This is a genomic window from Geodermatophilus sp. SYSU D00815, assembly GCF_054050035.1.
On the sequence record NZ_JBJGYO010000004.1, the window covers coordinates 1 to 55,971 of the forward strand.

Annotated in this window: 56 protein-coding genes and 1 rRNA gene (1 of these 57 only partly in view); 37 read left to right on the forward strand and 20 right to left on the reverse strand. The window is 75.2% G+C overall.

Going from position 1 to position 55,971, the window contains the following annotated elements; genetic code table 11:
• The 3 genes from ACI78S_RS06015 to ACI78S_RS06025 all read right to left on the reverse strand — a co-directional run.
• Positions 1 to 85, reverse strand: a 16S ribosomal RNA gene (locus tag ACI78S_RS06015); the annotation flags it as partial.
• A 587-nt stretch (positions 86 to 672) separates the two neighbouring features.
• The gene (locus tag ACI78S_RS06020; protein ID WP_456971322.1) at positions 673 to 1,302 is read right to left on the reverse strand and encodes an alpha-ketoglutarate-dependent dioxygenase AlkB; all 630 of its coding nucleotides are present in this window, start codon (positions 1,300 to 1,302) and stop codon (positions 673 to 675) included.
• An 85-nt stretch (positions 1,303 to 1,387) separates the two neighbouring features.
• Positions 1,388 to 3,634 carry a DEAD/DEAH box helicase gene (locus ACI78S_RS06025; RefSeq protein ID WP_456971323.1) on the reverse strand — a complete coding sequence of 749 codons (2,247 nt, stop codon included), beginning with the start codon at positions 3,632 to 3,634 and terminating at the stop codon, positions 1,388 to 1,390.
• An 80-nt stretch (positions 3,635 to 3,714) separates the two neighbouring features.
• Between ACI78S_RS06025 and ACI78S_RS06030 the strand changes: the two genes are divergently transcribed.
• A complete protein-coding gene (locus ACI78S_RS06030) occupies positions 3,715 to 4,533 on the forward strand; it encodes a PHP domain-containing protein (RefSeq protein WP_456971324.1) in 819 nt (272 codons plus the stop codon).
• A 4-nt stretch (positions 4,534 to 4,537) separates the two neighbouring features.
• Here the strand turns inward: ACI78S_RS06030 and ACI78S_RS06035 are convergent, their stop codons facing one another.
• The gene (locus ACI78S_RS06035; RefSeq protein WP_456971325.1) at positions 4,538 to 5,104 is read right to left on the reverse strand and encodes a helix-turn-helix domain-containing protein; all 567 of its coding nucleotides are present in this window, start codon (positions 5,102 to 5,104) and stop codon (positions 4,538 to 4,540) included.
• A gap of 56 nt (positions 5,105 to 5,160) precedes the next feature.
• Between ACI78S_RS06035 and ACI78S_RS06040 the strand changes: the two genes are divergently transcribed.
• Positions 5,161 to 5,682, forward strand: a complete 522-nt coding sequence (locus ACI78S_RS06040; protein WP_456971326.1) for an N-acetyltransferase family protein — start codon at positions 5,161 to 5,163, stop codon at positions 5,680 to 5,682.
• A 7-nt stretch (positions 5,683 to 5,689) separates the two neighbouring features.
• Here the strand turns inward: ACI78S_RS06040 and ACI78S_RS06045 are convergent, their stop codons facing one another.
• Complete coding sequence (locus ACI78S_RS06045) at positions 5,690 to 6,853, reverse strand: sensor domain-containing phosphodiesterase (RefSeq protein ID WP_456971327.1); 1,164 nt, start codon at positions 6,851 to 6,853, stop codon at positions 5,690 to 5,692.
• A 214-nt stretch (positions 6,854 to 7,067) separates the two neighbouring features.
• Between ACI78S_RS06045 and ACI78S_RS06050 the strand changes: the two genes are divergently transcribed.
• Positions 7,068 to 8,057, forward strand: a complete 990-nt coding sequence (locus tag ACI78S_RS06050) for a carbamate kinase (protein WP_456971328.1) — start codon at positions 7,068 to 7,070, stop codon at positions 8,055 to 8,057.
• Between the two features lie 10 nt (positions 8,058 to 8,067).
• A complete protein-coding gene (gene bar, locus ACI78S_RS06055) occupies positions 8,068 to 9,171 on the forward strand; it encodes a barbiturase (protein ID WP_456971329.1) in 1,104 nt (367 codons plus the stop codon).
• A 58-nt stretch (positions 9,172 to 9,229) separates the two neighbouring features.
• Here the strand turns inward: bar and ACI78S_RS06060 are convergent, their stop codons facing one another.
• Positions 9,230 to 10,279: a zinc-binding dehydrogenase gene (locus ACI78S_RS06060; protein ID WP_456971330.1), complete on the reverse strand. Its 1,050-nt coding sequence runs from the start codon at positions 10,277 to 10,279 to the stop codon at positions 9,230 to 9,232.
• A gap of 123 nt (positions 10,280 to 10,402) precedes the next feature.
• Positions 10,403 to 11,191, reverse strand: a complete 789-nt coding sequence (locus tag ACI78S_RS06065; RefSeq protein ID WP_456971331.1) for an ANTAR domain-containing protein — start codon at positions 11,189 to 11,191, stop codon at positions 10,403 to 10,405.
• A 246-nt stretch (positions 11,192 to 11,437) separates the two neighbouring features.
• Here ACI78S_RS06065 and ACI78S_RS06070 point away from each other — a divergent pair, with 246 nt between their 5' ends.
• On the forward strand, positions 11,438 to 12,631 hold the full coding sequence (locus ACI78S_RS06070; protein ID WP_456971332.1) for a DUF2332 domain-containing protein: 1,194 nt from the start codon (positions 11,438 to 11,440) through the stop codon (positions 12,629 to 12,631).
• On the opposite strand, the gene ACI78S_RS06075 is transcribed toward ACI78S_RS06070, so the two are convergent.
• Both ACI78S_RS06075 and ACI78S_RS06080 read right to left on the reverse strand, forming a co-directional pair.
• On the reverse strand, positions 12,562 to 14,121 hold the full coding sequence (locus ACI78S_RS06075) for a signal peptidase I (RefSeq protein WP_456971333.1): 1,560 nt from the start codon (positions 14,119 to 14,121) through the stop codon (positions 12,562 to 12,564). The two genes, ACI78S_RS06070 and ACI78S_RS06075, sit on opposite strands and share 70 nt — an antisense overlap.
• A 70-nt stretch (positions 14,122 to 14,191) precedes the next feature.
• On the reverse strand, positions 14,192 to 14,572 hold the full coding sequence (locus ACI78S_RS06080) for a hypothetical protein (protein ID WP_456971334.1): 381 nt from the start codon (positions 14,570 to 14,572) through the stop codon (positions 14,192 to 14,194).
• A gap of 250 nt (positions 14,573 to 14,822) precedes the next feature.
• Between ACI78S_RS06080 and ACI78S_RS06085 the strand changes: the two genes are divergently transcribed.
• The 10 genes from ACI78S_RS06085 (at position 14,823) to ACI78S_RS06130 (ending at position 20,834) form a co-directional block, all read left to right on the forward strand.
• Entirely contained in the window at positions 14,823 to 15,098 is a 276-nt protein-coding gene (locus ACI78S_RS06085) for a gas vesicle protein GvpO (RefSeq protein WP_456971335.1), read from the forward strand.
• Positions 15,095 to 15,478, forward strand: coding sequence for a gas vesicle protein (locus tag ACI78S_RS06090; RefSeq protein WP_456971336.1), 384 nt, complete (start codon positions 15,095 to 15,097; stop codon positions 15,476 to 15,478). The genes ACI78S_RS06085 and ACI78S_RS06090 overlap by 4 nt, the downstream gene beginning before the upstream one ends.
• Positions 15,475 to 16,488, forward strand: coding sequence for a GvpL/GvpF family gas vesicle protein (locus ACI78S_RS06095; RefSeq protein WP_456971337.1), 1,014 nt, complete (start codon positions 15,475 to 15,477; stop codon positions 16,486 to 16,488). Before ACI78S_RS06090 ends, ACI78S_RS06095 begins: the two co-directional genes overlap by 4 nt.
• Positions 16,481 to 16,678: a gas vesicle protein GvpJ gene (gvpJ, locus tag ACI78S_RS06100; protein WP_456541758.1), complete on the forward strand. Its 198-nt coding sequence runs from the start codon at positions 16,481 to 16,483 to the stop codon at positions 16,676 to 16,678. The genes ACI78S_RS06095 and gvpJ overlap by 8 nt, the downstream gene beginning before the upstream one ends.
• Positions 16,675 to 16,995 (forward strand): gas vesicle protein K, encoded by a 321-nt coding sequence (locus ACI78S_RS06105; protein WP_456971338.1) that lies wholly within the window; start codon positions 16,675 to 16,677, stop codon positions 16,993 to 16,995. Before gvpJ ends, ACI78S_RS06105 begins: the two co-directional genes overlap by 4 nt.
• Positions 16,992 to 17,432 (forward strand): gas vesicle structural protein GvpA, encoded by a 441-nt coding sequence (locus tag ACI78S_RS06110; protein ID WP_456971339.1) that lies wholly within the window; start codon positions 16,992 to 16,994, stop codon positions 17,430 to 17,432. Before ACI78S_RS06105 ends, ACI78S_RS06110 begins: the two co-directional genes overlap by 4 nt.
• Before the next feature lie 2 nt (positions 17,433 to 17,434).
• Positions 17,435 to 18,184, forward strand: coding sequence for a GvpL/GvpF family gas vesicle protein (locus ACI78S_RS06115; RefSeq protein ID WP_456971340.1), 750 nt, complete (start codon positions 17,435 to 17,437; stop codon positions 18,182 to 18,184).
• Positions 18,185 to 18,259: 75 nt separating this feature from the next.
• Complete coding sequence (locus ACI78S_RS06120) at positions 18,260 to 19,543, forward strand: hypothetical protein (RefSeq protein ID WP_456971341.1); 1,284 nt, start codon at positions 18,260 to 18,262, stop codon at positions 19,541 to 19,543.
• Positions 19,543 to 20,559 carry an SRPBCC family protein gene (locus ACI78S_RS06125; protein WP_456971342.1) on the forward strand — a complete coding sequence of 339 codons (1,017 nt, stop codon included), beginning with the start codon at positions 19,543 to 19,545 and terminating at the stop codon, positions 20,557 to 20,559. Before ACI78S_RS06120 ends, ACI78S_RS06125 begins: the two co-directional genes overlap by 1 nt.
• Positions 20,560 to 20,573: 14 nt before the next feature.
• Positions 20,574 to 20,834 carry a hypothetical protein gene (locus tag ACI78S_RS06130; protein WP_456971343.1) on the forward strand — a complete coding sequence of 87 codons (261 nt, stop codon included), beginning with the start codon at positions 20,574 to 20,576 and terminating at the stop codon, positions 20,832 to 20,834.
• Between the two features lie 28 nt (positions 20,835 to 20,862).
• Here the strand turns inward: ACI78S_RS06130 and ACI78S_RS06135 are convergent, their stop codons facing one another.
• The 4 genes from ACI78S_RS06135 to rpsD form a co-directional block, all read right to left on the reverse strand.
• A complete protein-coding gene (locus ACI78S_RS06135; protein ID WP_456971344.1) occupies positions 20,863 to 21,417 on the reverse strand; it encodes an RNA 2'-phosphotransferase in 555 nt (184 codons plus the stop codon).
• Positions 21,418 to 21,446: 29 nt separating this feature from the next.
• A complete protein-coding gene (locus ACI78S_RS06140) occupies positions 21,447 to 22,691 on the reverse strand; it encodes an MFS transporter (RefSeq protein ID WP_456971345.1) in 1,245 nt (414 codons plus the stop codon).
• The gene (locus tag ACI78S_RS06145) at positions 22,688 to 23,275 is read right to left on the reverse strand and encodes an ArsR/SmtB family transcription factor (RefSeq protein WP_456971346.1); all 588 of its coding nucleotides are present in this window, start codon (positions 23,273 to 23,275) and stop codon (positions 22,688 to 22,690) included. The genes ACI78S_RS06140 and ACI78S_RS06145 overlap by 4 nt, the downstream gene beginning before the upstream one ends.
• A gap of 147 nt (positions 23,276 to 23,422) precedes the next feature.
• On the reverse strand, positions 23,423 to 24,025 hold the full coding sequence (gene rpsD, locus ACI78S_RS06150; protein WP_456971347.1) for a 30S ribosomal protein S4: 603 nt from the start codon (positions 24,023 to 24,025) through the stop codon (positions 23,423 to 23,425).
• A gap of 64 nt (positions 24,026 to 24,089) precedes the next feature.
• On the opposite strand from rpsD, the gene ACI78S_RS06155 reads away from it, so the two are divergent.
• A complete protein-coding gene (locus tag ACI78S_RS06155) occupies positions 24,090 to 24,827 on the forward strand; it encodes a DUF2470 domain-containing protein (protein WP_456971348.1) in 738 nt (245 codons plus the stop codon).
• Positions 24,828 to 24,843: 16 nt separating this feature from the next.
• On the opposite strand, the gene ACI78S_RS06160 is transcribed toward ACI78S_RS06155, so the two are convergent.
• Complete coding sequence (locus ACI78S_RS06160) at positions 24,844 to 26,265, reverse strand: DUF1116 domain-containing protein (protein WP_456971349.1); 1,422 nt, start codon at positions 26,263 to 26,265, stop codon at positions 24,844 to 24,846.
• On the reverse strand, positions 26,262 to 27,761 hold the full coding sequence (locus tag ACI78S_RS06165; RefSeq protein ID WP_456971350.1) for an FdrA family protein: 1,500 nt from the start codon (positions 27,759 to 27,761) through the stop codon (positions 26,262 to 26,264). Before ACI78S_RS06165 ends, ACI78S_RS06160 begins: the two co-directional genes overlap by 4 nt.
• A gap of 181 nt (positions 27,762 to 27,942) precedes the next feature.
• Here ACI78S_RS06165 and ACI78S_RS06170 point away from each other — a divergent pair, with 181 nt between their 5' ends.
• The 5 genes from ACI78S_RS06170 to ACI78S_RS06190 are packed head-to-tail and all read left to right on the forward strand — an operon-like array spanning position 27,943 to position 33,858.
• Positions 27,943 to 29,400, forward strand: coding sequence for a uracil-xanthine permease family protein (locus ACI78S_RS06170; protein ID WP_456971351.1), 1,458 nt, complete (start codon positions 27,943 to 27,945; stop codon positions 29,398 to 29,400).
• A gap of 15 nt (positions 29,401 to 29,415) precedes the next feature.
• Complete coding sequence (locus tag ACI78S_RS06175) at positions 29,416 to 30,291, forward strand: FAD binding domain-containing protein (protein WP_456971352.1); 876 nt, start codon at positions 29,416 to 29,418, stop codon at positions 30,289 to 30,291.
• Positions 30,288 to 30,806 (forward strand): (2Fe-2S)-binding protein, encoded by a 519-nt coding sequence (locus tag ACI78S_RS06180; protein ID WP_456971353.1) that lies wholly within the window; start codon positions 30,288 to 30,290, stop codon positions 30,804 to 30,806. The genes ACI78S_RS06175 and ACI78S_RS06180 overlap by 4 nt, the downstream gene beginning before the upstream one ends.
• A complete protein-coding gene (gene cutA / locus ACI78S_RS06185) occupies positions 30,803 to 33,211 on the forward strand; it encodes an aerobic carbon-monoxide dehydrogenase large subunit (protein ID WP_456971354.1) in 2,409 nt (802 codons plus the stop codon). The genes ACI78S_RS06180 and cutA overlap by 4 nt, the downstream gene beginning before the upstream one ends.
• Positions 33,208 to 33,858: an SRPBCC family protein gene (locus ACI78S_RS06190; RefSeq protein ID WP_456971355.1), complete on the forward strand. Its 651-nt coding sequence runs from the start codon at positions 33,208 to 33,210 to the stop codon at positions 33,856 to 33,858. Before cutA ends, ACI78S_RS06190 begins: the two co-directional genes overlap by 4 nt.
• Before the next feature lie 54 nt (positions 33,859 to 33,912).
• On the opposite strand, the gene ACI78S_RS06195 is transcribed toward ACI78S_RS06190, so the two are convergent.
• From ACI78S_RS06195 to ACI78S_RS06205, 3 genes are all read right to left on the reverse strand, one after another.
• Positions 33,913 to 34,989, reverse strand: coding sequence for an alkene reductase (locus ACI78S_RS06195; protein ID WP_456971356.1), 1,077 nt, complete (start codon positions 34,987 to 34,989; stop codon positions 33,913 to 33,915).
• Positions 34,990 to 35,060: 71 nt separating this feature from the next.
• Entirely contained in the window at positions 35,061 to 35,780 is a 720-nt protein-coding gene (locus ACI78S_RS06200) for a LuxR C-terminal-related transcriptional regulator (protein ID WP_456971357.1), read from the reverse strand.
• 289 nt (positions 35,781 to 36,069) lie between these two features.
• Complete coding sequence (locus ACI78S_RS06205; protein WP_456971358.1) at positions 36,070 to 36,789, reverse strand: LuxR C-terminal-related transcriptional regulator; 720 nt, start codon at positions 36,787 to 36,789, stop codon at positions 36,070 to 36,072.
• A 386-nt stretch (positions 36,790 to 37,175) separates the two neighbouring features.
• Between ACI78S_RS06205 and ACI78S_RS06210 the strand changes: the two genes are divergently transcribed.
• The 14 genes from ACI78S_RS06210 to ACI78S_RS06275 all read left to right on the forward strand — a co-directional run bounded on the left by ACI78S_RS06210 (position 37,176) and on the right by ACI78S_RS06275 (position 52,731).
• Positions 37,176 to 37,502 carry a TcmI family type II polyketide cyclase gene (locus ACI78S_RS06210; protein WP_456971359.1) on the forward strand — a complete coding sequence of 109 codons (327 nt, stop codon included), beginning with the start codon at positions 37,176 to 37,178 and terminating at the stop codon, positions 37,500 to 37,502.
• A 29-nt stretch (positions 37,503 to 37,531) separates the two neighbouring features.
• The gene (locus ACI78S_RS06215) at positions 37,532 to 39,253 is read left to right on the forward strand and encodes an acetyl-CoA carboxylase carboxyltransferase subunit alpha (protein ID WP_456971360.1); all 1,722 of its coding nucleotides are present in this window, start codon (positions 37,532 to 37,534) and stop codon (positions 39,251 to 39,253) included.
• Between the two features lies 1 nt (position 39,254).
• Positions 39,255 to 39,776: an acetyl-CoA carboxylase biotin carboxyl carrier protein gene (locus ACI78S_RS06220; RefSeq protein ID WP_456971361.1), complete on the forward strand. Its 522-nt coding sequence runs from the start codon at positions 39,255 to 39,257 to the stop codon at positions 39,774 to 39,776.
• Positions 39,773 to 41,515 carry an acetyl-CoA carboxylase biotin carboxylase subunit gene (locus ACI78S_RS06225; RefSeq protein ID WP_456971362.1) on the forward strand — a complete coding sequence of 581 codons (1,743 nt, stop codon included), beginning with the start codon at positions 39,773 to 39,775 and terminating at the stop codon, positions 41,513 to 41,515. Before ACI78S_RS06220 ends, ACI78S_RS06225 begins: the two co-directional genes overlap by 4 nt.
• 1 nt (position 41,516) lies before the next feature.
• Entirely contained in the window at positions 41,517 to 42,008 is a 492-nt protein-coding gene (locus ACI78S_RS06230) for an SRPBCC family protein (protein ID WP_456971363.1), read from the forward strand.
• Entirely contained in the window at positions 42,005 to 43,027 is a 1,023-nt protein-coding gene (locus ACI78S_RS06235) for an ACP S-malonyltransferase (RefSeq protein WP_456971364.1), read from the forward strand. The genes ACI78S_RS06230 and ACI78S_RS06235 overlap by 4 nt, the downstream gene beginning before the upstream one ends.
• The gene (locus ACI78S_RS06240) at positions 43,024 to 43,446 is read left to right on the forward strand and encodes a cupin domain-containing protein (RefSeq protein ID WP_456971365.1); all 423 of its coding nucleotides are present in this window, start codon (positions 43,024 to 43,026) and stop codon (positions 43,444 to 43,446) included. Before ACI78S_RS06235 ends, ACI78S_RS06240 begins: the two co-directional genes overlap by 4 nt.
• Positions 43,443 to 44,735 carry a beta-ketoacyl-[acyl-carrier-protein] synthase family protein gene (locus ACI78S_RS06245; RefSeq protein ID WP_456971366.1) on the forward strand — a complete coding sequence of 431 codons (1,293 nt, stop codon included), beginning with the start codon at positions 43,443 to 43,445 and terminating at the stop codon, positions 44,733 to 44,735. The genes ACI78S_RS06240 and ACI78S_RS06245 overlap by 4 nt, the downstream gene beginning before the upstream one ends.
• Positions 44,732 to 45,967, forward strand: coding sequence for a beta-ketoacyl synthase N-terminal-like domain-containing protein (locus tag ACI78S_RS06250; protein WP_456971367.1), 1,236 nt, complete (start codon positions 44,732 to 44,734; stop codon positions 45,965 to 45,967). Before ACI78S_RS06245 ends, ACI78S_RS06250 begins: the two co-directional genes overlap by 4 nt.
• Entirely contained in the window at positions 45,964 to 48,477 is a 2,514-nt protein-coding gene (locus ACI78S_RS06255; RefSeq protein ID WP_456971368.1) for an FAD-dependent monooxygenase, read from the forward strand. The genes ACI78S_RS06250 and ACI78S_RS06255 overlap by 4 nt, the downstream gene beginning before the upstream one ends.
• Positions 48,478 to 48,504: 27 nt before the next feature.
• On the forward strand, positions 48,505 to 49,842 hold the full coding sequence (locus tag ACI78S_RS06260) for a cytochrome P450 family protein (RefSeq protein ID WP_456971369.1): 1,338 nt from the start codon (positions 48,505 to 48,507) through the stop codon (positions 49,840 to 49,842).
• Positions 49,839 to 50,531, forward strand: coding sequence for a TcmI family type II polyketide cyclase (locus ACI78S_RS06265; RefSeq protein ID WP_456971370.1), 693 nt, complete (start codon positions 49,839 to 49,841; stop codon positions 50,529 to 50,531). Before ACI78S_RS06260 ends, ACI78S_RS06265 begins: the two co-directional genes overlap by 4 nt.
• A 10-nt stretch (positions 50,532 to 50,541) precedes the next feature.
• Positions 50,542 to 50,988, forward strand: coding sequence for a VOC family protein (locus ACI78S_RS06270; RefSeq protein ID WP_456971371.1), 447 nt, complete (start codon positions 50,542 to 50,544; stop codon positions 50,986 to 50,988).
• A 69-nt stretch (positions 50,989 to 51,057) separates the two neighbouring features.
• A complete protein-coding gene (locus ACI78S_RS06275) occupies positions 51,058 to 52,731 on the forward strand; it encodes a Na+/H+ antiporter (protein ID WP_456971372.1) in 1,674 nt (557 codons plus the stop codon).
• Between the two features lie 63 nt (positions 52,732 to 52,794).
• On the opposite strand, the gene ACI78S_RS06280 is transcribed toward ACI78S_RS06275, so the two are convergent.
• Positions 52,795 to 53,571: a hypothetical protein gene (locus ACI78S_RS06280; protein ID WP_456971373.1), complete on the reverse strand. Its 777-nt coding sequence runs from the start codon at positions 53,569 to 53,571 to the stop codon at positions 52,795 to 52,797.
• Positions 53,572 to 53,627: 56 nt separating this feature from the next.
• Positions 53,628 to 54,503: an ABC transporter ATP-binding protein gene (locus ACI78S_RS06285; protein ID WP_456971374.1), complete on the reverse strand. Its 876-nt coding sequence runs from the start codon at positions 54,501 to 54,503 to the stop codon at positions 53,628 to 53,630.
• Positions 54,504 to 54,690: 187 nt separating this feature from the next.
• Here ACI78S_RS06285 and ACI78S_RS06290 point away from each other — a divergent pair, with 187 nt between their 5' ends.
• Together ACI78S_RS06290 and ACI78S_RS06295 are read left to right on the forward strand one after the other, a co-directional pair.
• On the forward strand, positions 54,691 to 55,833 hold the full coding sequence (locus ACI78S_RS06290) for a sensor histidine kinase (protein WP_456971375.1): 1,143 nt from the start codon (positions 54,691 to 54,693) through the stop codon (positions 55,831 to 55,833).
• Positions 55,830 to 55,971 carry the start of a response regulator transcription factor gene (locus ACI78S_RS06295; protein ID WP_456971376.1) on the forward strand. It continues 518 nt past the right edge of the window, so 142 of the gene's 660 nt are visible here — the first part of the coding sequence; the start codon lies at positions 55,830 to 55,832; its stop codon lies off the right edge, out of view. Before ACI78S_RS06290 ends, ACI78S_RS06295 begins: the two co-directional genes overlap by 4 nt.

Below are 55,971 nucleotides of genomic sequence, written 5' to 3' on the forward strand. Positions count from 1 at the left end.
CACCGAAGCGGGTTCACCGTTCGACTTGCATGTGTTAAGCACGCCGCCAGCGTTCGTCCTGAGCCAGGATCAAACTCTCCGTAGATGTTCAATCACCGGCTGAGAACCGCGACCTGACAGATCGCGATATCCATCAACCAAAGGAATCCCCACCCGAACCCAACCGGGCCCGAGCATCCGGGGGTTGTTACTTGGCACTGACTTTCGGCACGCTGTTGAGTTCTCAAGGAGCGGACGCGCGCGATCTCCGGCCGTTTTGCGGCCTTTGTTCGCGGCGGTGTCCCCACTGTACACCGGGCTCCGCAGCAGTCGCGCCTCAGGGGCTCGGCCGGCGGTTTCCCAGGCCTCGCGGCCCGGTCCGTTCTCGCTCGGTGCAGGAAGAACCATACACGTCCCCGGAGGGGCGTGCACGGGGGGTCCCGGAGGCCCTTCCCGTGCCCGGGGCGCAGCCGTCGGCCGCGCGTTCCGGGCGGTCGGTCCAACGCGTCCGTCCCCGGCGGCATTGCGCGCCGCGTGTCTGCGCAGGTCTGGTGCGCAGGGCGGCGATCGGTCACCGGAGGACGAGCGGTCGTCCCCGACGTCCCCGGGACCTGTCAGACCGCGCGGACGAGTGGCGCAACGCACCCGCCCCGCGGTCTCGTCCCGGGGCCCGTGTCCGCCGGCTCACACCGCTCAGGCCACGCCGCGTGGTCGGAACTGCACGCTCACCCGCGGGCCGACGGGCTTCGCCGTCTTGGGGATGCAGTGCTCCCACGTGCGCTGGCACGAGCCACCCATGACGACCAGGTCACCGTGCCCCAGGGGGAAGCGGAGGCTCTCCCCGCCGCCGACCGGCCGGAGCATCAGGGGACGCGGCGACCCGAAGGACACGATGGCCACCATCGTGTCCTCGGACCGCCCGCGGCCGATCCGGTCGCCGTGCCAGGCGACGCTGTCGCGCCCGTCGCGGTACAGGCACATGCCGGCGGAGACGAACGGCTCGCCGAGCTCGGGGGCGTAGTGGCGGTTGAGCGCGTCCCGCGCCTCGGTGAGCAGGGGGTGCGGCAGCTGCTCGTGCCCGGCGTACCAGCGCAGCAACCGCGGGACGGCGACCTCGCGCTCGTACATCTGCCGGCGGTCGGCCCGCCAGCCGATGTCGCCGAGCAGCACCTCCAGGACGGCGTCGGAGCCGGTGACCCAGCCGGGCAGGTGGTCGACCCAGGCCCCGCGTCTCAGCTCGTGCCGGACCACGGCGCCGGCCAGCGGCGTGAGCGCGGCCTCCTCGGCGAGGTCCCACATCGACGGCTGGTGCGCGAGCGTCATGCGGGCACGCTACTGCAGGTTTCGCACATGTGTGCGAAAAGCTGTGGACGGCCCTCCAGTCGAGCGGTGGGTCAGGGGTCCTCCGTCAGGCGGTGAGCGCGAGGACGAAGGGCAGCACCGCCGAGGCGCCGGCCCGGCGCAGCTCGCGGCCAGCGACGGTGACCGTCCACCGGGAGTCGGCGAGGTCGTCGACGAGCAGCACCGGTGCCGGGCCGATCGACCGCAGGGCCTCCTCGAGCTCCGGGCCGACGACGACGCGCCCCCAGACGCCCGCCAACCGGAAGGCGCTGTTGCCGCCCGGCTGGCCGGTGGGCCCGCCGTGGGCCAGGGAGAGCGCCCCCAGGTAGGGCAGCCGGCCCATCCGGGCCAGGCCCTCCGCGACCCCCGTGACCAGCTGCGGACGGCGCCGCGACGGCATCGCGACCACCGCGCCGGGACGCTCCGCCCAGCCCCACGCCTTGAGCACGCGCGCGCACGCCGTCATGAGCTCGTCGTCGGGCGCGCGGTCGGTGGTCGCCCGGCGCACCGGGACGTCGAAGGCGGCGTCCGGGTCCTCCTCGATGCCGGGCGCCTCGAGGTCGACCACCCCGCCGACGCCGTCGTCACCGAGCAGGGAGCGCAGCCGCTGACCCCAGCCGAGGTCGGTGAGCCGGGCGATCGCCCGGCCGGGCGCCACCTGCTCTTCGGCCGGGATCTTGCCCTTCACCGCCACCCCGAGCCGGTCGGCGCCGGTGGGCCACTGGGCGCGCGGCGCCAGCTCGACGCCGGGGCGGTCGAGGACGGCGGCGGCCGCCTCGGCCGCCCCGGCCGGGACGTCGACCGGGTACCAGGGGCCGGCGCAGACGTCGCACCGCCCGCAGGGCGCGGCGGTCGGGTCGTCGAGCGCCTCCTGCAGGAAGGCCATGCGGCACGAGGCCTCGTCGACCGGCCGCGCGTAGGCGATCATCGCCCGCTGCTCGGCCTCGCGGGTGCGGTGCACGCGGGCGTAGCGGTCGGCGTCGTAGACCCACGGCCGGCCGGTCGAGCGCCAGCCGCCCTGCACGCGCTCCACGGCGCCGTCGACGGCGAGCACCTTGAGCAGCAGCTCCAGCCGCGAGCGGCGGACGTCGGCCACCGTCTCCAGGCGCGCCACCGACCAGGCGCCGCCGTCGGCCATCGCCGACAGCACCGCGGCGGCGTGGTCCTCGCGGGGCATCGACGACGTCGCGAACCACTGCCAGATGGCGAGGTCCTCGGGGCCGGGCAGGAGCAGCACGTCGGCCTTCTCGACCGCGCGCCCGGCGCGGCCCACCTGCTGGTAGTAGCTGACCGGCGACGACGGCGCCCCCAGGTGGACGACGAAGCCGAGGTCGGGCTTGTCGAAGCCCATGCCCAGGGCGGAGGTGGCGACCAGCGCCTTGACCCGGTTCTCCCGCAGCGCCTCCTCGGCCTCGCGGCGGTCGGCGTCGTCGAGGCGGCCGGTGTAGGCGCGCACCTCGTGCCCGGCGTCTCGCAGCAGCCCCGCCGTCTCCTCCGCGGCGGCGACGGTGAGCGTGTAGACGATGCCGCTGCCCGGCAGGTCGCCCAGGTGCGCGGCGAGCCAGGCCAGCCGGGCCCGGTCGGTGGGCAGGCGCAGCACCCCGAGCCGCAGCGAGTCGCGCGCCAGCGGGCCGCGGACGGTGGTCACCTCGACGCCGCCGGCGCCGAGCTGCTCGGCCACGTCGGCCACCACGCGCTCGTTGGCCGTGGCGGTGGTGGCCAGCACGGGCGTCCCCGCCGGCAGCGAGCCGAGCAGGTCGCGGATGCGCCGGTAGTCGGGCCGGAAGTCGTGCCCCCAGTCGGAGACGCAGTGCGCCTCGTCGACGACCAGCAGGCCGCAGCGGCGCACCAGGTCGGGCAGCTGCTCCTCGCGGAACCGCGGGTTGGTGAGCCGTTCCGGGGAGACCAGCAGCACGTCGACCTCGTCGGCGGCCAGCCGGGCGGCGACGTCGTCCCACTCGGTGGCGTTGGCGCTGGAGATCTCGACGGCGCGGATGCCGGCCCGCGAGGCGGCCGCCACCTGGTCGCGCATGAGCGCGAGCAGCGGGGAGACCAGCAGGGTGGGGCCGGTGCCGCGGCGGCGCAGCAGCGCGGTGGAGACGAAGTAGACCGCCGACTTGCCCCACCCGGTGCGCTGCACGACCAGCGCCCGCTGCCCCTGCTCGACCAGCGCGGCGACGGCGACGTCCTGCCCCTCGCGGAAGACGGCGTCGGGACGGCCGGTCAGCTCGCGGAGGACGGCGAGCGCCTCCTCCCCGACGGAGGACGACAGCCCGGACGGCGCCGTGCCGGTGGGGCGCATGGCGGTGCTCACGGGGTCCGACAGTAGGCAGCCGGGGTGACACCGACGCCCGGTGCCCGCGCGCCTGTGGACGGGGAGCAGAATCGGGGCCGATGCGACCGCCGGACAACCACGTGCACACCGAGTGGTCGTGGGACACCGCCGACTCGGCCTCGATGGTCAGCGCCTGCACGCGCGCGGTCGCCGAGGGGCTGCCGGCGATCGCCTTCACCGAGCACCTCGACTTCACGGTCTGGGACCCCGAGGACCGCGCCACGACGACCGGGATGCTCGGCCGGCACCCGGGCCAGCAGCTGCCGATCGACGTCGAGGGCTACTTCGCCGACATCGCCGAGTGCCGGGAGCGCTTCCCGGAGCTGCGGATCTGGTCGGGCGTCGAGGCCGGCGAGCCGCACCTGTTCGCCGCCAGCATCGCCCGCCACCTCGAGCAGTCCCCGGTCGACCGGGTCCTCGGCTCGCTGCACTCCCTGGAGCTCGACGGCCACCTGGTCGGCGTGACCCGGCTGCTGTGGTCCGACGCCGACGGCACCATGCGCCGCTACCTCGCCGAGGTCGTGGACATGGTGGAGTCCAGCGACGTCTTCCAGGTGCTCGCGCACGTCGACTTCCCGCGCCGCTACTGGCCGGGCGGGACGGACCGGTTCGCCGAGAAGGACTTCGAGGAGGAGTACCGCGCGGTGTTCCGCGCGCTGGCCGGCACCGGCCGGGCGCTGGAGGTCAACACCAGCAGCCCGCTGGCCTCGGCCGACCTCGTCCGCTGGTTCCGCGAGGAGGGCGGGGAGGCGGTCAGCTTCGGCAGCGACGCCCACCAGCCGCGCTCGGTGGGCCAGCGCTTCGACCTGGCGGTCGCCGTCGTCGAGTCGGCGGGCTTCCGGCCGGGTCGCGACCGCTTCGACTTCTGGCGGCGGTGAGCGCTCAGCCGGGCCGCCGGGTGAGGACGACGAGGTAGCGGCAGGGCCGCTCGCCCGGGTTGAGGTAGGCGCACGGCTGCGGCGGTCCCAGCTCCAGGCAGTCGCCCGGCTCCAGGTGGTGCTCGACCTCCCCCTCGCGGAACCGCAACGACCCCTCGAGCAGCCAGATCTGGTGGCTCGTGGAGGAGTAGGACTCCGCCGGGTAGGCGACCTCCGCCCCCGGCGGCAGGACCACCTCGACCAGTTCGGTCGGCTCGCCGGCCGCCGGCGAGACCGCCCGGCGGACGTAGCCGGTGGCGGGGTCGGTCCAGGTCGGCTGGTCCGCCCGGCGTGCGAGCCGGCGGGGTGCGCCCCGCTCGGCCCGGGCGACGAGCTCGGACAGGGTCATGCCCAGGGCACCGGAGAGCCGGCCGAGCAGCGCGGCCGTCGGCTGCGCCGCGCCCCGCTCGATCTTGCCGATCATCGCCCGGCTGACGCCCGAACGCTGCGCCAGCGCGGCCGCGGACAGGCCGCGGGCCCGGCGGGCGGCGACCAGCGTCGCCGCCAGGGACTCGGTCAGCCCGTCGGTCATCTGTTCACCATAGGGATCTGTTCACCATAGGGGCAGGTGCGGCTACTTTGATCGACATGCACGTCATCCGGGACGCCACCGCCGCCGATGCGGCCGCCTGCGCGGCGGTCTACGCCCCCTACGTCACGGACACCGCGATCACGTTCGAGTACGAGGCGCCCTCGGCCCGGGAGATGGCCGGGCGGATCGCGCGGGCCCAGGAACGGCACGCCTGGCTGGTGCTGGAGGACGGCGCCCGGGTGGTGGGCTTCGCGTACGGCGGCACCTGGAACGAGCGCGCGGCCTACCGGTGGGCGTGTGCGGTGAGCGTCTACCTGGAGCCGGGCCGTCGGCGCACCGGCGCCGGTCGGGCGCTCTACGAGGCCCTGTTCGCCCGCCTCGCCCAGCGGGGGTACCGCACGGCGGTCGCGGGGATCACCCTGCCGAACCCGGCCAGCGAGGGGCTGCACCGCAGCGCGGGCTTCGAGCCGGTGGGCACCTACCGCGACATCGGCTGGAAGCTCGGCCGCTGGCACGACGTGGCCTGGGCCCAGAAGACGCTCACCGAGGGGGAGGACCCGCCGGCCGCGCCGCGCTGACGGCGGCTCAGCCCGCCCGGGGCAGCTCCTCGTCGGCCGGCAGCGGGCCGGGCCGTCCCCACAGCCAGCCCTGCCCGAACCGCACCCCGAGCGACACCAGCAGGTCCCGCTCGGCGACCACCTCCACGCCCTCGGCCACGACGGTCGCCCCGATGTCCGCCGCGAAGCCGACCATCGCCGCGACCAGCGCCTGGCGGGCCGGATCGGCGTGCACGCCGCTGACGATCCCCGCGTCCAGCTTGATGGTGTCCGGCTCCAGCTTGAGGACGTGCCGCAGCGAGGCGTAGCCGGCGCCGGCGTCGTCCACGCTCACCGGGAGCCCCGCGTCCCGCAGCTGCCGCCGGACCTCGAGCACGGCGGAGTAGTCCCGGATCGGGCGGTGCTCGGTGATCTCCACGCCCACGACCTGCGGCCGCTCCGCCAGCAGCAGGTCCAGCACCCCCGGGTCGACCAGCGCGTCGGGCGAGAGGTTGACCGACAGCGGGACGTCCAGCGGGCGGGCGTCGAGCACCGCGAGCACCGCGGCCAGCGCCGCGTGCTCGACGGCCGTGCCCCGCCCGCTCAGGGCCGCCTGGGCGAAGACCGTCGCGGTGTCGGCGCCGTCGAAGCGGGTCAGCGCCTCGTAGGCCACCGTCCGCCCGCTGCCGATCTCCACGATCGGCTGGAAGACGGTCCGCATGCCCTGCCCGGGCAGCTCGGCGACGAACCGGTCGCGCGCCCGCTCCTCGTCGTCCAGCACACCGATCCGCTGGCTGACCAGCTCGGCGAGGAACTCGACGAAGCGGGCCGAGTCGGCGTCGAGGCCGGCGCCGTCGCCGCGGCCGAGGCAGCACAGCATGCCCACGGCCCGGCCGTCGGGGGCGCGGATCGGGGCGCCCACGTAGGCGCCGATGCCGAAAGGCTCCGCGAGGTCGCGCGTGCGGTTGTCGCGGGCGGCGGCGCTCACCACGGGAGGGACCAGCCCCGCCAGCACGCGGACGCAGAACGTGCCCTCCAGCGGGACCGCGGTCCCCGCCGCGATCTCGAGGGCGTCGAGGTCGCCGGCCACGAGCCGGACCCGCTGCTCGCTCTCGGTGAAGTCGGCGAGGTAGGCGACGTCGGTGCCGACCCGCTCGCGCGCGGTCTCGAGCAGCCAGGTCACCCAGGGGTCGTCGACGATCCGACCGAGCACGCTCCCTGCTGGGGCAGACACGCGTCCGCTCCGCCTCCCTACCGGCTCGCCGCTCCTGGGCCGAGCCGTCCCGGGGCACGAGTCGTGGGGAGCCGGCTCTGCCCGGAGTCTCCACCGAACCGCCACCGATTTCCAGTACGGGCCGGTCCGGAAGCGCGGACCCGACTCCGGCAACTACTTCACCGCTAAGAGAATCGGCGCTAGGCTCCGCGGGGTGGCGAGCAGCGGAGGGCCGGGGGCGCGGCGCGTCGTCATCGCCCTCGGCGGCAACGCCATGACCGGCCCGGACGGGTCGGCCACGCCGGGCGCCCAGCGCGACGCGATCGCCGCGGCGGCCGGCCACATCGCCGACGTCGTCGCCGCCGGGGTGGAGGTCGTGCTCACCCACGGCAACGGACCGCAGGTCGGCAACCTGCTGGTCAAGAACGAGCTGGCGGCGCACGAGGTGCCGCCGGTGCCGCTGGACTGGAACGTCGCCCAGACCCAGGCCACGATCGGTTTCACCCTGGCCGACGAGCTCGACGCGGCCATGGCGGCCCGCGGGCTCGACCGGCGGACCGCCGCCCTGGTCACCCGCACCCTCGTCGACGCCGACGACCCGCGGTTCGCCGAGCCGTCGAAGCCGGTCGGCCGCTACCTGCCCCGCGAGCAGGCCGAGCGCTTCATCGCGCTCGGCCAGGTGTGGGAGGACCGCGGCGAGCGCGGCTGGCGCCGGGTCGTCGCCTCGCCCGAGCCGCGCTCGGTGGTCGACTACCCCGCCATCCACGCCCTGGCCCTGGCCGGCTTCGTCGTCGTCTGCGCCGGCGGCGGCGGGATCCCCGTGGTCGACCCCGGGGTTGCCGCCGGCCCCGGCGCGCGCGCCCTGCACGGCGTCGAGGCGGTCATCGACAAGGACCTGACGGCCGCGATCCTGGCCCACCAGCTCGGCGCGGACACGCTGGTCATCGCCACCGACGTCCCCCACGTGATGGTGGACTTCGGCGCGCCGTCCCAGCGCCCGCTGGGCCGGGTCACCGCCGCGGAGCTGCGGGAGCACGCCGCGGCCGGCCAGTTCGCGCGCGGCAGCATGGGCCCGAAGGTCGAGGCCGCGCTGCGCTTCGTCGAGCGGGACGGCTCCCCCCGCCGCGCCGTCGTCACGTCCCTGGAGCACATCGCCGACGCCGTCACCGGTGACGACGTCGGCACCGTCCTGACCGCCAGCTGAGAGGAAACCCGTGCCCGCACCGATCGAGGTCCGCAAGGTCCCGCTGCACAACGTCAGCGACGCCTCCGAGCTCGCCAAGCTCATCGACGACGGCGTGATGGAGGCCGACCGGGTCATCGCCGTCATCGGCAAGACCGAGGGCAACGGCGGCGTCAACGACTACACCCGGATCATCGCCGACCGCGCCTTCCGCGAGGTCCTGCTCGAGAAGGGCACGCGCGCCAAGGAGGACGTCGCGCAGATCCCGATCGTGTGGTCCGGCGGGACCGACGGCGTCATCAGCCCGCACGCGACGATCTTCGCCACGCTGCCCGAGGACGCCGTCGAGAAGACCGACGAGCCGCGGCTGACCGTCGGCTACGCGATGAGCGACGTGATCCTGCCCGAGGACATCGGCCGGATCGCCATGGTGGAGAAGGTGGCCGAGGGTGTGCGGCGGGCCATGGCGGAGGCGGGCATCACCGACCCCGCCGACGTCCACTACGTGCAGACCAAGACCCCGCTGCTGACCATCGAGACCATCCGCGACGCGAAGAACCGCGGCAAGGACACCTACTACGACGAGCCGCACGGCTCGATGGACCTCTCCAACGGCACGACGGCGCTGGGCATCGCGGTGGCGCTGGGCGAGATCGAGATGCCGAAGCAGGAGCAGGTCATGCGCGACCTGTCGCTCTACAGCGCCGTCGCCTCCTGCTCCTCGGGCGTCGAGCTCGACCGGGCGCAGATCGTCGTCGTCGGCAACGCCCGGGGGCACGGCGGCAACTACCGCATCGGGCACTCGGTCATGAAGGACGCCCTCGACCAGGACGGCATCTGGAACGCCATCCGCGACGCCGGCCTGGACCTGCCCGAGCGGCCGCACCCGAGCGACCTCGGCGACCGCCTGGTCAACGTGTTCCTCAAGTGCGAGGCCGACCCGACCGGCTACGTCCGCGGCCGGCGCAACGCGATGCTCGACGACTCCGACGTCTTCTGGCACCGGCAGATCAAGGCCACCGTCGGCGGCGTCGCCGCGTCGGTGACCGGCGACCCGGCGGTGTTCGTGTCGGTGGCCGCCGTCCACCAGGGCCCGTCCGGCGGCGGCCCGGTCGCCGCCATCGTCAAGGCCTAGAGGAAGGACCCCGTCCTCCCCGCCCCGAGCAAGCTCGGGGCGGGGCCCTGGACGCGGCCTAAGGCTTGACGAGGACGCGGATGGGGTTGCCATCGCGCTCGTGCAGCCGGCGGATGCCCTCGCCGAGGTCCTCCAGGCCCACGACGGCGCTGACGGAGCGGGAGAGGTCGAGCCGGCCGGCGGCGACCAGGTCGGCGAGGACCTCGATGTCCTCGTTCTTGTAGCCGAGGTGGCCCAGCACCTTCTTGCGCAGCAGGTTGAACACCATCGTCGGCCCCAGCGACACGTCCTGACCGCTCATGCCGACACCGACCAGCCGGCCGCCCGGGCGGATCAGCGCCAGCCCCTGCTCGAACGTCGTCCTCAGCCCCACGGCGTCGAAGGCGACGTCGAGCATCCGGCCCCGGGTCACCGCGGCCACCTTCTCCTGCACGTCGGGGTCCCGGGGGTCGAAGGCGTGGTCGGCGCCGACCTCGAGGGCGCGCGCGCGGACCTCCTCGTCGAGGTCGAGGGCGACGACCGGGTTGGCGCCCACCAGGCGGGCGAGCTGCACGACGTGCGTGCCGACGCCGCCGATCCCCCACACCCCGACCGCCTCGCCGATGCGCACCTGACCGGTGTGCACCACCGCGCCGAACGGTGTGGAGACGGCGTCGGCGAGGATCGCCGCCTGGTCCATCGGGACGCCGTCGGGCACCCGCGTCAGGCCGAAGGCCTGCGCGACCGTGTACTCGGCCCACGCGCCGTCGTAGGCGAACGCCATCAGGCGCAGGTTCGCGCACTCGCCGAAGCGCCCGTGCAGGCAGAACACGCAGGCACCGCAGGGCCGGCCGGCGGCCGGGACCACGCGGTCGCCCACGGCCCAGCCGACGACGCCCGGGCCGAGCGCCGCGACGGTGCCCGACGCCTCGTGCCCCTGGGTGATGACGTCGGGGACGCCCGGACCGCCGAAGACGCCGTCGATCAGGCTCAGGTCTGAGTGGCAGATGCCGCAGTACTCCACCTGCACCAGCACCTCGCCGGGCCCCGGCTCGGGGATCGGCACGTCCTCGATCGCCCACTCCCGGGTCGCCTTGCGGAAGCGCTGGGCGCGCATCGTCGAAGCCATCGCGCCACCCTGTCAGGCGCCGTCCCCCGACCCGCTCCCCGGTACCCGGGGCGGCCCGACGGCTCGAGGTCGGAACCGGCGAGGCGTGAGCGCCCGAGTCCCCCGGGAGACCCGGGGCGGCCGTCAGGAGCGCCGCGCGCCTCCGGGTCCGCCCGGGCCGCTGCCACCGCGGTCGCCCGGCGCCGCCGCACCGAGGAGCTCGCCGGTGCGCACCAGGTGGTCGGCGAGGTCGCGCACCTTGCGGTTGGTGTGCATGGAGGCCCGGGCCAGCAGCTGGAAGGCCTGGTCGGGGGTCAGCCGGTACCGCTCGACGAGCACGCCCTTGGCCTGGTCGATGACCGCGCGGGAGTCGAGCGCGACCCGCAGGTTCTCGGCCTTGTCGCGGGCGCTCCGGTAGGCGTGCAGGTTGCCGGCCGCGACCGCGGCGTAGGGCGCGAACCGGCCGGCCACCGCGCGGCTGTCGTCGTCGAAGGCGTCGGCGTCGCGGGCGTAGATGTTCAGCGCCCCGGTGACCTGGTCCTCCTCGTCGATGCGCAGCGGCACCGACAGGGAGCTCAGGGAGCCGCACTCGACCGCCCGGGACAGGTAGTCCCGCCAGCGGGGATCGGTGCGCGCGTCGGCGACCTCGATCATCTCGCCGGTGCGGGCGGCCTGCAGGCAGGGGCCGTGGTCGCGCTCGTACTGGCGCTCGTCGAGGTCGACGGCCAGCTGGCCGGTGCTCGCCATCAGGGTGGGTTCGTCCCTGACCAGCAACGTCACCGACACCTCGGGGCTGCCGGGCATCACGCCCCTGTTCAGGTCGGCCACGGTCTGCAGCAGGCCGTCCATCGACAGCTCGCGCAGGGACAACCGGCCCAGGCGCTCCAGCGCCTCGGCGGGGTCCACCGGCAGTGGGTCCGGATCGCTGGCCACGGCACGGCCTCCGGTCTCCTCGGCACCGAGGCGCGCGTCCCCGGCGGCGGGACCGCGCAGGGTCCTCGCTCGCGTGCACGCCGGTACTGGACGCGCTGTCGCTCCGGGGCTCCCCGGGCTGCTCGACACGCTACCTCCCGACCGACCGCCGGAGGCCGGGCCGCGAGCCGGTCGGCGTGCGGCCCGGGAGCCCCCGACGGCCACGGGCGTGCCGGACGAGGGCGACCTGTGGTGGTGTGGTGGCCCGTGAGGTCGCACGAGCAGGAGGTCGATCCCCGGATGGCCGGCAGCGCCGCGCCCGCGAGCCGCTCGCGCACGCTCGCCGAGGCGTACCGACGATTCGGTGCGGCCGATGCCGCCGGCACCTCGCCGCTGTACCGCCGCGTCGCCCTCGCCCTGAGCGGGTCCGCCGAGGCGCTGCGCGCCCTCGAAGCGGCGCCGGCGCGCACGCGGCACCCCGCGGTGGTCCTCGCCGCGCTGCACGACCTCGCCCTCGCCGGACGGGCCCCGGCGCTCGCGGCGGCCTGGGCCGACGGCGACGGCGACGGCGACGCGGCCGCCGCCGCGGCGATCGACACGCTGCTGCGGATGACCGACGCCGTCCTGGCCGTCGCCGCGCGCCGGCGGACGCGGACCGACGAGGCCGCACGCTGCGCCGTCCTGCACCCGATCGTCGCCGAGGCCGCGCGGCGGGTGGGCGCGGACGCGGTGGGGCTGGTCGACGTCGGCTGCGCGGCCGGGTTCAACCTCCTCGTCGACCGCGTCGGCATCACCTACGGCGACGGACGATCCCTGGGCGACCCGTCGTCCCCGGTGCAGCTGACGGCCTCGGTCGTGGGGGACCGGCCCGTCCCGGCGCGGGCGGTGCCCGAGGTGGTCGCCCGGGTCGGCATCGACCGCGACCCGGTCGACGTGACCGACCCGGACGACGCCCGGTGGCTGCGCGCCTGCCTGCCGCCGGACCAGCCGGAGCGGGCGGCGCGGCTCGAGGCGGAGATGGCGCTCGCGGCCGCGGCCCGCCCGGTGCTGCTGCGGGGCGACGCCGTCGAGGGGCTGCCCGACGCCGTCGCCCGGGTGCCGGCGGGTGCCCTGCCCGTCGTCACCACGACGTGGGCGCTCTCGCGCGTCCCGCCCAAGAGCCGCCGGCGCTTCGTGCACCGCCTCGAGGAGGCCGCGGCCGGCCGGGCGGTGGCGTGGGTGTCGGCGGAGGGGGTCGGGGTCGCCCCGACGATCCCGACGCTCGGTGATCGCCCCGCCTCCGGCCACAGCATCCTCGGCGTGGCGGTGTTCGACCGGTCGGCGTCCCGGGCCGAGGCCGTCGGCCGCTGCTGGTCGCGCGGTCGCCTGCTGGCGTGGCTGGCGGGAGACGGTCAGGCGATCTGGAGCAGCGCCCGCGGCGCGGGTTCCGGCGGGGCCGCGACCGGCAGCGTGCAGCGGTAGGTCGTGGCGCCGTCCTGGACGGCGAAGGTCTCGCCGTGCGGGCCGGCGTGGTGCAGGACGACGGCGTCGAACCGCTCGGCCAGCCGGCGGACGGCGGCGAGGTCGGGGACGTCGACGACGGTGCCGGCCGGGACCAGGTCGGCGACCGGGACGAGGCGGTCGGCGAGGGCGTCGGCCGGGCCGGACGACCGGCCGAGCCACGTGGCGGCGGCGGCGACCCCGGCCGCGACGGCGACCAGCAGGAGGGCGGCCGTGCGGGCCGTGCGCAGGGGCACGACCACGCCCAGGACGTCGAAGGTGCGCGGGGCGACCCGCTCCACGGTCGCCGACGCCTCGGTGCTGGGCGCCAGGGCCCCGGCGTCGCCCTGCACCCGCAGCGCGGTCGCGTCGAGGGCGAAGGACAGCGGGGGCAGCGAGGCGAGCGGGACGTCGGCCCCGGCCAGGACGGCGGTGGCCTCGACGACCGGGGTGACGGTGAGCGTCGCGCCCGTGCCGGAGGCGCCCACCTCGTCGGCGTGCCGGTCGAGCAGGGCCGAGGCGGCCGGGAGGTCGAGGACGACGGTCGCGGTGCCCGCGCCGTCCCGGAGGTCGACGGCCGCGCCGCGGGCGAGGGGAGCGCTCCAGCCGTCGGAGGCGGTGACGACGACGTCGAGCCGCACCGTCCCGGTGGTGGAGTCGAGCCCGCCCCCGGTGACGGCGTGGGCGAAGGAGACGGTGAGCGGGCCGGCGAGGCGGACGTAGACCGGGTCACCGGTGGCGACGGCCCCGTCCGGGTAGGTGGTGCCGCGCGCCGCCGTGCCCGCGTAGTCGAAGGTGCCGCGCTGGGTGACCGACAGGGACTGCGCCTCCGTCGTGGTCGACGGCAGGGCGAAGAGCACCGCCGCGCCCACCGCGGCGACCGCGGCGACGGTCCCGCCGCCGAGCGCCGCCTGGGCGAGCCGCCCCCGGGCGCCGGGGGGCAGGAGGGGGGCGGAGCGCGGCCGGGGGGCGCGCGCCGCCGGGCGGGGACGACGTGCCGCCCGCCCGGGGGCGCGGTGCCCCCCGCGGGGACGGCGGGTCGGCCACAGCACGCCGACCGCCGACAGGGCGGCGAGCGCGAGGACCCACGGGGAGGTCATCGCGTCCAGCGCCGCGCCGACCCCGGGGACGCGCAGCCACAGCTCGCCGAGGACGTCGTCGGCCGTGGGCCGGTCGGTGTCCAGCCAGCCGTTGTTGTCGCCCTGGGTGACGAAGCCGGCGCCGTCCCGGTCGACGATGCGGTGCATGACCGTGGTGCCGAGCGACGGGCTGCGGTAGGCGACCACGTCGCCGACCGCGTAGTCGCCGGTGGCCCGCAGGACCGCGAGGTCCCCGGTCCGGAAGCGCGGCTCCATGCTCGCGCCGTGGGTCAGGAGGTAGCTGGTGCCCCCGCCCAGCGTCGCCGGCCACAGCAGCCAGCCGACTGCCAGCAGCAGCACGGTGGTGAGGCCGAGCACGACGACCTTGCGCACGAGGGGCTCCGGGAGGTGCAGGTCCGGGCGGGCGGCGGGCGCCGCCCGCCCGGACGGCTGGTAGGGGGGATCAGTCCTTGTCGACGACGGTGAGGCCGACGGTGTCGAAGGAGGCGATCAGCGGGTTGTCGCCCAGGTCGCAGACGATCGTGGTCGTCGTGATGGTGCAGTTGTAGGGCGAGGTGCCGACCTGCGTCGTGCCCTGCTTGAGGGTCAGGCGGGCGACGCGGTTGGAGTTGTCCTGGTCGGTCGTGAAGGTGACGACGTCGAGTCGGCTCGCGTCGGCCGTGACGTGCGTGAAGTCGATGTCGTTGACCGTGGTGCCCGACACCGTGCTCTCGCCGTAGCCGGCGACGCTGGCGCTGAGCGAGTTGCCGGCGGTGAAGGCCGATCCGACCGCGGTGGCGGCGGCGATGCCGGCGCCGGCGAGCAGCAGCTTGGACGTGCGCATCGTGGTGGTTCCCTTCCGTGGGATGTCGCGCACGGCTCGTCCGGGGCCTGTCCCCGGCCGGGAGGTGCCTGCGCGTCGGTGTTGACACCGCGTCATCGGCACGGGGCGCGTGTGGCTTGAGTGACCACAGGGAGTTCTGTTCCGGATCGAGGGCGTACGCGACACGCCGGGCCGCACGCCGCCGGTTTGGTCCCTGCGTCACGCCGGGTAGGCGCAGGTCTCGATCGGAAGCCGACCGATGGGTTGTCTCGTGCCTGAGAAGAGAGACAACGGGGGGATAGTCAGCGCGGTCCGGAACGCGCTGGAGCAGTTCGCCGGGCTCACGCAGCTGGAGCCGGTGGCGGCCACGGGTGTGCGCCGCGAGCAGGACGGCTGGTCCGTGCTCGTCGACGTCGTCGAGCTTGAGCGCATCCCGTCCACCACCAGCGTCATGGCGACGTACCGGGTCGACCTGGACGGCAACGGCGACCTGTGCGGCTACGAGCGGCTGCGCCGCTTCGTCCGAGGGTCGGTGGACCAGTCATGAGCGAACCCGCGCTGCGCCGCGCCGGCGGGATCGGCTCGGGCGCCCTCGGCCGGCAGCCCGACTCGCTCGCCGACGTCCTCGAGCGCGTGCTCGACAAGGGGATCGTCATCGCCGGCGACATCGTGGTGAACGTCCTCGACATCGAGCTGCTCACCCTCAAGCTGCGGCTGTTCGTCTCCTCCGCCGAGACCGCCCGCGAGATGGGCATGGACTGGTGGAGCCGGGACCCGTTCTTCTCGGGCCGGCCCGCGGTGGACGAGCCGGACGAGGAGACCCGCGCCCTGCGCGAGCGCGTCGCCCAGCTCGAGGAGCTCGTCCGGCGGGCCGGGCTCGACGGCGGGGAGCAGCGGGAGATCTCACCGGACGGGCAGCGGTCATGAGCGAGGAGCTCGAGCGGCTCGCGCGCGCCGCCGCCCCCGAGGTGCTGGCCGCGGCGCTGGAGCGCGCCCGGGAGCAGGCCGTGGCCCGGTTGGCCGACCTGCTCACCGACGCGATCGTCGCCCAGGCCCTGGCCGGCCCGGTGCCGGCGGCCGCGCCGGAGCCGGCGCCGGCACCACCGCGCGCACCCGAGCCGCGTGCGCCCGAAGCGGCCGCGGGGCCCGAGCCGGTGACCGCGCCGGAGCCGGCGGCGGCCGGTGGTGATGCCCTCTACGCCTACGGCATCACCCTCGCCGCGCTGCCCCTGCCGGCCGCGGCGCCCGCGCTCACCGGGGCGCCGCTCGAGCGGGTCGCCGACGACGACCTCGCGCTGCTGGTCAGCCGGGTGACCCCCGACCAGCTGCGCGTCGACGAGGACGACCTGTCCGAGAGCGGCCGGCTGGCCACCCTGGCCCGCGGCCACGACGCCGTCGTCCGCGCCGCCGCCGGCGTGGGACCGGTGCTGCCGCTGCGCTTCGGCACCGTGGTGCCCGACGAGACCGCCGCCCGGCGGTTGCTCGCCGAGCACGGCGCCGCCGCCCGCGCGCAGCTGGCAAGGATCGGCGACACCCGGGAGTGGGGGGTCAAGCTGGTCCGCCGGCTCGACGCCGAGCCGGTGCCGGCCGGGCCGCGGCCGGCCGACCGCGTCGGGGTCTCCGGCACCGAGTACCTGGCCCGTCGCCGGCAGGCGCTGCGCCGGCACGACGAGACGGAGGCCGCCGCCGAGCAGGCCGCCGAACTGCTGGAGGAGACGCTGCGCCCGCACGTCGCCGAGTCGCTGCGCCGCGGCGGCGCCCCCGGCTCCTCCCTGCTGCTGGACCTCGCCTTCCTCGTCCCGCCCGAGGCCGAGACCGCGTTCCTCGCGGCCGCCGGCGAGCTGCGGGAACGGCTGGAGCCCGACGGCCTGGAGGTCGAGGTGAGCGGGCCGTGGCCGCCGTACTCCTTCGCCGCGCTGGAGGCCGGCGGTGCGTGAGCAGCCCGGCATCCTCGGCGGCGACTCCGGTGGCACGAGCCTCGTGGAGCTGCTGGACCGCGTCGTGCACCGCGGCGCCTACGTCAGCGGGGACGTGACCATCTGCCTGGCCGGCATCGACCTCGTCCGCCTGGACCTGCGGCTGCTGCTCACCGCCGTCGCCGACTCCGCCGGGGAGGTGCGGTCGTGAGCGCGCCGCGCAGCACCCGGCTCTCCGGCAGCGGCGAGGACGTCGGCCGCAGCCTCGGCCGGCTCGTGGTGACCCTGCTCGAGGCGGTCCGCCAGGTGGTGGAGCGCCAGGCGCTGCGCCGGGTGGAGGCCGGTGGCCTCTCCGACGAGCAGGTGGAGCGCCTGGGGCAGGCCCTCATGCAGCTGGAGGACACCTTCGACGAACTGATCGAGCACTTCGGCGTCGTCCCGAACGACCTGTACCTGCCGCTCGACCTGGCAAGCCTCGCTCGCTCAGGAACCGCCCGCACCGCCGATCCGATGAGGAGAACCCCATGACCATGGCCAGCAGCGTCAACCGCGCTCCCCGGCCCAGCAGCCTGGCCGACGTCCTCGACGTCGTCCTCGACAAGGGCATCGTCATCGACGCCTACGTGCGCGTGGCCCTGGTCGGCATCGAGCTGCTGACGATCGACGCCCGCATCGTCATCGCCAGCGTCGACACCTACCTGCGCTTCGCCGAGGCGGTCAACCGGCTCGACCTGCAGCCGTCGGAGCAGGTCGCCGGCCTGCCCGGCCTGATGCGGGAGCTGTCGGAGGGCGGCTCCAAGGCCAAGACCCGCGGCGCGCTCTCGGGCGCCGGCGAGAAGGCGCGGGAGGTCATCGGGTCGCTCACCGGGCGCGGCGACGAGGACGAGGACGACGACCGCGGCAACGGCGGCCGGCGCGAGGAGCGCGGGGTCCCGGCGTCGCGGCGCGCGCCCTCGCGGGGCTGACCGTGCTGCTCGTCCACGGGCTGCTGCGCGAGCACGACCGGGAGGTGCTCGAGCGGGTGGAGACCGGCTCGGTGCGCCCGCGGCTGGTCGCGGCCGGTGGGCTCGCGGCGGCGGTCTCGGAGGCGCCGGAGTCGGGGCTCACCGCCGACGACGCGGTCGCCCACCTGGACCTGCTCGTCGCGCTGGCCGCCGACGTCCCGGTGCTGCCGCTGCCGCTGGGCACCACCGCGCCGGACGACGACGCCGTCCGCGAGGAGGTGCTCACCCCCGCGGCCGACCAGCTGGAGCACCAGCTGGCCGCGGTCGCCGACCTGGTGGAGCTGCGCCTGGACCTCGATTTCGACACGGACGCCGTCGTCGCCGACATCGCGCGCGGGGATCCCGAGATCGGGCGGCTGGCCGCCCGCAGCCGGGTGCCCGGCGCCGGCCTCGCCGACCGGATGGCCCTGGGCGAGGCGGTGGCCGCCCGGGTGGCCGACGCCCAGGAGGCGCTGACCGCGGAGTGGACCGCGGAGCTCGCCGGCATCGCCGAGCGCTCCGCCCTCCTCGCCGCCGACGAGCAGGTGCGGCGCACGGCGTGGTGCGTGCGCCGCGAGCGCCTCGCCGACGCCGACGCGGCGGTCGCGCGGCTGCGCGAGGCGGCCGCCGGCCTGGCGGAGGTGGAGTACGTGGGCCCGCTGCCGGTCTACAGCTTCCTGGACGACCTGCCCTCCGGACCCGAGCCCGAGCCGCGCTCGAGATGGGGGTGGTGAGCAGCCACACCGTCGGCACGGGGGCCGACGTCGACACGGGGACACGGACGTACCCGACTCCAGAGGAGGAGCGCAGTGACCGAAACCCCCACCCCGAACCCGGGGATGCTGAAGCTCGGCGGCGTGGCCCTGGCCGCGTACCTGCTGGGCCGCATGAAGAAGGGCAAGGCGGCCGTCGGCCTGGCCATGTGGGCCGCCGGCGTGAAGATGGACCCGAAGCAGCTGCTCCGCGAGGGGCTGCTGAGCATCGCTAACTCGGCCGAGGGCAAGGAGCTGGTCACCCAGCTGCGCGGGCCGCTGATCCAGGCCGGCAAGAAGGCCGCCGGCGCCACCATCGAGGGGCAGGTGGCCGCCCTCACCTCGGCGCTGGAGAAGCGGACCGCCGCGCTGACCGCGGGCGTCCAGCAGGCGACCGAGGCCGCGCAGAAGGCGGCCGACAGCGCCAAGGAAGCGGCCGACACCGCCCAGGAGGTCGCCGGGGAGGCCGGCAAGAGCGCCCAGGGCGCAGCCGGTGAGGCGGGCAAGAAGGCGTCGTCGCTGTCCGGCGGCGTCGGCAAGGTGACCGGCCTGCTCGGCCGCAGGAAGGGCAAGGCGCAGCAGGAGGACGAGCCGCAGGAGGACCAGGCGCAGGAGGAGGCCCAGGGCCAGGACTCCGGAGAGGCGGACGAGGAGTCGGCGCGGGCCGAGGACGACACCTTCGAGAGCGAGGCCGAGGAGCCCCAGGGCGAGACGGCCGAGGCCGACGAGGGCGAGACCGACGAGGGCGAGACCGCCGAGGCCGACGAGGCCGAGGGGGACGAGACCGAGGAGGAGCCCGAGGCCGACGAGGCCGAGGCCGAGGAGGGCGAGACCGCCGAGGCCGAGGACTACGAGGACGAGGGCGAGGACTACGAGGACGAGGAGCCCGAGTCCGACACCGACGAGGCCGAGTCCGACACCGACGAGGCCGACACCGACGAGGCCGACACCGACGAGGCCGACACCGACGAGGGCGACACCGGCACCACCGAGGTCGAGGAGGACGAGGCCGCGGAGGGCGAGACGGCCGAGGCCGACGAGGGCGACACGGCCCAGGCCGACCAGGCGGAGGAGGAAGCCGGAGGCGACGAGGCCGAGGGCGACGATGACCAGGGCGAGCGCGCCGAGGCCCCGCCGCGCACGGCTCCGCCGAAGAAGGCCCCGCCGAAGAAGGCCGCCAAGAAGACCGCACCTCGGAAGTCCGAGCCGCGGGCCGGCGGCGGGCAGGGCCAGCAACCGCGCAAGCGCGTCCCTGACCCGACGGCCGTCCCGGCCCCCACCAAGCGCGCGGCGCCGGCTGGGCGCGCCCCCCGTCGTTCCGTCCAGGAAGGAGCCCGCTGATGACCAGCAGCGGTGAGCAGGACCAGGAGCAGCAGCAGCAGCACGGTGGCGGTCTCGTCGGCGGGGCCGTGTCCCGGCTCGGCGAAGCGGCCAAGGACTACGCCAAGGCGCGGGGGCAGGACGCCGCGAAGAAGGTCGGCGAGAAGCTGAGCGGTGTCACCGGCTCGCTGAACGACACGGCCGACGGCGGCGGCTTCAAGGCCGCTGCCGCCGGCACGGCCGTGCAACGGCTCGTCTCGGGCGAGAGCCCGGTCAAGGCGGCGGTCGGCGGCATCGGCGCCGGCATCAAGGAGAAGGTGTCCGGCCTCTTCGGTCGCAAGAAGAGCGGCGGGAGCGGCAACAAGAAGTTCATGAACATCGTCGAGGACATCTCCGTCGGTGTCCCGGTGAACGTCGCCTACGACCAGTGGACGCAGTTCCAGGAGTTCGCCAGCTTCATGAAGGGCGTCGACTCGGTCGACCAGACCGACGACGTCAACAGCAACTGGCGGGTCAAGGTCGCCAAGTCGCGGCGCAACTGGAAGGCCACGGTCACCGAGCAGATCCCCGACCGGAAGATCGCCTGGAGCACCGAGGGCGCCAAGGGGACGACCAAGGGCGTCGTCACCTTCCACCCGCTGGCCGACGACCTCACCCAGATCCTGCTGGTGATGGAGTACTACCCGCAGGGGCTGTTCGAGAAGACCGGCAACATCTGGCGGGCCCAGGGCCGCCGCGCCCGGCTGGACCTCAAGCACTTCCGCCGCTTCATCATGATGCGCGGCGAGGCCACCGGGAGCTGGCGCGGCGAGATCCGCGACGGCGAGGTCGTCCGCGGTCCCGACGAGGAAGAGGGGCAGGAGCAGGAGCCCCGCGCGCTCGAGGGCAGCGACCGCCAGGCCGGCGACGGGCGGGTCGACGAGGACTACGAGGAGTACGAGGAGGAAGGCGGCGAGGAGCCCGAGGAAGGCGGCGAGGAGCCCGAAGAGGCACCCGAGGAGCAGGAAGAGGAGCCGGAACCCGCCGGCGCCCGGTGAGGAGGAGCTGACCCATGTCGCAGACCGACGCCGACATCCTGTCGCCGGAGGCCGAGTTCGAGCGGACGCTCACCGTGCGTGAGCAGGTGCTCGACCTGCTGCTCGAGAAGGTGGAGAACGACCGCTACCCGTCGTCGGCGATGCTCGACGACATCGAGCGGCTGCTCACGCCGTGGCGGCGGCAGGACTACGCCGACATCCTGATGGACAAGATCCGCAAGGACCGGTACCCCAGCCGCCACCTGATCGAGCGGGCGATCCGCCTGTCGAGCTGACCGCGGGGGGCGGGACCGGGGGCGTGGGTCAGGAACCCGCGTCCCCGGTCTCGACCGTCAGGTAGCGGGGCGGGACGGCGTCGACCAGCCAGACGCCGTTGGCCGACCGGCTGAACAGGTAGCCGGCGTCGGCCATCGCCTCGGCGTCCACGCGGAGCACCACGGGTCGCCCCCGCCGCGCGCCCACGGCGCGGGCGGTGGCCCGGTCGGGGCTCAGGTGGACGGCGTGCCGGCCGCCGGGGCGCAGACCGTCGCGGCGGATCGGGTCCAGGAAGCGCGCCACCGTCCCATGGAACAGCTCGGGCGGTGGCGGCACCGGCTGGTAGCCCAGCTCCACCGCGACGCTGTGGCCCTGGCAGGCCCGGATCCGGGCACCCGGGGAGTCGAGGGCGAACCGCCGCTTGTCGTCGGTGTCCACCACGTGCTTCAGCTCCGCCGGCTCGAGCGGCATGCCGTGCGCCGCCAGGCCCCGCAGCAGCGAGTCGACGTCCACCCAGCCGCCGGCGTCCAGCGTGAGCCCGAGGCTCTCCGGCCGGTGCCGCAGCACGTACGACAAGCGCTTGCTCACCCGGACGACGTCCACCGCGCCCGGGTACCCCGTTCGGCCGCCGGTCAGACGGCCGGCGCCCGTTCCGTCCCCTGCTCGGCGAGCGCCTCGTCGGTCAGCTCGGCGGCGTGGGCGCGCAGCAGCAGCCAGAGGGCCCCGGCGAGGACGAGCAGCCCCGTGCCCGAGACCAGGAAGACCGCGGGCACCCCGAGGAGGCGCGCGACGGCGCCCCCGGTGAGCGCGCCCAGCGGGATCGCGCCCCAGACGACGGTGCGGTACGCGCCCTGCACCCGCCCGAACAGGTGCTCGGGGATGAGCGCCTGCCGCAGCGACATCGTGAGCACGTTCCACACCATCACCCCGACCGCCGACAGCGCGAGCAGCGCCGCGGCGGCGAAGCCGTCGCGCACGACCCCCATCAGGCCGATGGCCACGGCGCTCACGACCGCCCCCGCGGTCAGCGCGCGGGCCCGCCCCAGCCGGCGACCGACCGCGGGCGCGACCAGGCCGCCCAGCAGGGCGCCCACCCCGGCCGCGAGCACGACCAGGCCGAAGCTGCTCTCCGGCAGGAGCAGCACCTCGAGGACGTAGAGCACCAGGACGCCGTCGATCATGCTGTTGGTCAGGCAGGTGGCCCCCGCGAGGAGGGTGAACCCGCGCAGCAGCCGGTGGCGCCAGAGCCAGCGCACCCCCTCGGCGACGTCCGCCCGCACCGAGGCCCGCGCGGCCGGGCGGTCGGGCCGGCGCACCCCCCGGATCGTCAGGACCAGGACGGCGGCGAGGGCGAACCCCGCCGAGTTGACCGCGAAGGGCAGCGCCACCGCGAGCGCGAAGAGCGCCGCGCCGACCGGTGCCCCGATGAACTGCTGGCCGAGCGACTCCTCGGCGGTGAGCAGGCTGTTGGCGCGGTCGAGCCGGCGCCGGTCGACCACCTGCGGCAGCAGGGCCCGGGTCGCGCTGTCGTAGACGGTCTCCGCCGTCCCCAGCAGGAACGCGACGAGGTACAGCGCGAGCACGGACCCCGCGTCGCACGCCACGAGCAGCGCCAGCACGCCGAGAGCCACGGCCCGCACGGCGTTGGCGACCGACATGGCGTACCGCCGGTCGACGCGGTCGACGAGCGCGCCACCGAGCAGGGCGAAGAGCAGCCAGGGCAGGAAGGCGAAGGTGGCCAGCCCGGACACCAGGACCGGGTCGCGCGTGTAGGAGGCGGCCAGCAGCGGCAGCGCCGTCCGCCCGATGCCGTCGGCGAGGTTGGACGTCGCGCTGCTGGCGAACAGCCGCCAGAACCGGGAGCCGAGGGCGGTCACGACGGCTCCGCCTCGGCGGCGGGGAAGACGGCGTACTGGACGTCGACCCGGCACGCCCCCGGGCCCGGCGGCAGCTCGCGGTACCGGTCGACGACGGCCTTGAGCTCGTCGGCCAGCGCGCGGGTCTGCCCCGGGTCGAGGGTCAGCGTGCCGTCCATGTCGCTGGAGGCCCGCTGCCACTCCTCCGGCCAGGTGGTCGCGGTGGCGAACCAGTGGGCGAGGCGGCGGCTCCGGCTGGTCTGGAATTCCCGCAGGAGGAAGGTCGCGGCCTCGCGCGTGCCCTCGTCCTGCAGGAACCCGGTGCCGCTGATGTGGATCTCGTCGACCGCCATCCGCCAGGCGCGACGGCGCCGGCCGACCGCGCGGGGCCCCGGCTCCTCGGCGTCGGACTCCTCCACGAAGCCGTGCCGGGCGAGCTGGCGCAGGTGGTAGCTGACGGCCGCCGTCGTCTCCCCCAGCTCCTCGGCCAGGCTCGTCACGCTCACCCGCTCGCGCAGCTCGAGCACGCGGAGGATCTGCACCCGCAGGGGGTGCGCCAGCGCCTTCAGCGCGGGGGCGTCGAGCTCTTTGCGGCGGACCGGCACGCCACCACCCTAGTTTCCCAAGATGGTTTTGCAAACGTCTCTCGGGAAATCATGGCCGTCGGCGAGCCGGCGCTCCGTGCACGGCCGGGCGGCGCGCCCGCCGTGTCGCGTGCGCGGAGCGCCTTCCCGGCCGAGCGGCCGCCCGGGTCAGCGGGAGTAGTACTCCACCACCAGCTGCTCCTCGCAGACCACCGGGACCTCCTCGCGGGACGGCGTCCGCTCCACCCGGCAGACCAGGTCGGACAGGGAGACCGTGAGGTAGGCCGGTGGGGTCGCGTGCGCGCCGGAGGCGGCGACGACGAACGGCTCCTTGACGCGCGACCTCTCCGCGATCTGCACGAAGTCGCCGGGGCGCAGCCGGTAGGAGGGGCGGTCGACGCGCCGGCCGTTGACCAGGACGTGCCGGTGGGTGACGAACTGCCGCGCCTGGTAGATGGTGCGCGCGAAGCCGGCGCGCAGCACGGTCGCGTCGAGGCGCGACTCGAGGTCCTGGATCAGCGCCTCGCCGGTCTTGCCGCCGGTGCGGCGGGCGCGGTCGAAGGCGCGCCGGAGCTGGGTCTCGCTGACGTCGTACTGCGCGCGCAGCCGCTGCTTCTCCAGCAGCCGGGTCGAGTAGTCGCTGGGGGTGCGCCGCTTGCGGCCGTGCACGCCCGGCGGGTACGGGCGCCGCTCGAAGTACTGCACGGCCTTCGGGGTGAGCGGGAGGCCCAGCCTGCGACTGAGCCGGATCTTCGGGCGAGGGGTGTTCACTGGACCTCCGTCTTTGGTAAGGCTTACCTTAGTTCCACTCTACGACCCCGCCGAGGTGATCGCGATGCCCCTTCCCCACCGCAGCGAGCCGACCCTGCACGAGGCCACGGCCGCCGAGCGGGCGCGCACGATCGCCTGCCGCGGGACCGCGTACGTGCACGTCCCCGGCATGGGCAGCAGCCGGCTGCTGGCGGCCACGACGACGGCCGACGGCGAGGTGCTCCTCGTCGTCCCCCGGGACGGCGGGCTGGTGACGGCCGTGCGCAGCTCCCCGCTGGGGGACCTGCCGGTGCGGGTGACCGTCACCGACCGCGCCGCGCTGCCCCTGCGCAACCCGGTGCGCGGCCGGCTGGAGATGGTCGGCTGGCTCGCCCCGGTCGCCGCCGACGAGGAGCTCGACCTCGCGCTGGCGTTCGCCGAGGCGTGCCCCGACGACGTGCTGCTCGACGTCGGCCTGACCGCCACGCTGCTGCGCCTCGACGTGGCGGAGATCCAGCTGGAGGAGGCCGGGGTCAGCGCAGGCGTCGAGCCGGAGGCCTACGCCGGGGCCCGGCCCGACCCGCTGGACGCCGACGAGCTGCTCCGCGAGCACGCCGCGGACCTGGGCGTCCTCTGCGGCAGGGTCCGGCTGTGGGCGGGCGCCGACGACCGCGTGCACGTGCTGGCCGTCGACCGGTTCGGCGTCCTCTTCCGGGTCGAGTGCCCGGCCAGCTGCTACGACGCCCGCATCCCGTTCCCGGCGCCGGTGGCGGACCGGGACGACGTCGGCCCGGCGCTCACCGCCCTGCTGGCCTGCTGCTGAGCCGCGCCGCGCGCGATCAGGCGGCGGTGCGGGCCTCGGCGGCGAGGGCGGCCAGCGCCTTCTCGAAGCACTCCTGCGGCGGCTGCACCAGCCCCGCGCCGACCTGGCCGGTGCCGGCCACCCGCCCGGCCATGCCGGTGTTGATCTGCGGCAGCCAGCCGGTGCGGGCCACCTTGAGCACGTCGATGCCGGCGGGGGCGCCGCGGAAGCCGAGGATCGGGATCGCCATCGCCGGGTTCTCGGCCAGCGCCACCTGGTACATGCGCTCGGTGGTGGCCAGGGCGTCGGGCACCGTCCCGCCGACGAACCGCACGATCGCCGGGGCCGCGGCCATGGCGAACCCGCCGACGCCGTAGGTCTCCATGATCGCGGAGTCGCCGATGTCGGGGTTGGCGTCCTCGGGGCCGTAGTCGCCGAGGAAGAGGCCGACCGGGGTCTGCGCGGGGCCGGTGAACCAGCGGTCGCCGGTGCCGGCGGTCTGGACGCCGAACTCGGTGCCGTTGCGGGCCATGACGGTGACCATCGTCGAGCCGGGGATCCCGCGGGCGGCGTCCATGGCCAGCTTCGCCGTCGGCATGCCGAGGTTGAGGAAGAAGTGCTCGTTGCCGCCGGCGAACCTCAGCACGGCGGCGATGTCCGACGACGGCGCGTCGACCGCCACGATCAGCGGCGAGAGGTCGCGCAGCGCCATCAGCGACCCGGCCCGGTTGCGGTTGTGGGCCTCGTCGCCCATCTGCAGCATCTGGGCGACGATCGCCTTGACGTCGATCGGCTCGGCGCCGGCGTCGAGCGCGCCGCGCACCGCCTTCGACAGCACCGGCCCCAGCACGTCGCGCATCCAGGCCAGCCGGGTGAGCACCTCCTCGCCGTAGGCCCCCATCCGCAGCACCTTGCCGAGGCCCTCGTTGAGGTTGCAGAACGCCTCGCCGCCGTTGACCGGGTCGGCCAGGCACCACATCCACATCGACGGGCTGGTCACCCCGGCCATGGGCCCGACCGCGCGGTGGTGGTGGCAGGGGTCGAGGGTGATCTCGCCGGCGGCGAGGATCCGCTCGGCCTCCTCGACGGTGTCGGCCCAGCCCTCGAACAGGCAGGCGCCGACGAGCGCCCCGCGCAGCGGCCCCGAGGCGTCGGCCCACTCGATCGGCGGCCCGGCGTGCAGCAGCGTCCGGTCGGGCAGGCCCAGCGCCTCGCGCGCCGGCCGGACGTCGACCAGCTGCGAGCCGGCGGCCAGCACCCGCTCGACGGCGGTGCGGTTGGCCGCGGCGCGGCGGGCGTCGAGGGCCAGCGCGGCGAGGTCGGCGGGGTCGCCGAAGGCCGGGGGGCGCCAGTCGACGTCGTGCACGTCGGCGCCCTGGGCGCGCAGCGCGTCGGAGAAGACGTCGACGCCGGCGGCGACGATCGCGGGGGGTGCGGCCAGCAGGTCCCGAAGGCTCATCGCGCGGCTCCCAGCAGGTCGAGCGCACACCGGGTGGCCTGCGCGTTGGAGGCGAAGACGGCGGCGCCGGCCGCGGCGAGGGCGTCGGCCTGCCGGCTCCAGCCCTGCGGGTCGGCCTCGGTGCCGATCAGCGCGACCACCACCGGCAGCGTGCGCGCGGCCCGGGCCGCGGTGAGCGCGGGCACGAGCGCGGCCGCCGGGTCGGGGTCGGCGCCGTACCCGAGGACGACGTCGAGCAGCAGCACGGCCGGCTCGCCCTCCTCGGCCAGGGCGGCGATCGCCTCCAGGCGCAGGGTGGGGTCGATCATCGGGTGCGCGCGGCCGACGGTCAGCGCGTCGTCCCCGAAGTCGACGACGACGTGGCCGCGGACGGACAGGTCCGCCCCGAGGTCGAGCTCGGGCCGCAGCGGGATGTTGGACCGGATGTCGCCGAGCACGGGCGCGGCGAGCAGCATCGCCTCGTCGGCCAGCGTGCCGCCGGAGTAGAGGCCCTTGAGCACGGCGCCGGGCACCGGCGCCTCGACCGGGCCCGGCCGCGACGGCCACACCGGCACGTCGTGGCCCATGTCGGCCAGCAGCGCCTCGACGGCGGCGGTGAGGTCGGGCGTCTCCGGCGAGAGGACGGCGGAGCGCACCGGCACCGACAGCCCGTCGGCCGCGCGCTGCACCGCCTCGGCCACCGCCGGCGCCGGCGGCTTGGAGACCAGCAGCACCCGCTCGGTGGCGGGGTCGGCGTCGAGGGCGGCGAGCGCGTCGAGGGTGGCCCGGCCGCCGACCTCCGCCCTGAGGTCGCGGCCGCCGACGCCGAGCACGTGCGAGACCCCGACGCCGGCCATGTCGAGCAGGCAGGAGACCTGCTGGGCGCCGGTGCCGCTGGCGGCGACCAGGCCGACCGGCCCGCGGCGGACGACGTTGGCGAAGCCGAGCGCGACGCCGGAGACGATCGCGGTGCCGCAGTCGGGCCCCATGACCAGCACGCCGGCGTCGTGCGCGGCCTCCTTGAGCAGGACCTCGTGCTCGACGGGGACTCCGTCGGAGAAGACGAGCACGCTGCGGCCGGCGGCGATGGCGTCGGCGGCCTCGGCCACCGCGTACTGCCCGGGGACGCTGATGATCGCCAGGGTCTCGCCGGGGACCTCGGCCAGGCCGGCGCCGATGGTGCGCAGCGGGACGGTGGCGGCGCTCGTGCCGGTGCGCTCGCGCTCGGCGAGGGCGGCGTCGACGGCGGCCGTCGCGGCGGCGAGCGCGTCGTCGTCGGCCGCCCTGATCGCGACGAGCAGCTGCTCGGGCGATGCCTCCTGCGCCGGCGCCAGGCCCATGTTGGCGGCGAGCTCGAGGTTCAGCGGGGTGGCCATGGCGACCAGGACGGCGGTGACGCCGTCGATCGCGCCGACGTCCCGGCTGACCTGCATGAGCCGCACCGAGTCGGCGTAGACGCCGGAACGGAGCGTGACGGAGCGGACGCCTTCGGAGACGTCGGTCGGTGTGGCAGCCACCTGCACGACCGTACCCACCGATGTCTCAGCGGTGAAGTATCGGAACGGGGCCGCAATAACGATTTAGCACTGAGGTACTTCCGTCGGCGGCGTGCACGGTGTCACAGTTCTCCGGCCCGGTGTGGCAACGCCTGTTGACCGATACCGGATCGGGTCGTAAGTGCACGTCGAGGAGGCACTCATGGCGTTCAGTTGGAAGCTCTACGGGGACGGCAAGACCCCGCCGCTGGGCGAAGCGGTCGCCCCGGACGAGCGGCTCTCGTGGCCGCGCACGGTCGGCATCGGTGCTCAGCACGTGGTCGCCATGTTCGGCGCCACGTTCGTCTTCCCGATCGTCATGGGGCTGGACCCGAACCTGGCGATCCTGATGAGCGGCGTCGCGACGATCATCTTCCTGCTGATCGTCAACGGGAAGGTGCCGAGCTACCTGGGTACCAGCGCCTCCTTCGTCGGTGGCGTGGTGGCGGTCCGGGCGCAGGGTGGTGACGACGCCGACGTCGTCGGCGCGATCCTGGTCTCCGGTGCGGTGCTCGCCCTGGTGGGTGTGCTGATCCACTTCGCCGGCGTCCGGTTCCTGCACGCGGTCCTGCCGCCTGCCGTCACCGGCGCGGTCGTGCTGCTGATCGGGTTCAACCTCGCCCCGGTCGTGGCCGGCATCTACTGGCCGCAGGACCAGTGGGTGGCGCTCGCGGTGATGGCCTTCGTGATCGTCTGCGCGCTCGCCCTGCGCGGCTTCTGGGCCCGCATCTCCATCCTGCTCGGCCTGGTCTTCGGCTACCTGCTGTCGATCCTGCTCGACGTCACCGCGGGCCCCATCACCGCGCCCGACGGCACCGGCGAGGTCAGCACGCACGACCGGATCAACTTCGACGCGGTCGCCGACGCGAGCTGGTTCGGCGCGCCCGATTTGACCGCGCCCAGCTTCTCGCTCAACTTCAGCCTGCTCGTGCTGCCGGCGATCATCGCCCTGATCGCGGAGAACGCCGGTCACGTGAAGGCCGTGGCCGAGATGACCAAGCGCGACCTCGACCCGTACATGGGCCGGGCGATCGCCGCCGACGGTGTCGCCACCGTCGTCGCCAGCGCGGTCGGCGGCTCCCCGACCACCACCTACGCCGAGAACATCGGCGTCATGGCCGCCACCCGCGTCTACTCGACGGCCGCCTACTACGTGGCCGCGCTCGTGGCGATCCTGCTCGGCTTCATCCCGAAGTTCGGCGCGCTGATCAACATCGTCCCCGGTGGCGTGCTCGGCGGCATCACCGTGGTGCTCTACGGGATGATCGGGTTGCTCGGCGCCAAGATCTGGAAGGAGAACCGGGTCGACTTCGCCAACCCGATCAACCTCGTGCCGCTCGCGGCGGGCATCATCATCGCCATCGGCAACGTCACCCTCGAGTTCACCGACACGTTCTCGCTGAGCGGCATCGCCCTCGGCACGATCGTCGCGGTGCTCGGCTGGCACGTCGCCCGCGCGGTGGCGCCGGCCGACATGAAGGCCGCGCTGCTGGCCGAGCGGGCCGGCGTCGAGGGCCCGTACCAGGGTGCGCCCGAGTTCGAGGACCCGTACGCCGGTGGCGCCGACCCGTCGTCCGTGGACGAGGTCGGCCGCCCCGGCACCCCCCGCACCAACCGATAGGAGCACGCGCCACCCGTGAAACCGGCACCGTTCCGCTACGCCGACCCCGGCACCCTCGACGAGGCCCTCGCGGTCCTCGAGTCCGAGGGTGCGGGCGCCAAGGTGCTGGCCGGTGGTCAGTCGCTGCTGCCGCTGCTGTCGATGCGGCTGGCGGCGCCGACGACCCTGGTCGACATCAACCGGGTGCCCGGCCTCGACGCCGTCGAGGCCACCGGGGACGGCGTGCGGGTCGGTGCGCTCGTGCGCCACGGGGCGCTGCTCCGCGACGCCGCCGCCGCCCGGGTCCAGCCGCTGCTGGCCCGGGCGACGGCGAACGTCGCCCACCCCGCGATCCGCAACCGCGGGACGACGGTCGGCTCCATCGCGCACGCCGACCCCTCCGGCGAGATGACCTCCGTCCTCGCCCTGACCGGCGGCTCGGTCACCGTCGCGACGCCGTCCGGGATCTCGACCGTGCCGTGGCAGGAGCTGTTCGTCGGCCCGCTGGAGACCTCGGTGCACGGCCCCGCCGTCGTCACCTCCGCCTTCTTCCCGGCGCTGCCGGAGCGCTCGGGCACCGCGTTCGCCGAGGTGGCCCGCCGCAGAGGCGACTACGCCGTCTGCGGCGCCGGCGTCGTCGTCACGCTCGACGCCGACCGCCGGGTGTCCGCCGCCCGGGCGTCCTACATCTCGGTCGGCCTGGTGCCCGAGGTGCACGACCTCACCGAGGCCGTGGCCGGGACGCCGGTCGACACCGCCGCCTGGGGCGCCGCCGCCAAGCTGGCGCAGAGCCTGGTCGAGCCCGACACCGATCTCCACGCCAGCGCCGACTACCGGCGCCTGCTGGTCGGCGTGCTGACCGAACGCACACTCGCCTCCGCCGCCGCGGAGGCCGCTGGGAGGGCCGCATGACCGCCTCGGTCGACACCGAGCGGACGGTCACGCTGACCGTCAACGGGGTCCGGCACGAGGTCGCCGTGCCGGTGCGCCGGCTGCTGTCCGACGCGCTGCGCCACGACCTCGGCCTCACCGGCACGCACGTCGGCTGCGAGCACGGCGTCTGCGGCGCCTGCACCGTGCTGGTCGACGGGGCGCCGGTGCGCTCGTGCCTCATGCTCGCCGTGCAGGCCGAGGGGCACGAGGTGCAGACCGTCGAGGGGCTGGCCCGCGACGACGGGCAGGGCGGGCAGGTGCTGCACCCGGTCCAGGAGGCCTTCCGCGAGTGCCACGCCCTGCAGTGCGGCTTCTGCACCCCGGGCTTCCTCATGACGATCGCGGCCGGGCTCGAGGACCGCGACCGGACGGCGGAGATCACCGAGGAGGAGGTCGACGAGATCGTCGGCGGCAACCTCTGCCGGTGCACCGGCTACGCCAACATCAAGAAGGCCGTGCGGCACGCCGCCGCCGCGATGAAGGACCCGGCGTGACGACGAAGCTGTTCGGCGAGCCGGTCCGCCGCCGCGAGGACGCCCGCCTGATCACCGGCCGGGGCCGCTACCTGGACGACATCGGCCACTCCGCGCTGGCCGCCGCCTTCGTGCGCAGCCCGCACGCGCACGCCCGGGTCGTCGACGTCGACGTCGACGCGGCGCTGGACGTCGAGGGCCTGGTGGCGATCTACACCTACGAGGACCTCAACGGCCCGATGGCCGAGCCGCTGCCGGTGCTCATCCCGCACCCGCAGCTGCACGCCCCGCGCACCGGCTACCCGCTGGCCAACGGGGTGGTGCACCACGTCGGCGAGCCGGTGGCGATGGTGGTGGCCACCGACCGGTACCTGGCCGAGGACGCCGCCGAGAAGATCGTCGTCACCTACGAGGAGCTGCCGGTCGTCGTCGGGGTGGACGCCGCCCGCGAGGCGCGGGCCACCGTGCACGCCGACGTGCCGGACAACGTGGCCGCCGTCCACCACCAGGAGACCGGTGACGTCGAGGCGGCGCTGGCCGCGTCGCCGCACACGCTCTCCTTCACCCAGTACATCGAGCGCAGCGCCTGCACGCCGATGGAGGGCAAGGGCGTGCACGCGCGGTGGGACGCCGACGACCGGTCGCTGCGCGTCTACTCCAGCACCCAGGCGGCGACGTCGGTGCGCGCGGCGATCGCGGCCAAGCTGGAGCTGTCGCTGGACAAGGTCGAGGTGATCGCGCCCGACGTCGGTGGCGGCTTCGGCGTGAAGATCGTGCACCCGTGGCCCGAGGAGCTGCTGGTGCCGATGGCCGCGATCGCGCTCGGCCGGGAGGTGAAGTGGACCGAGGACCGCCGGGAGCACTTCATCGGCTCGGCCCACGAGCGCCAGCAGCGGCAGGAGATCACCGCCGGCTACGACGACGAGGGCCGGCTCACCGCGCTCGACGTCCACATCTGGCACGACAACGGCGCGTACACGCCCTACGGGATCATCGTGCCGATCGTGACGGCGACCCAGCTGGTCGGCCCGTACGCGATCCCGACCTACCGGGTGAAGGTCGAGAGCGTCTACACCAACACCGTCATCGTCACGCCGTACCGCGGCGCCGGGCGGCCGCAGGGCTGCTACGCGATGGAGCGGACGATGGACCGCATCGCCGACGCGCTGGGCCTGGACCGGGCCGTGGTGCGGGAGCGGAACCTCATCCAGCCCCACCAGTTCCCCTACGACCACCGGCTGACCTTCCAGGACGGCCGGCCGGTGATCTACGACTCCGGCGACTACCCCGGGCTGCTGGCGAAGCTCAGGGACCTCGTCGGCTGGGACGCGGTCGACGCCCGGCGGGAGGACGCCGCCGCCCGCGGCAAGCTGCTCGGGGTCGGGATGGCGCTCTACGTCGAGGGCACCGGGCCCGGCCCGTACGAGGGCGGGCACGTGCAGGTGCTCGGCAGCGGCAAGGTGCTGGTCTCGACCGGGCTGACCTCGCAGGGCCAGGGGCACGAGACGGTGTTCGCCCAGATCGTCGCCTCCGAGCTCGGGGTGCCGATCGAGGACGTCGAGGTGACCACCGGCGACACGCGGCGCTTCGGCTACGCGGTGGGCACCTTCGCCTCGCGGGCGGCGGTGATGAGCGGCAACGCGATCGCGCTGGCCGCCCGCGGGGTGCGCGAGAAGGCGCTGCGCATCGCGGCCGACGTGCTCGAGGCCGACCCCGGCGACCTGGAGATCAGCGACGGCGTGGTGCAGGTGAAGGGGACGCCGGGCGCCTCGGTGCCGCTGCGCACGGTCGCCGTCCTGTCCAACCCGCTGCGGTACGCCTTCGACGAGGCGGCCAAGCAGGCGACGCAGTTCGCGGTGACGGCGTCCGACGACCGGCCACCGGTGGCCGAGGGCGACGCCCCGGGGCTGGAGCACCGCGACTACTACTCGCCGATCCGGTCGACGTTCGCCTCGGGCGCGCACGCGGCGGTGGTGGAGATCGACCCGGCGACCTGGCAGATCGAGATCGTGGACTACGCCGTGGTGCACGACTGCGGCAACGTGGTGAACCCGATGATCGTCGAGGGCCAGGTGCACGGCGGCGTCGCGCAGGGCGTGGGCGGGGCGCTGTACGAGCGGATGGCCTACGACGCCGACGGGCAGCTGCAGAACGCCTCGTTCATGGACTTCCTCATGCCCTACGCGTCCGAGGTGCCCGACATCGCGATCGACCACCAGCAGACGCCGTCGCCGCTGAACCCGCTCGGGATCAAGGGCGCCGGGGAGGCCGGGGTCATCCCGGGGACCGCGGCGATCGCCTCGGCGATCGAGGACGCGACGGGACGGCGGATCGCCTCGATGCCCATCTCGCCGACCGAGCTGTACGACCTGATGCGCGACGAGAACGCCGAGCTGACCGCTCGGGGAACGGGAGTCCTGGCGTGAACCTCGACGGCTCGGCGGTGCTGCACGCGGACCCGGAGAAGGTGTGGTCGGTGATCACCGACCCGGCGGTGCTCGCGCGGACCATCCCCGGCTGCGAGTCGCTCGAGCAGACCGGCGCGGACGAGTACCGGATGAGCGTCTCGGTCGGCGTGGGCGCGATCCGCGGCACGTACGCCGGCGAGGTGCGGCTGACCGACCAGGACCGGCCGAAGTCCTACGTCATGCACGCCTCCGGCGCCGGCGCGCCGGGCCAGGTGCGGGCCACGGTGCGCATCGGGCTGGAGCCCTCCGACGAGGGGACGACGCTGACCTACTCGGCGGACGCCGTGGTCGGCGGGCCGGTGGCCGGGGTCGGGCAGCGGATGATGACCGGCGTCGCCAAGCGGATGGCCGGCCAGTTCTTCAAGGCGATCGACGACGAGCTCACCGGCCGCGTGGTGCCGATCGCCGCCGCCCCCTCGGCCCGGGTGCCGGCCGAGGCCGAGGTGGGCGCCCCGCCGGCGGCCGCCGCACCGCAGGTCTTCACCGGCCGGGCGGCCGCCGCCGCGCCGGGCGAGACGCAGACGTTCCTGCTCGGCGCCGGCGTCGGCGCCCTGCTGACCGCCTTCGGCGTGGCGATCGGCTACCTGCTCGGCCGTCGCCGTTGACCGTTGTGCGCGCGGCGCCCTCCCCGGTCACGGGACAGGGCACCGCGCGCACACTCAGCTCGCCTCGAGCGCCGGGTAGTCGGTGTAGCCCTCGGCGCCGGAGGCGTAGAACAGGTGCGCCCGCGGCTCGTTCTCGGAGTGCTCGCCCCGCCAGCGCTCGACCAGGTCGGGGTTGGCGATGACCGGCCGGCCCACGGCGACGGCGTCGGCGTGGGCGGCCTCGATCAGCCGGACCGCCTCCTCGCGGGTGGTCACGGTGCCGAAGCCGCTGTTGGCGATCAGCGGGCCGCCCGAGCGCTCGCGCAGCTCCTGCACCAGCTCCCCCGCCGGTTCCACGTGCAACACCGACAGGTACGCCAGCCCCAGCGGCCGCAGCGCGTCGACCAGGGCGCCGTAGGTGGCGCGGACGTCGTCCCGGTCGGTCTCGAGCGCGTCCTGGATGTTGTGCTCGGGCGAGATCCGCAGGCCCACGCGGCCGGGCCCGATCGCCTCGGCCACGGCGGTGACCACCTCGACGACGAACCGCGCCCGGTTCTCGGGGGAACCGCCGTACGCGTCGGTGCGCCGGTTCGACGCCGGCGACAGGAACTCGTGCAGCAGGTAGCCGTTGGCGCCGTGGATCTCGACGCCGTCCAGGCCGGCCTCGACGGCGCGCTCCGCGGCCGCGACGAAGTCCCGCAGCGTGGCCCGCGCCTCCTCGGCGGTGAGCGCGTGCGGGACGGGGTAGCGCTGCTTGCCCTTCTCGGTGTGCCCCTCGCCGTCGATCGCGATCGCGCTCGGGGCGACGACGCGGCGCCCGCCGTTGACGTCGGGGTGGGTGACCCGGCCACCGTGCATCACCTGCACCACGATCCGGCCGCCGCGGGCGTGCACCGCCTCGGCCACCCGCCGCCAGCCGGCGACCTGCTCGTCGGTGACGATGCCGGGCTGGCCGACGAACGCCTGCGACTCGTGGTTCGGGTAGGTGCCCTCGGTGACGATCAGGCCCACCCCCGCGCGCTGCCGGTAGTGCTCGACCAGCAGCTCGTTCGGGACGCCGGAGCTGCCGGCGCGCATGCGGGTGAGCGGCGCCATGACGACGCGGTTGGCGAGCTCGAGGTCGCCGAGGGTCACGGGGCTGAACAGGTCCATGCAGGGGGCAACCGGCCCCGTTGCGGGCCGGATTCCGGAACGGGACCGACTGCGGCGAGGGTCACGCCGGGTCAGGCGGCGGGCGACCGGTCCCGGTTGACCAGGATGGCCAGCTGCGTGCGGGTGCGCACGCCCAGCCGGCGCATCGAGGCGGTCAGGTGGCTCTTGACCGTGGCCAGGCTGAGGAACAGCCGGCCGGCGATCTCCTCGTTGCTCAGCCCCTGCGCCACCAGCTCGGCGACGTCGCGCTGCCGCTCGGTGAGCCGGTCGAGCGCCCGCTCCCCGGCCCCGGCGCCGGACCCGGCCTCGGGCGCGGTCAGGTAGCGCACCAGCCGGCTCGTGGCCGCCGGGTCCAGCGCCGCCTCGTGCCGGGCCAGCGCCCGGACGCCGTCGACCAGCCGCTGCGCGGCCGAGCGGCGGGGCAGGTAGCCGCGGACGCCGGCCTGGAGCACCTCCACCAGCTCCGCATCGGCCTCGTCGCCCTGCTCCGCCAGCACGAGCACCGCGGTGCCGCGCCGGCACAGGTCGCGCAGGAGGGGCAGGGTCGCGCCGCCCACGAGCCCCTGCCGGACGACGACGACCTGCGTGCCGGCGTCGTCGACCGCGGCGAGCGCGCCGGGCAGGTGGGCGGTCTCGGCGACCACCGCCATGTCGGGTTCGGCCTCCAGCACCACGCGCAGGCCGAGGCGGAAGACCTCCTGGTCCTCGCACAGCAGGACGCGGACCAGCGACGTCGGCGGAGGAGCCGCGCCGACCGGCGGGCACGGCGTACCCGCTGCCCGCGGCCGCACCGCGAGAGGAGCTCCGGCCCGCCCGTCGGGGCGCCCGGGGAGCGGGCGCACCGGTCCGGGACCGAACGCGCTGTGGGTCTGGCTCATGTCGATGCCCCCTGCCCGGCTCGAGTGACCTGGGCCGGTACGGCACCACGTGGGCGCCTCGGTTTCGGCACCGGTCAGTTCAGACGGACCATGGAGAACGATAGCGCACAATCGGTCTCTGTACAGCCAATGCTCATGCGGCTGACAGCCGGCCCACAGCCGTGCGGCGGCTCACCGCGCCGCGCTCACCGGACGTGACCGGTCAGCGACCGACGGGGCCGTTCCCGGGGTCCCCCGGGCGGCCACCGCGGTGCACGTGGATGGCCAGCTGGGTGCGGTCGCGCAGCCCGAGCCGGCGCAGCGCCACCGTCACGTGGCCCTTGACCGTCGCGCGGCTCACGCGCAGCCGCTCGGCGATCTCGGCGTTGGTCAACCCCTCGGCGACCAGCTCCGAGACCAGCTGCTGCCGCTCGGTCAGCGGGTTGGCCGGCGGTTGGTCGTCGTCGGGCTCGCCCCGGGCGCCGTCGAGGTGGTGCAGCAGCTCGCCGGTGACGGCGGCGTCGAGGACCGTCTCGCCGCGGGCCACCGCCCGCACGCCGTCGACCAGCCGCTCCGGGCTCGCCGAGGTGTGCACGTAGCCGCGCGCCCCGGCCCGGAGGGCGTCGACGAAGTCGCTGCCGGTGCCGGCCTCGCCGAGGAGGACCACGCGCGTCCCCAGCGCGGTCAGCGCGCGCACGAGGTCCCGGACCACCGGTCCCCGCGCGCCCAGGCCGACCAGCGTGACGTCGGGCTGCAGGGAGCCGGCGAGCGCCAGCGCCTCCTCGGCGTCGGCGGCCTCGGCCACCACGCGCAGGTCGTGCGCCCAGCGCAGGACGGTGCGCAGCCCGTGCCGCAGCACCTCGTGGTCGTCGCAGACGAGGACCCCGACGGGCGCGCCGTCCCCGGTACCCCAGGGGACGCCCCGATCAGGTTCGCCGACCATGCTCGCCAGCTCCCGTCCCGGCCCACCGCCCCCGCTCAGCGACGCCGCACGTCGAAGAACCGGAAGTTAGGCGATGCCCCCACCGGGTCGCCACCGCTTGACGCACGCCGGGGCCGATCCGGCTCACGGTTCATACCCGGGTAGCGGCCCGCCCCCTCCGGATTGGGGGGCGCCCCCGGCTCCCGGAGGCGTCGGCCCCGCTCCGGGAGGGGGTCGCCCCTCCCCGCGACGGTCCCGGGACCCTCCCCGGGTCTAGGGCCGGTGGTCCGTCGTCCGCACCCCGGGGCGCGAGCAGGAACTGGACGCGCGGCCGATGTGGCGGCCGCCCCCGGCTGCCTAGCGTTCGGCGCATCCGATCCCGGCCCTGCCCGACGCTGGAGGCCTCGGTGGACCAGACCATGATCATCGCGAGGATGGCGCCCGAGTCCGCCGACGACGTCGCCGCGATCTTCGGCCGCTACGACGCGACCCCCATGCCGCACGAGATCGGGGTGCGCAGCCGGTCGCTGTACCGGTTCCACAGCCTGTACGTGCACCTCATCGACTTCGACCGGCCGGCGCCCGAGGCCATGCGGATCGCCCAGTCGTTGCCCGCCTTCCGCGCGGTGAGCGACGACCTGCGGCCCTACATCGAGGCCTACGACCCGAACTGGCGCTCCCCGCGGGACGCCATGGCCCAGCGCTTCTACCACTGGACCTCCTCCCCCGAGTGACCGTCGCGGACACGGCTGAGAGGCACGAGATGACGACCACGGCACCGGGGACCGCGCCGACGGCGGCCGACCAGGCGGGCTGGGTCTCCTGCCCGGACTGCGGCTGGCTGCTCTACCGCAAGCGGCTGGAGCGCAACCTCTCCGTCTGCCCCGAGTGCGACCACCACCTGCGCCTCGGCGCCCGGGCGCGCATCGACCTGCTCGCCGACCCCGGCAGCTTCGCCGAGTGCGCGTTCTCCCCCGGTCCGCGCGACCCGCTGGCCTTCACCGACCTGCGCGACTACCCCGAGCGGCTGCAGGACGCCGCCCGCCGGTCCGGGGAGTCCGAGGCGGTCGTCGTCGGGACGGCGGCCATCGGCGGCGCCGACGTCGTCCTCGCCGTCATGGACTTCTCCTTCCTCGGCGGCAGCATGGGGATCGAGGTGGGCCGGCGGGTCAGCGGCGCGGCCGACCTGGCCCTGGAGCGCCGGCTGCCGCTGGTCACCGTGTGCGCGAGCGGCGGCGCCCGCATGCAGGAGGGCGTCTTCTCGCTGTTCCAGATGGCGCGGGCCAGCGCCGCCTTCGCCCGGCTCCGCGAGGCCGGCCTGCTCTCGGTCTGCGTGCTCACCGACCCGACGTACGGCGGGGTGTCCGCCTCGTTCGCCACGCTCGCCTCGGTGCTGGTCGGCGAGCGCGGCGCGCACGTCGGCTTCGCCGGGCCGCGGGTGGTGCAGGAGACGATCCGCGCCGAGCTGCCCGCCGACTTCCAGACGGCGGAGTTCCTGCTGGCGCACGGCCTGGTCGACCGGGTGGAGAGCCGCGCCGAGCTGCGCCCCCTGCTCGCCCGGCTCGTCGCCCTGCACCGCCGTCCGGCCGCGAGCCACCCGGTCCGCCCCGCCGCCGGCCGGGCGCAGCCGCCGGGGGCCCTGCTCGACGTCGACCCCTGGGAGGTCGTGCAGCGGGCGCGGGTGACCGACCGGCCGACGACGCTGGACCACCTGCACGCGGCCTTCGACGACTTCGTCGAGCTGCACGGCGACCGGGCCTTCGCCGACGACCCCGCGGTCGTGGGCGGGGTGGCCTCGATCGGCGGGCGCAACGTCGTCGTCATCGGCCACGAGAAGGGCCACTCCGTGCGGGAGCGCGTCGCCCGCAACTTCGGCATGCCGCACCCCGAGGGGTACCGCAAGGCGCTGCGGCTGCTCGACCACGCCGAGACGTTCGGCCTGCCGGTGGTCACCCTCGTCGACACCCCCGGCGCGCACCCCGGCCCGGAGGCCGAGGAGCGCGGGCAGTCCCACGCGATCGCCGAGATCATCCAGCGCAGCAGCCGGCTGCGCGTGCCGATCGTCGCGGTGATCACCGGGGAGGGCGGCAGCGGCGGCGCGCTCGCGCTGTGCACCTCCGACCGGCTGCTCGTGCTCCAGAACGCCTACCTGTCGGTGATCAGCCCCGAGGGGTGCGCGGCGATCCTCTGGCGCAGCGCCTCGGCGGCGCCCACCGCCGCCCGCGCCATGCGGCTCGGCGCCGCCCACCTGTACGGCACCGGCATCGCCACCTCCGTCGTCCCCGAGCCGGAGGGCGGCGCGCACACCGACCCGGACGCCGCCTCGCAGGCACTGCGCGAGGCGCTGGTCCGCGAACTCGAGGACCTCGCGCGGCTCGGCACCGACGAGCTGGTGGAGGCCCGCGCCCGGAGGTTGTCCCGGATCGGTGGGGACGACGGCCTCTTCCTCCGGCCCCTGCAGCCCGTCGTCCCGCAGAGGAGCTGACGTGAAGGCCACCGAGCTCCCCCCGAGGGCGGCGATGAACGGTTCCGGCGCGGTGCCGCCCTCCCCGGAGGACACCGCCCGCGCGCTGCGCGACGAGGTCGTCGAGCTGGCCCGCGCGCTGCCGGGCGACCTGCGCCGGCTCACCGTGCGCAGCGGCGACCGCGCCATCGAGATCGAGTGGGCGCCGGCGGCCGACGGCGGCGCGCCCGCCGCGCCGCGGCCGGCCGCCGAGGCCCCGCCCGCCGAGCCCGCCGCCGCGGACGGCCTCGCGGCCGAGGGGCTCGTCGCCGTCCGCGCCCCGCTGGTCGGCACCTTCTACGCGGCGCCGTCCCCCGACGCCGACCCGTTCGTCCGCGAGGGCGACGAGGTGGAGGCCGGCCAGACCCTCGCGATCGTCGAGGCGATGAAGCTGATGAATCCGATCGTCGCCGAGGAGGGCGGCGTGGTGACCGAGCTCCTCGTGCGCAACGCCGAGTCGGTGGAGTACGACCAGGTGCTCATGCTGCTGCGGCGGCCGCGGTGATCAGCCGCCTGCTCATCGCCAACCGCGGTGAGATCGCGGTCCGGATCGCCCGGGCCTGCCGCGAGCTCGGCATCGAGGTCGTCGCCGTCTTCTCCACGGCCGACCGGGACTCGGCGGTCGTCCGGATGGCCGACGAGGCCGTGCACATCGGGCCGCCGGCGCCGCGGTGCAGCTACCTGCACGTGCCGAACATCGTGGAGGCGGCGCTGCGCACCGGCGCCGACGCGGTGCACCCCGGCTACGGCTTCCTCTCCGAGGACCCCGACTTCGCCGAGATCTGCGCCGCCGAGGGGCTCACCTTCGTCGGCCCGCCGCCCGCGGTGATGCAGCAGATGGGCAACAAGGCCACGGCGCGCCGGCTCATGGCCGACGCCGGCCTGCCGCTGCTGCCCGGCGTCGTCGAGCCGGTGCGCACCGCCGACGAGGGCCGCGAGATCGCCGACCGGATCGGCTACCCGGTGATCATCAAGGCCGCAGCCGGCGGCGGCGGCCGCGGGATGACGGTCGTGACCTCCCCCGGTGACTTCGCGGGGGCGTTCACCACCACCCGGGCCACCGCGCGGGCGGTCTTCCGCGACCCCGCCGTCTACGTGGAGCGGTACCTGCCGGCCGCCCGCCACGTCGAGGTGCAGGTGCTCTGCGACGCGCACGGCCACGGGGTGCACCTCGGCGAGCGGGACTGCTCCCTGCAGCGCCGGCACCAGAAGCTGCTGGAGGAGGGCCCCGCCGGCCACCTGTCCCCGGCCCAGCGCAGCGGGCTGGGGGCCCTGGCCGTGCACGGCGCCCTCTCCGTCGGCTACACCGGGGCCGGGACCATGGAGTTCCTCGTCGACGGCTCCGGGCGCGCGTACTTCATGGAGATGAACGCCCGCATCCAGGTCGAGCACCCGGTCACCGAGCTGCTCACCGGCATCGACCTGGTCCGCGAGCAGATCCTCGTCGCCGGCGGCCGCCGGCTGCAGATCACCCAGGAGGACGTCGTCCCCCGCGGCGCGGCGATCGAGTGCCGGATCAACGCCGAGGACCCGGCCCGCGGCTTCGCCCCCGCCCCCGGCCGGCTGGAGGTGCTGCAGGTCCCCGACGGTCCCTGGACCCGCTTCGACACCGGCTACCGCCAGGGCGACGACGTCCCCCCGCACTACGACTCCCTGCTCGGCAAGCTCGTGGTCTGGGCGCCCGACCGCGCCCGGGCGATCCGCCGCATGGACCGCGCCCTGGCGGAGCTGCGGGTCGAGGGCCCGGGCCTGCACACCACCGTCGACCTGCACCGCGCCCTGCTGCGCCACCCCGACGTGCTCGCCGACCGGCACGACGTCCAGTTCCTCGACCGCACGCTGCCCGAGCTGCTGCACCGCACGGCCGCGCTCGGCGAGGACCCGGCGCCCGCCCCGCCCGACGCGCGCGGCTCCCTGCAACTCGTCCGTCCCGCGACCCCGGACCGCCCGGAGCCGCACGACCCCCTCCTCGAAAGGACACCTGCCGTGACCGATCCCAGCTTCACCCTCGACGACCTCATGGACCTGCTCACCGAGAAGGCCGGGCTGCCCGCGGCCAACCGCACCACCGACCCGGACGCCCGGTTCGAGGACATCGGCCTCGACTCGCTGGCCTTCCTCTCGATGCAGACCGAGCTGCACGACCGCTACGGCGTGGAGATGCCCGACGACAGCCCGGGCCGCTACACGTTCGGCGAGATCGTCGCCACCGTCTCCGGCTCCGCGCCGGCCGGGATGGCCTGACATGAGCAGCACCCTCGAGCAGCGGACGGTCGGCCACACCGACAACTCGATCTTCATCGACGCCGACCTCGACCACGTGTGGCGCATGACCAACGACCTGGAGTCCTGGCCCCAGCTGTTCACCGAGTACGCCGAGGTGGAGATCCTGGCCCGCACCGGGTCGACGTTCCGCTTCCGGCTCAAGATGCACCCCGACGAGTCGGGGCGGGTGTGGAGCTGGGTCTCCGAGCGCACCCTCGACGAGGCGGCGCACGAGGTCGTCGCGCGCCGGCTCGAGCCGGGGCCCTTCGAGTTCATGGACATCCGGTGGACCTACGCCCCGGAGGGCACCGGCACCCGGATGCGGTGGGTCCAGGACTTCCGGATGCGCCCGGAGGCGCCGATCGACACCGCCGGGATGACCCGGCGGATCGACGCCAACAGCAAGATCCAGATGGCCGTCATCCGCGACAAGGTCGAGGCGGCGGCCCGGGCCCGGGAGCCGGGGTCGTGAGCACCGCGGTGGCCGGTGGAGGGGGCTCGGGCAACGCGGTGGCCGGGGGCAGGGGGACCGGCAGCGCGGTCGCGGTCGTCCTGCCGGGCGAGAGCGGCGCCTTCGCCGGGCTGGCCAACGCCTGGCGGTTCGACGAGCCGGCCGCCGCGGTGTTCGAGGAGGCCTCCGCGGTCGTCGGGCGGGACGTCGCCGACTGGTGGCGCGACCCGCTCAACCTGTCCGACGACGCGGCGGCCCACCTCGCCGTGGTGGTCACCGGCGTGGCCGCCGTCCGCAGCCTGACCGCGCGCGGGCTGCGCCCGGTCGTCGTGGCCGGGCACGGGGTGGGCGAGTACGGCGCCCTGGTGGCGGCCGGCGCCCTGCGCCTCGACCAGGTCGTCGAGCTGGTGCACTGGCGGGCCGACCTGCTGGCCCTCTCACCCCGGCCGTCCTGCGCGGGCATGGCCGCCGTGATCGGCGCGGGGGCCGGCGACGTCGCCCGGATGCTGGTCGCCGAGACCGGCAGCGCGGGCACGCTGGCGATCGCCTGCGTCGACGGTCCGCGGCAGGTGGTGCTCTCCGGCACCCGCGAGGAGCTCACCCGCGCCCGGCGGGCGGTGCTCGCCGCCGGGCTGGACATGGTGCGCCTGCCGGGGCGCTCGGCGTGCCACGGCCCGCTCATGGCGCCGGTGGCCGCGCACCTGGCCACGGCGCTGGCCGACCTCGAGTGGTCCGAGCCCGCGATCGCCGTCGTGCCCAACGCCGACCCCGTGCCCACCCGCGACCCCGACCGGCTGGCCACCTGCCTGCGGGCGCACCTGACCTCACCCGTGCTGTGGGAGCGCACCTCCGCCGCCCTCGTGGAGGCCGGCGCGGCCGCCGTCGTCGAGGTCGGCACCGTCCCGGTCCTGGGCCCGCTGGTCCGGCAGGTGCACCCGGACCTCCCGGTGGCCCTGGTCTCCGGCCCGCACCTGCCCTTCCCCGTCGCCAGCCCGGCGCCCGTCCTCGCGGGCCCGGTCCCCACCCGAGGAGAGACATGACGACCATCCAGCACGCCGCGCCCGCGGTCCGCTGCGGCCCGACGGTGCACCGGGCCGACGTCCCGCCCAACCGCCGCCGCGGCGGGGACATCCGGGTGCTGCTGTCCCCGACGAGCGTCGGCGCCACCGCCGGCTTCATGGGGACGCTCACCCTCCAGCCGGGCGAGGTGGTCACCGAGCACTGGCACCCCTACTCGGAGGAGTACCTCTACTGCGCCGAGGGCGACGTCCTGGTCACGCTGGACGGCGAGGAGCGGCGGCTGGTCGCCGAGTCGGCGGTGCACATCCCGATCGGGGTGCGCCACCGCATCGTCAACGACGGCCCGACGACGGCGTTCTTCGTCTTCCTGTGCGGCCCGCTGGCGCCGCGGCCGGAGCTGGGGCACGTCGACACCGAGCTCCCGCCGGGTACCCGGTGAGCGCCGACCGGCGCCGGGTCGTCGTCACCGGGATCGGCGTGGTCGCACCCGGCTCGATGGGCCGCGAGGGCTTCTGGGACATGCTGACGGCCGGGCGGACGGCGACCCGGCGGATCACCTTCTTCGACCCGAGCCGGTTCCGCTCGCAGGTCGCGGCCGAGGTCGACTTCGACGGCCGCGCGCTGGGCCTCACCGCCCACGAGGTGCTGCGCAACGACCGCTTCGTGCAGATGGCGATGGTCGCCGCCGACGAGGCGGTCGCCGACTGCGGGCTGGGGATCGGCTCGGGCGCCGCCGACGCGCCCGACCCCGACCGCGTCGGCGTCACGCTGGGCAGCGCGGTCGGCGCGACGATGCGGCTGGAGCAGGAGTACGTCGCGGTGAGCGACGCCGGCACGCACTGGCTGGTCGACCCGCGCTACGCCTCCGGGTTCCTCCACCACGCGCTGGTGCCCAGCTGCGGCGCCACCGAGCTCGCGGTGCGGTTCGGCGCCCACGGCCCGGCCACCGTGGTGTCCACCGGCTGCACCTCGGGGATCGACGCGGTCGGCTACGGCACCCAGCTCATCGAGGACGGCGACGCCGACATCGTGATCTCGGGGGCCAGCGACGCGCCGATCTCGCCGATCTCCATGGCCTGCTTCGACACCATCCGGGCCACCACCGGCAACAACGCCGACCCCGAGCACGCGGCCAAGCCGTTCGACGCCCGCCGCGACGGTTTCGTCATGGGCGAGGGCGCCGCCGTCCTGGTGCTGGAGGAGCTGGAGCACGCCCGCCGCCGCGGCGCGGAGCCCTACTGCGAGATCACCGGCTACGCCAACCGGTGCAACGCCTTCCACATGACCGGGCTGCGCCCCGACGGCATCGAGATGGCCGAGGCGATCCGGCAGGCCCTCGACCAGGGCCGCACCGACCCCGACGAGGTCGGCTACGTGAACGCGCACGGCTCCGGCACCAAGCAGAACGACCGCCACGAGACCGCCGCGGTCAAGCTCAGCCTGGGCGAGACCGCGCGCCGGGTGACGATGAGCTCGATCAAGTCGATGGTCGGGCACTCGCTCGGCGCCATCGGGTCGATCGAGATCGCCGCGACGGCGCTGGCCGTGCAGCGCGGCGTCGTCCCGCCCACGGCGAACTACGAGGTCCCCGACCCCGAGTGCGACCTCGACTACGTGCCGGTCACCGCCCGCGAGCAGAAGGTCGACGTCGCGGTCTCGGTCGGCAGCGGCTTCGGCGGGTTCCAGTCGGCGATCGTGCTGGCGCACCCCTCGCGGCGGATGCCATGACCGGCCTGCTCGTCACCGGCGTCGGCGTCGTCGCCCCCACCGGGGTGGGCGCCGAGGCGCACTGGGCGTCGCTGCTGGCCGAGAAGCCGGCGATCGCCCCGATCGAGGGCTTCGACACCGCGCAGTACGGCGTCACGCTCGCCGGCCAGGTGCGCGACTTCGTGCCGGCCGACCACGTGGCCCCGCAGCTGATGGTGCAGACCGACCGGTGGACGTGGACGTCGCTGGCCGCCGCGACGCTGGCCGCGCAGGACGCCGGCTACGAGGCGCCCGAGGACGTCTACGCCACCTCGGTGTTCCTGGCCTCCGGCTCCGGCGGCAACGAGTTCAGCCAGCACGAGATCCAGGGCCTGTGGGCGAAGGGCCCCCGGTCGGTGGGCGCCTACCAGTCGATCGCCTGGTTCTACGCGGCGAGCACCGGCCAGATCTCCATCCGCGACGGCTACAAGGGCCCGTCGGGCGTGGTGGTGAGCGAGGGCGCGGGCGGGCTGGACAGCATCGGCTGGGCGCGGCGGGTCGCTCGCCGCGGCACCCCGGCGGTGCTGGTCGGCGGCACGGAGGCCGGCATCTGCCCCTACGCCCTGCTCTGCCAGGTGACCAGCGGCCGGCTGTCGACGGCGACCCGGCCGGAGGACGCCTACCTGCCCTTCGACCGGCGGGCCAACGGCCACGTCATCGGCGAGGGCGGCGCGATCCTGCTGCTCGAGGAGCCGGGCGCGGCGCGGGCGCGGGGCAGCCGGAAGGTGTGGGGCGAGGTCGCCGGCTACGGCGCCACCCACGACGCCCACCACCACGAGCGGCCGGCGCCGGACGCGGTGCAGTACGCGCGGGCGATCCGGCTCTCGCTGGCCGACGCCGGCGTGACGCCCGACGAGGTCGACCTCGTCGTCGCCGACGCGGCGGGCACGCCGGAGCTCGACGCGCTGGAGCTGGCCGCGATCGGCGACGTGTTCGGCGGCCGGTCGGCGCCGGTGCCGGTGACGGCGCCGTCGTCCTACACCGGGCGGCTGATGGCCGGCGGCTCGGCGCTCGACGTCGCCACCGCCCTGCTGGCGATGCGCGACGGCATCGTGCCCGGCACCGCCTTCCTCGACGACCCCGTCGACGCCCCCGGCGTCGACCTCGTGCGGCACCCGCGCGTGCAGGACCTGGCCACGGTCGTGGTGCTCGCCCGCGGTTTCGGCGGGTTCAACAGCAGCCTCGTGCTGCGCCGGTACGAGGAGGCGGCGTGACGACGGCGGACGGCGGCGGCGTGCGCACCCTGCTGCGGATGCGCACGAAGGAGGGCTGCGAGGCGCGGTTCGAGGAGGCGTGGCGGCGGGCCGCCGCCGAGATCAGCCGGGTGCCCGGCAACCTGCGGCAGGAACTGGTGCGCGACGCCGACGACCCGCGGACCTTCCTGATCACCGCCGACTGGGCCGACCGCGCCTCGGTCGACGCCTTCGGCCGCAGCAGCGCGCGGGAGACGCTCACCGCCGCCCTGCGGGACCTGCGCGAGGACGCCTCCCGCAGCACCTACGAGGTCGTGTGCACGGTGCCCGGCGACCGCGGCCCGCGCGTGCGGGTGGACATCAGGACGGTGGTGGGCCCGGGCGAGGAGGAGGCCTTCGAGCTCGGCTACCGCAAGACCGTGGAGCGGCTGCGCGGCACCGCCGGCCTGGTGCGGGAGGAGCTGCTCAAGGAGCCCGACGCGCCCGTCTACCACATCTTCGCCGAGTGGGAGACCGAGCAGGACTTCACGAACTGGGTCGACGACCCCTCGCACGCCGACCAGACCGCCTCGCTGGTGCGCTGGCTGTCGGTGGACTTCGAGCGCCAGCTGTTCGAGATCCGCTACCGCCCGCCCGACCACGTCGGCGGCGACCCCGGCTACGAACCGCCGTCGTCCCCCCGGGTGCTTTCGGTACCGAAAGCCCGGGAGGCGGCCGGGCTTTCGGTACCGAAGGCCCCGGAGGGGGCCGGGCTTTCTGCACCGAAGGCCCCGGAGGCGGCGCCGGTGCCGAGCGCGACGGTGCAGGAGTTCGTCGAGAAGCCGGAGGCGGTGACCGCGCCGGCCGCCCCGCCGGTGCCGGCGGCGCCGTTCGTCCCCGCCGGGTCCACCGACGCCGAGGTGCTCGTGGTCGGGGCGGGCCCGGCCGGGCTCACCCACGCGATCGAGCTGGCCCGACGTGGCATCGCGGTCCGCGTGGTGGACAAGCGGGCCCAGGCGGCCACCCAGGCCGACAAGGCGATCGGCATCCACTGCCGGACCATGGAGATCTGGGAGGACCAGGGCATCGTCGCCGACGCCGTCGACGCCGGCATCTGGCTGCACGGCCAGACGGTGTTCGTCAACGGCCGGCAGACGCACCAGGTCGACTGGGCGGGCCTGGACGAGCTCCCCTACGCCCACCTCGGGCTGCCGCAGTACGAGACCGAGCGGCTGCTCACCGACCGGCTGCGCGCGGCCGGGGTGGCGGTCGAGCGCGGGGTGGAGCTGGTCGGTTTCACGCAGGACGACGAGGGCGTCACCGCGCAGCTGCGGCACCCGTCCGGCGAGGTCGAGGCGGCCCGCGCGCGGTACCTGGTCGGCTGCGACGGCGCGCACAGCGCGGTGCGCACCGGCCTGGGGCTCTCGTTCGTCGGCGGGCTGTCGATGTTCCCGCAGCTGTTCATGCTCGGGGACGTCGACGTGGACTGGGACATGCCCGCCGGGCACCTGCTGCGCTGGGTGCGGATCGAGGAGGGCGGCGAGTTCACCGGCATGCTGGTCTGCGTCCCGCTCAAGGGCCGCAACCGCTACCGGATCGCCACGCTGGCGCCGGAGCGGCTGCAGAAGACCATCGGCTCCGGCGTCGTCCCGGCCGGGTTCTGGCAGGAGTACACCCCGCCCACGCTGGCCGACCTGCAGGCGGCGATCGACGACCTCGGCCCGCCCGGGACGACGGCGAGCAACCTGCGCTGGTCGTCGATCTTCCGGATCAAGCACGGCATCGTCGACCGCTACCGGGTGGGCCGGGTGTTCGTGGCCGGCGACGCGGCGCACCTGCACCCGCCGGCGGGCGGCCAAGGCATGAACACCGGCATCCAGGACGCCTGGAACCTCGGCTGGAAGCTCGCCCTCGCCGTCCGCGGGCAGGCCGCGCCCGGCCTGCTCGACAGCTACGACGCCGAGCGCCGGCCCGCCGGCAAGGCGATCGTCGACCGGGCCGTCGCCATCGCGTTCACCGACGAGATGGACATGGACGACGAGAAGGCCCAGTTCCTGCTCGAGATGCAGATGACGATGAACTACGCCGGCAGCCCCCTGGTCGGCCAGGCCGCGGACGCCCCCGGGTTCCTCGGCGGGCCGGAGCCGGGCCACCGGGCGCCCGACGTCCACGGGCTGCGCCGGTTCGGCATCGCCCACGACCTGCGGCTGTTCGACCTGACCCGCGGCACCCACACCACCCTGCTGCTCTCCGTCGGGCCGGACGCGGCCGAGGAGCTGGTGCTCGCGCTGGAGAAGCTCGCCGTCTCCCTGCGCCAGGCCGGCCGCGGCCAGGTGCGCCCGTACCTGCTCGCCGCCGACGGCGCGCCCGTCCCCCCGCTGGTGGACCTGCCGGTCGTGCGCGACCCCGGCACGTTCCGCGAGGCGTACGGGATCGCCGACGCCGTCACGGCCGCCTACGTCGTCCGGCCCGACGGCCACGTCGGCTTCCGCAGCCGCCCGGTGGTGGAGGAGGCCCTGCAGGAGCACCTGGCGCGCGTGTTCGCGCCCTGACCGACACCGACCTCCCGAGGGGATCCCATGTCACTGACCAGCGAGCGGCCCGCCACCGAGCCCGTGCCCGGTGCCGAGATCTACACGCCCGCGTTCCGCGCCGACCCGTACCCGGTCTACGCCCGGCTGCGCGCCGAGAGCCCGGTGGTCAAGGTGCGCACGCCGCGCTTCGACTCCTTCCTGGTCACCCGCTACGAGGACGCCCGGGCCGCGCTGTCGGACCCGCGGCTGTCCAAGGACCTCTACCGGGCCGGCGACACCTACCTGGCGGTCTTCGGCGAGAAGGCGCGGCAGATCAACACCAACATGCTCAACTCCGACGAGCCCGAGCACAGCCGGCTGCGGCGGCTGGTGACCCAGGCGTTCACGCCGCGTCGGATCGAGGCGATGCGGCCGCGGGTGGAGGAGATCGTCGAGGGCCTGCTCGACCGGATCGCGCCGCTCGGGCGGACCGACTTCATCGACGACTTCGCCCTGCGGCTGCCGCTGGCCGTGATCGGCGACCTGCTGGGCATCCCCCCGGAGGACCACGAGCAGATCCTCAGCGGGACGCAGGTCATCCGCACCGTCGGCACCGGCGGGCGCAGCCCGCAGGAGGACCGGGCGGCGATCGGCGAGGCCCAGCAGCGGCTGCACGCCTACTTCACCGGCCTGGTCGCGGCCAAGCGCCGGGAGCCCGGGCAGGACCTGGTGAGCTCGCTCATCGCCGCGCGCGACGAGCAGGGCCGGCTGTCGGAGGCCGAGCTGGTCTCGACCTCGTTCCTCCTGCTGTTCGCCGGCTACCAGACCACCTCGGACTTCCTCGGCAACGCCGTGGTGGCCCTGCTGACCAACCCCGACCAGCTCGACCTGCTGCGCCGCGAGCCCGAGCGCCTCCCCGCCGCCGTCGAGGAGTTGCTGCGCTTCGACGGCTCGGTGCCCGTCTCGAGCTTCCGCTTCGCCACCGAGGACATGGAGATCGGCGGGGTGCCCGTCCCGGCCGGCTCGATCGTCACGGTCGTGCTCAGCGCGGCCAACCACGACCCGGCCCTGGTGGCCGACCCTGACCGGCTCGACATCACGCGGGGCGACGTCCCCCACATGTCGTTCGGCCACGGCATCCACTACTGCCTGGGCACCGCGCTGGCCCGCATGGAGGCGACGACGGCGCTGCGGCGCGTCCTCGTCCGCCTGCCCGACCTCCGGCTCGACGTCCCCGTGGAGGAGCTGCAGTGGCTGCCGGCCGCGTCGGCCTTCCGAGGCCTGCTGGAGCTGCCACTGCGCTTCGAGAAGGACCCCTCTGCCCCCCACCACTCGCAGGCTCGCGGCGGGGACCTGCAGAGGGGCCGCCCTGCACCCTCCGACCGAAAGGAGGTCACGCCGTGACCTTCCGACCGTTCCGCAACGTGATCGTCTGCCACATGGTCCCCGGCAGCGAGGACAAGGTGGGCCCGATCTTCGGGCACTTCGACCAGATCACCCGGCCGCAGGACCTCGGCGTCATCGGCCGGATCCTGCTCTCGTACGAGGACCTCTACCTCCACGTCATCGAGCGCAAGGAGGACCCGGCGATCTCCGGCCAGCGCCGCGGGCTGCCGGCGTTCCAGCAGATCGCCGAGCAGATCGCGCCGTACGTGACGCCCTACCCGAGCTACTGGGAGAACCCGTCGCACTCGGTGGCCAAGGAGTTCTACCGGTGGCTGCCCGAGGGCGACGTCCCGGAGGAGCGCGAGCTCACCGTGATCGTGCAGCGCATGAAGCCGGGCGCCGAGGAGGACATCGCCCGGGTGTTCACCGACTCCGACGCCGGTCCGCTGCCGGTCGAGACCGGGGTGACCGGGCGCTGGCTCTACTCGATCGACGACGTGATGGTGCACCTGCTCGAGCAGGACCCGGTCACGGCGGCCGCCGTCCGCGAGAACCACGAGTCCCACCGGCCGGCCTTCGCCCGGATCATGGAGGAGCTCGGCCCGTACCTGAGCCCGTACCGCCCGGAGACCTGGCAGAGCCCGCGGGACTCGGTGGCCGAGCCGTTCTACCGCTGGCGGGCCGACGACTGGCACCCCGAGGGCTGAGGCGACCGACGTGAACCTGAGGGGATTCTCGACGCTCACCTTCTGGGCCGACGACGTCACCGCGGCCGTGACCTGGTACGCGCGGGTCCTCGGCGTGGAGCCGTACTTCACCCGGCCCGGTCCGGGCGGCGGCCTGGCCTACGCCAAGTTCCGCACCGGCGACCACGACGCCGAGCTCGCCATCGCCCACCGCTCCTTCGACCCGGCGGCCTCCGGTGGGCCGGGCGGCGCGGTGCTGCACTGGCAGGTGGACGACTTCGAGGAGACCTGGGCGCGGCTGCTGGCGATGGGTGCCCGGGAGTACCAGCCGGTGACCCCGCACGGACCGGTGCTCACCGGGTCGCTGGTCGACCCGTTCGGCAACGTGCTGGGGATCATCCACAACCCGCACTACCTGGAGAAGCTGGCCGCCTCGCGGGAGCCGGTCCAGGCAGAGGAGCCGGCCGCCGTCGGCTGAGCCCGCTCCCGCCCGAGGGGCCTCCGGGGTCCGGAGGCCCCTCGCCGCGGCGCCCGCGAGGATGGACGGGTGGAGATCGAGGCCGTCCTGCTGTTCGTCCTGGCCGCGGTCGCCGTGGTCGTCGTCCTGCACTGGGTGGCGGAGAGGACGGGGCTGCCCGAGGCCGCGCTGCTCACGGTCGCCGGCATCGTGTACGCGTTCCTGCCGGGGCCGAACGTCGAGCTCGAGCCGCACCTGGTGCTGACGCTGGTCATCCCGCCCCTGCTCTACAGCGCGGCGCTGGACTCGTCGCTGCTCGGGATCAGGCGCAACCTGCGGACCGTCGTCAGCCTGTCGGTCTCGCTCGTCCTGGCGACCGCGCTGGTGGTCGGCTGGGGATTCAGCCTGTTCGTCGCCGGGGCGACGTTCGCCGCCGGGGTCGCGCTCGGCGCCGCCGTCGCCCCGCCCGACCCGGTGGCCGCGCTCGCGGTGGGACGGCGGGTCGGCCTGCCGCCGCGGCTGATCACGCTGATCCAGGGCGAGGGGCTGCTCAACGACGCGACGGCGCTGACGATCCTCACGGTCGCGGTGGCCGCGGCCACCGGTGAGGGATTCTCCACCTGGGCGGCGGTGGGCCAGTTCCTGCTCGCCGCGGCCGGCGGGGTGGTGGTGGGGCTGGTCGTCGCCTACGCCGTCCGCTGGCTGCGGCGCTGGCGCACCGACCCGATGTCCTTGACGGCGATCTCGCTCGCCACGCCCTTCGCCGCCTACCTGCTCGGCGAGGAGCTGCACGTCTCCGGCGTCCTCGCCGTGGTGGTCGCCGGGCTGGTGATCGGGCACGACAGCTCGCGGTTCGTGTCGGGCGTGAGCCGGCTGCAGGTCAACGCCGTCTGGCGGCTGGTCGACTTCCTGCTCGAGGGCTTCGTCTTCCTGCTGATCGGCCAGCAGCTGCCCGTGCTCCTCGAGGGGCTGGCGGCGTACGAGACGTCGACGATCGTGATCGCGTCGGTGGTCAGCGTGGGCGTCGTCCTGCTGCTGCGGCCGCTGTGGCTGGTGCTCACCCAGGTCCTGCCGCGCTCGCTGCACATGCGGCTCGGCGGCGCGGGGGAGGACGAGTCGGTCGAGGAGGAGCAGCCGGGGGCGCGGGGGAGGCACGCCGAGGAGCGCCTGACCGGCCGCGAGCTGGTCGCGCTGAGCTGGGCCGGGACCCGAGGGGTGATCAGCCTCGCCGCCATCTTCACGCTGCCGCGGCTGACCGACGCCGGCGAGCCGTTCCCCGACCGGGAGCTGCTGCAGTTCTGCGCGCTGCTCGTCGTGCTGGTGACGCTGGTCGGCCAGGGGGCGACGTTCGCGCCCCTGGTGCGCCGGATGGGGCTGCGGGCGAACGCGGCCGACCAGGCACGGCTGCGCAACCGGGGCCGGATCGCGGCGGTGGAGGCCGGGCTGCGGCGGCTCGACGAGCTCGAGCGGGAGCGCCACGACGCCACCGACGACCGGGCGATCCGGGCGCTGCGCGACCAGCTGGAGCACCGGCTGGCGCGCTACCGGGGCCGGCTGGACGTGCTGGAGAACGCGGAGGTGGACATCCCCCACAACCCGCAGTACGAGTCGGCGGTGCGGATCTCGCGGTCGGTGCTGGAGGCCGAGCGGGAGGAGCTGCTGCGGCTGCGGGACGTCGGCCGGCTGCCCGACTCCAGCCTGCGGGTGCTGGAGCGCGAGCTCGACCACCAGGAGAACCTGCTCCCGGCCCGGCCGACCGGGTGACCTCCCGCGTCGAGGCCCTCCCGATCGGATCGGGAGGGCCTCGGCGGGGTGGGGGTCAGGCGGTCACTGGACGGCGCGGCGGTGGGTGAGGACCCAGCCGGCCACCGCGGGGACGACGACCCAGGCGACGATGATCGCGATCGACTGCGTCTGCTCGGTGCCCTGCGCCAGGTTGAGCACGGAGTTGGCCGGGTCGATCTTCTCGGCGATCTCCGGCTTGAAGCTCGACACGATCGGGATGACGCCGAGCAGCACCAGGTACATCGAGGTCAGCCCCGCCGGGGTGTTGGCGAAGGCGGCACCCGCACCGGCGCCGGCCACCGCGAAGGCGGCGCCCGCGGCCACGGCGACCCCCATGGCCCGGCCCGCGCCGTCCCACGAGATGCCGCTCTCGGTCACGGCCAGGGCGCCGACGACCAGCGCCGTCGACACCGCGGCGAAGGCCGCGCCGAGCAGGCCGACGGCGGCGGCCTTGGCGGCCAGCACCCGGCCGCGGTGCGGGACCAGCAGGTAGGTCGTCTGGACGGTCTTGTGGCTCCACTCCCCGGCCGTCGACAGCACGCCGAGGGTGATCAGCAGGTAGCCGGTGAGCAGGCCCATCACCGCGATCGGCCCGGTCACCGAGCCCAGCTCCTCGGAGCTGGCGGCGGCGACGAGGGTGACGGCGGCCGGCCCGAGCACCGTCGCGGCGACGGCCAGCGCCTTGCCCGAGCGGGTGGACAGCGACTTGTGCATCTCGATGCCGACCAGCTTCGGCAGCGACGGACCGGTCCGGCGCACGGGCGGACGGGCGGGGGCGGGAGCGACGGCGGCGGCGCGGCGCTCGAGGGTGGCGGTCATGTCGGGTTCCTCCTGGACGGGGGTGAAGGGCGGGTGGTCGGCGGGCGGGGTCGTCATCACGCCGCCGCCGTGAGCTGGAAGAACAGGTCCTCGAGGCCGCGCGTGAGCGGCCGCAGGTCGGTCAGCGCGATGCCGGCGGTGGCGGCCACCTGGCCGACGGCGGCGGGCTCGGCCCCGGGCACGACCAGCGCGCCGTCGCCGCCGTCCCGGACCTCGAGGCCGGCCGCCCGCAGCGCGCGGGCGAGCGCGGCGGCGTCGGTGGCGCGCACCGACGTCCCGTCCGAGCCGAGCAGCGACGCCACCGGGCCGTCGGCGACGATCCGGCCGGAGCCGATGACCAGCAGCCGGTCGACCGTGTGCTCGACCTCGCCGAGCAGGTGCGACGAGAGCAGCACCGTGCCGCCGCGCGCGGCGTGGCCGCGCAGCAGGTCGCGCATCCAGCGGATGCCCTCGGGGTCCAGGCCGTTGGCCGGCTCGTCGAACACCAGCACCGGCGGGTCGGCCAGCAGCGCCCCGGCGATGCCCAGCCGCTGCCGCATGCCGAGGGAGTAGCCACCGACGCGGCGCCGGGCGGCGTCGGCCAGCCCGACCAGCTCGAGCACCTCGTCGACCCGCCGGGCGGGGACGCCGATCGTGTCGGCCAGCAGCCGCAGGTGGGTCCGGCCGGACCGGCCGGGGTGGACGGCGGAGGCGTCGAGCAGCGTGCCCATGACGGCGCCGGGGTTGGGCAGGTCGGCGTAGGGCCTGCCGTCGACCAGCGCGGTGCCCGACGTCGCCGGCACCAGGCCGGTCATCATCCGCATCGTCGTCGTCTTGCCGGCGCCGTTCGGGCCGAGGAAGCCGGTCACCGTGCCGGGCTCCAGGGCGAAGGACACGTCGTCGACGACGGTCCGGGTGCCGTACTGCTTGGTCAGGCCGCTGACCGTGATCATCGGATCCTCCGTGGGGGTTCGTCGTTCTGCCGGCGAGAAATCTGCCGGGAACGGCCCCCTCGCCGCGTCGGCCGACGGCAGGAGATCCGGGTCCACCTACGGTCCGACGCGCTCATCCGAAAGTTGACGGGGGTGGTCCACTCCCGGGCGATCCGCCGCCCGCCCGCGCCGACCTACGCTCCGTCGCATGGGGATCCGGGCGCGCCTGTGGCCGGGTCTGCGCGCGCGCAGCATCTGGTTCGACGGGTTCATCGCGCTGCTGGCCCAGGCGACGGTGGTCCTGGGCGCGGTCACCCCCGAGCCCCAGCAGCTGCTGCCCGACATCCCGCTGATCGCGCTCGGCGTGCTGCAGGCCCTCACGCTGTTCCTGTTCCGGCGGCGCGCGCCGCTGGTCCCGTTCGCGGTGAGCGCCGTCCTGAGCGTGGTCACCCCGGCGCTGACCGCCGGGCTCCTGCTCACGTCCTACGCCGTCGGCCGGTACGTCGGCCGCTGGCCGCTGCGCGTCGGGGCGGCGCTCGTCGGCGGTCTGGTGATCGTCCAGCCGTGGACCATCGGGACGGCGAACGAGGCCGTCGGCGCCATCGGCGGGACGGCGATCGCCGTCGTCCTGCCCGGCGCCCTGGGCATCTGGCAGCGCACCCGCGCCCTCCTGCTCGAGGCGCTGCGCGACCGCGCCGAGCGGGCCGAGGCGGAGCGGGAGCTGCTGGCCCGCGACGCCGTCCTCACCGAGCGGACCCGCATCGCCCGGGAGATGCACGACGCCGTCGGCCACCGGGTGAGCCTCATGGTGCTGCAGGCCGGCGCGATCGAGATGGCCGCCGGCGACCGCGACCGGGTGGAGCAGCTGGCCGGGCAGGTGCAGGCCGCCGGCCGGCAGGCGCTCGACGAGCTGCGGCAGATGGTCGGCGTCCTGCGCGCCGGCGAGGTGGACGAGGCCGCCCCCCTCGGCCCGCAGCCCGGGCTGCCCGACCTGCCGCGGCTGGTCGACGAGGCCCGCGCGGCCGGGGTCCCGGTGGAGCTCACGAGCCCGCCCGAGGCGCCGGTCGACCCCGTGGTGGGGCGGGCCGCCTACCGGATCGTGCAGGAGGCGCTGACCAACGCCGGCAAGCACGCCCCCGGGGCGCCGGTCACGGTCACCGTCGACCGGGGAGCCGACGCGCTGTCGATCCGGGTGGTCAACGGCCCGCCGGAGACGCCGGCGGACGGCGCCCCGAGCGGCGGCTACGGTCTGGTGGGGTTGGGTGAGCGGGTGCGCACCCTGGGCGGCCGGCTGACCGCCGAACCGAGGCTGGACGGCGGCTTCGCCGTGGAGGCGGTGCTGCCGACGTGACGATCAGGGTGCTCCTGGTGGACGACGAGGAGCTGGTCCGCTTCGGGCTGCGCACGGTGCTCGAGGCGGCCGGGGACTTCGAGGTCGTCGGCGAGGCCGGGGACGGCGCGGCAGGGGTGGCCGCCGCGCGCGAGCTGC

Coding starts and splice junctions, on each gene's coding strand:
- ACI78S_RS06020 (WP_456971322.1), bottom strand. CDS start 1,302: ATGACGCTCGCGCACCAGCCGTCGATGTGGGACCTCGCCGAGGAGGCC.
- ACI78S_RS06030 (WP_456971324.1), top strand. CDS start 3,715: ATGCGACCGCCGGACAACCACGTGCACACCGAGTGGTCGTGGGACACC.
- ACI78S_RS06035 (WP_456971325.1), bottom strand. CDS start 5,104: ATGACCGACGGGCTGACCGAGTCCCTGGCGGCGACGCTGGTCGCCGCC.
- ACI78S_RS06040 (WP_456971326.1), top strand. CDS start 5,161: ATGCACGTCATCCGGGACGCCACCGCCGCCGATGCGGCCGCCTGCGCG.
- ACI78S_RS06060 (WP_456971330.1), bottom strand. CDS start 10,279: ATGGCTTCGACGATGCGCGCCCAGCGCTTCCGCAAGGCGACCCGGGAG.
- ACI78S_RS06080 (WP_456971334.1), bottom strand. CDS start 14,572: ATGCGCACGTCCAAGCTGCTGCTCGCCGGCGCCGGCATCGCCGCCGCC.
- ACI78S_RS06090 (WP_456971336.1), top strand. CDS start 15,095: ATGAGCGAACCCGCGCTGCGCCGCGCCGGCGGGATCGGCTCGGGCGCC.
- ACI78S_RS06095 (WP_456971337.1), top strand. CDS start 15,475: ATGAGCGAGGAGCTCGAGCGGCTCGCGCGCGCCGCCGCCCCCGAGGTG.
- ACI78S_RS06110 (WP_456971339.1), top strand. CDS start 16,992: ATGACCATGGCCAGCAGCGTCAACCGCGCTCCCCGGCCCAGCAGCCTG.
- ACI78S_RS06125 (WP_456971342.1), top strand. CDS start 19,543: ATGACCAGCAGCGGTGAGCAGGACCAGGAGCAGCAGCAGCAGCACGGT.
- ACI78S_RS06130 (WP_456971343.1), top strand. CDS start 20,574: ATGTCGCAGACCGACGCCGACATCCTGTCGCCGGAGGCCGAGTTCGAG.
- ACI78S_RS06155 (WP_456971348.1), top strand. CDS start 24,090: ATGCCCCTTCCCCACCGCAGCGAGCCGACCCTGCACGAGGCCACGGCC.
- ACI78S_RS06160 (WP_456971349.1), bottom strand. CDS start 26,265: ATGAGCCTTCGGGACCTGCTGGCCGCACCCCCCGCGATCGTCGCCGCC.
- ACI78S_RS06170 (WP_456971351.1), top strand. CDS start 27,943: ATGGCGTTCAGTTGGAAGCTCTACGGGGACGGCAAGACCCCGCCGCTG.
- ACI78S_RS06180 (WP_456971353.1), top strand. CDS start 30,288: ATGACCGCCTCGGTCGACACCGAGCGGACGGTCACGCTGACCGTCAAC.
- ACI78S_RS06195 (WP_456971356.1), bottom strand. CDS start 34,989: ATGGACCTGTTCAGCCCCGTGACCCTCGGCGACCTCGAGCTCGCCAAC.
- ACI78S_RS06205 (WP_456971358.1), bottom strand. CDS start 36,789: ATGGTCGGCGAACCTGATCGGGGCGTCCCCTGGGGTACCGGGGACGGC.
- ACI78S_RS06215 (WP_456971360.1), top strand. CDS start 37,532: ATGACGACCACGGCACCGGGGACCGCGCCGACGGCGGCCGACCAGGCG.
- ACI78S_RS06230 (WP_456971363.1), top strand. CDS start 41,517: ATGAGCAGCACCCTCGAGCAGCGGACGGTCGGCCACACCGACAACTCG.
- ACI78S_RS06240 (WP_456971365.1), top strand. CDS start 43,024: ATGACGACCATCCAGCACGCCGCGCCCGCGGTCCGCTGCGGCCCGACG.
- ACI78S_RS06250 (WP_456971367.1), top strand. CDS start 44,732: ATGACCGGCCTGCTCGTCACCGGCGTCGGCGTCGTCGCCCCCACCGGG.
- ACI78S_RS06260 (WP_456971369.1), top strand. CDS start 48,505: ATGTCACTGACCAGCGAGCGGCCCGCCACCGAGCCCGTGCCCGGTGCC.
- ACI78S_RS06280 (WP_456971373.1), bottom strand. CDS start 53,571: ATGACCGCCACCCTCGAGCGCCGCGCCGCCGCCGTCGCTCCCGCCCCC.
- ACI78S_RS06285 (WP_456971374.1), bottom strand. CDS start 54,503: ATGATCACGGTCAGCGGCCTGACCAAGCAGTACGGCACCCGGACCGTC.
- ACI78S_RS06290 (WP_456971375.1), top strand. CDS start 54,691: ATGGGGATCCGGGCGCGCCTGTGGCCGGGTCTGCGCGCGCGCAGCATC.